The sequence below is a fragment of the Kriegella aquimaris genome, assembly GCF_900103215.1.
GTDB classification, from domain to species: domain Bacteria; phylum Bacteroidota; class Bacteroidia; order Flavobacteriales; family Flavobacteriaceae; genus Kriegella; species Kriegella aquimaris.
Genome location: NZ_FNGV01000003.1, coordinates 403,699 through 461,369 on the forward strand (window position 1 = coordinate 403,699; position 57,671 = coordinate 461,369).

Here is a 57,671-nt window from a genome sequence, read left to right on the forward strand (position 1 = left end):
TTAATTAAGCAAGAAGTACCTCGAATGCCCGAGCATCAATTTGTTGATGACGATACAGAGGAAGAAGATACACCTCAGCAACAACCTCGACGACCTCAAAATCACAACCGGTCACGTAATCAAAACAGGAATAGTTCCGGAAACCCAAATTACAAAGGCGGGAACAATCGTAACAGAAATAGCCGTAATAAATCAAGAGGTAGGGATTAATATTCTTTCTTTGAGAAAGCGGTTCTTCAACTACCCCGCACGACTTTTAATCATTATATAATCGAATTGAATTGCACTGGAAAGCCCGGTCGAAGCTCTTGGCTACCCCTGTTTCGTTTCTTCTGCTAAAGGTTCAGTTTACATCTAAGACGTTTCACTTGCCAATCTGTCCGTTTCACCCAGAAACCTCCTTTATCATCACGTATGTCCCTTTACATTTGCCCAAGTAATCAGGAATAAATCCCGATAACAAGCGTAACCTAAAAACATATAATCATGATAAAATTAAGTCTCGTATTAGCAACTGGTGTATTAACTATGCTGTTTTCAAATTTTTCCGGCCATGAGAATCAGAATAATACCAACGAAATCAAAACAGAAACGAGCACCTTCTTTACCAATGGAAACTGTCCAGAAATGGAAGCGGAAAGCTTAAGCCTTAAAAACATAATTTTTATTGAAGAGGAAGAAGAAATCGTCTTGGATTTTGATACGACTGCCTATTTACCTATTGCCTTCAACGCATATAAAGACATGGAATTCAGCCTTAAGGAGCTTGCATTCATTGAGGATGAGGAAGAAATAGTTCTAGATTTTGACACTTCGAACTATTTACCCTTGGGTTTTAACGCCTACCAACCTGCAAAATTAGACCTGAACGACATTTTATTCATTGAAGAAAAAGAGGAGGCTGTTTTAGACTTCGACACAGCTAATTACTTGCCAGAAGGTTTCGATGCATACAGTGATGCAAGGTTAAACTTGAACGATATTATCTATGTTGAAGAGGAAGAAGAGATTACTCTCGGATTTAAAGTTGCGGATTATCTTCCCAAAGATTTTGACGCCAACGCTAAATAAGAATTTTTAAAACTTTTGGAGGAATAAGCTTTCGACAAAAATCGGAAGCTTATTCTTTTCAACGACTTAATGGTGGGCAAAACAAAGCATTAAAACAGTATATTTAAAAAATAAAGATAGAAATGGTGGTCGCAAAGCAGGTTGCACAGTCACAATTAGTTAAGATTTCCCTTCTCATTTCGATATTAGTCTCGCTTCCTAAAACAATCTATATCTACAATATGATCAGTTCAGGAGACATGGACTTCTCCATCGAACGCATCATGGATTTTCTGGTACGCCTACTCTTCTTTTTTGCTTTTTCATGGCTCATCTTACAACTTAATGCCAATTGGGCCTATATCACCTCTAAATTCGCTCGACTACCACATACCGTTTTGCTGCTTCTTGCAAACATCGTTGTTCTGATAAGTGGTTTGGCTCTATTGGAATACCTACACCCTATTTTGGTCGGCACCCCACTTTCCAAACAAGAAAAGGGATTCTTATTTTTCATATGTGCCATTGTACTAATCATTTTGTTTTTTATAGCTAGAATTTTGAGAATGCAGATTATTCAGCACGACAATATGATTGAAAATGAGCGTCTAAAACAAGAAAATTTACAAAATGAACTTGCAGCCCTGAAAAATCAAATTGACCCGCATTTCTTGTTCAATTCCCTCAACACGTTGACCTCGCTTGTACGAGAGAACGAAAGAGCTTCACAGTTCGTTAAAAAATTATCATTTATGTACCGCTATATCTTACAGAGCAGTGATAAAGATTTGGTCACGGTAAAAGATGAACTAAAATTTCTCGATAGCTATACCCACCTGATAAGCACCAGATATAGGGACCGCTTTATAATTGATGTCGACATCGAAGCAAAATATTTAACTGCGGAAATTCCGCCGCTGGCATTGCAGTTGTTGGTGGAAAACGCGGTAAAACACAATGAAATTTCAGAAACCAATCCTTTAAAGGTCTCTATTTATGCCAAGGAAAATTCAATCTTTGTCGAGAATCAGATAAGACCGCGAACAACACTTGCGGAAGGAACTAAAAACGGACTTTTAAATTTGAAAAAACGGTATTTTCTTATAAGCAGACAAGAAATAACAGTGCGTAGAGAAAATAGTACCTTTAGTGTCGAACTTCCTTTAAATGCTACCTCATGAAAGTTGTAATCGTAGAAGACGAACTTGCAGCTTGCGAAAACCTCGTTTACCTGCTTCATTCAATAGACCGCACTATAGAAGTCATAACGTTTTTGGATTCCGTCACCTCAGCCATATCCTTCTTTTCTAAGCCCCATGATGCACAGCTTGTATTTATGGACATACATTTGGCCGATGGGCTTTCGTTCGAAATTTTTGACAAAGTAGCCATAAACGCTCCGGTTATATTTACAACTGCCTACGACCAATACACTTTAAAAGCATTTAAAGTCAACAGTATAGACTATTTACTTAAGCCTATTGATGAAGAAGAACTTTCAGAAGCCCTGAATCAATTCGAGACGCAAAAAACGGAAAAAAAAGAATCCAACTCACAAATGAAAGGGTTACTTGACCTGATAAAATCACAGAATAAAGCCTACAAAACTACTTACTTGGTCAACCAGCGTGACCAATTAATTCCACTTAAAACAGAAAAAATAGCCTTCTTCTATATCGACACGGGCGTTGTAAAAGCCGTCACCTCCGATAGCCAATCTTATCTTATGGAGACAAAACTAGAAGATATTGAGCATGACTTAGACCCCAATAATTTTTATAGGGTAAACCGACAATTTATTATACGACGGGACGCAGTGACCATTATTAAATACTATTTCAATGGTAAACTTATCGTCAATACCAAACCGGTACACGAAGAACGGATCATCGTCAGCAAAGCGAAAGCCACAGAGTTTAAAAAATGGATGAATTCCTGATTTAGGTAGAAGACCTATTTCTTTTGATACTCTTTATGTATAGCCTCTTCAAAAGCTGCCCAGTGGGCATCGGTCATACGGCCCGGGGTGAACAAACAAATACCTTTCGCCCCGTTTTCCATTGATTCCCTAATCGCATCACCTAATTCTTCTGGAAGCAAGCCATGACCTTCAGGATCATCCTCATTCGCTTTATTCCAAGGCCTCGGGGAAATAAAAAGTCCACTATATACAGGCGTATTCGGCACCGCGGCAACCTCTTCTTTGACCACACTACCTACCCATAACGTATTTCCCATATAAAAATCATTGTAGTTCATAGGAAAAAAGGCATCCAAGTTCCATTTATTCCATTCTTGACGTACTAATTCTTTAGAAATCGAGGGACCGGGAAATACCGCCGCATTGATTTTTTTTCCTTTTTCATGAACCATATCCGACAAACGGTTGACCAATTTTGTGATTACATCATAGCGGTATTGTTTCCATTCATAAACGTGGGAAGGATCTTCGACCTTTTTGATATCGATACCCGATTTCTTTTTAAAATCGGAAGTACAGGTGTCACAATAGCAAAAATCATATTCCGGAAATTCGCGATCTTGAATAAGTCCGTATTTTTCCCAGAGTCCGCGCGCTAGAATTACATCAGGATATCGAATATAATCTAAATGGATGCCATCGACCTCGGCCACATCGGCAACATTGCCATATATTTCGGCAAGGTAATCATAGACCTCCTCTTTGTTCGGGCATAGAAACTTATAATAGGAGACATAAGGTTGCTTTTCATGTGCCGACTCCCCAAGACCATTGACCCCGAACCATTCCGGTTTCAGTTTTGGGTCTCCTTGCACCATGGTCGGAATCCATGTATGAAATTCCATTCCTGCAGCTTTCACAAACTTACCGACCCTTTCATAAGTTTTAGGATCATGCCCCCCACTGTACAGCAACCCGTCAATACCTTTGTCCTTAAGGTCTTTGAATTGGGCAGCAAGCTCTAGGTCAGTAGCCTCACCAGGGCCACCCATCCATGCATATACTGGGATTTTTGGGCTTTGGGCCGAGCAAATAAAGGTAAACACTAGGGTAAGTAGGGTGCAGAAATTTTTCATCATTCTTTCTAATATTTTTATCGGATTCAAATTTCCAAAAGAAAATCCGTTTTCTTCCATAAAATGCACTCTTTTTTACACGGGGCAGCCTATGCTTAGCTGAAACCACCAACGCATTTTAATAAATGCCATTCTAGATGGTACGAATACGGTCAAGCAAAAGGTCTTTGTTCGATTTGCTTAGAGGAATAACTTTTCGACCGATTTCAAGATGATGTTCTGCAACCGCATCCAATTGTGAAAGATTGACCATAAAAGAGCGGTGAACCCTAAGAAAATGAGATTTGGAAAGCTTTTCTTCCATTACCTTCAATGTAGTGGCCAACACGTAACTGCCACTATCAGTCATAATTGTACAATAATTACGGTCAGCCTCGATATACTGAATGTCTTTTAAAAGTAACTTGACCATATTCCCGTGTTGACGAATAAAGATTCGATCTTCTAAAATTTCCATTTCTTGAGGGTTAGAATTCACCTCCTTACCATTCTTTAATTGCTCAACGACCAAGGCAATGGTTCTATGCAGGTTTAACCTGTTGAAAGGCTTGGCAATAAAAGCTTTGGGATGTGTGCTCTTAGCCTTCTCGAATGTAGCCTCATCTGAATTGGCAGTAAGATAAATAATCGGAATATCTTGATGCTTTTGAATTTCCTTGGCGGTTTCGATGCCGTCAATTTTTCCCTTAAGATTAATATCCAATAAGAGAATATCAGGTGTATTTTTTATGGCATGCGTTATAGCTTCTTCTCCCCGTGATTCGATACCGGTTACTTCATATCCCAAACTTGTCAATTGAAGCGATAGATTTGCTGCGATAATCATATCATCCTCAACGATCAATATACGCATGAGTTTATCCATATTAAGCCGCTTTGCTCGATTGAAATTGAATAGAAACTAAGGTACCCTGATCTGTTTTGAGTGTCATCTTACCATCTAATTGGCGGGTCAACAACGCTATCAACTGAGTTCCAAAACCTGTTCCGTGAACTTCATCCCTATGAGATTTACCCACACCATTATCGTTCACCTCCAATTGAAATATTTGACCTATTTTCTTCAAGCTGATTCTAATTTTTCCTTTTGCCCCTTCAGGAAATGCATATTTCATTGCGTTTGTCAATAGTTCATTAACCATAAGACCAATTGGTATCGCCATATCAACATCAAGCTCAAGAGGGCCCATATCGACAATTACGGAAACCCGTTGCTCAACCCCGAATACGTTTACACTATATTCCGCTAAGTGTATAAAATAATCGCGCATTTCGATAGCAGCCAAGTTCTTGCCCATATATAGTTTCTGATGAATCATACCCATGCTGTGCACACGATGCTTGCTTGCCTCAAAGGCATCTACTATGCCCGAATCTTGCGTCTGTGCCGATTGCAAGGACAGAAGACTGCTGACAATTTCAAGGTTGTTCTTTACACGATGGTGAATTTCCTTTAGCAAAAACTCCTTTTCCCTATTCTGCTTTCTTAATAATTCATTCTTCTTTCTATTGTTTTGAATGGATTTATATGACAACACTAACAACAAAAATAAGAGACAAGCTATAATGGTAATCAACGTCTGCCTTGTCTGTTGTTTTTTTAGTTCGCTCTCCTGCGTTAGAATAGTACCTTCTTTGTTCGCTACATCGAACTCCGTACGTAGCAAAGCCGTTCGCTGATCCGCCTCCGCCGTAAAAATTAGACTTTTTAGAGCGTCGTATTCAGCAAAAGCCTGATAAGCTTCTTGATAATCATGATTTCCCGCATATGCTTTGCCCAATGTTTCATAGGCCTGACTCAAATAGTAAGCATCGCCAAAGTCGTTCGTCGCAATAGTTATAGATTTTTTGAGGCTTTCAATTGCCGATGTATATTTACCCTGTACATTCTGCATTTTACCTATGGATAGCCACGATCGCATTTCCATAAAATCATTTTTGAGCAATTCTGCATATTTTACGGCATTTGCACCGACTTTACTAGCCTTCTCAAATTCATTGAGATAAGCATAAAGATCTACCAACGATATATATACATCACTTAAATTATTGTAAAAGCCGTACCGTTCGCCAATTATAATAGCGTGTTCATAGTATTTCTGGGCTTCGCCATATTGTTTTAGGGCCAGGTAGTTGTTACCCACCACATAGAGCGTAAAATCATAATCGAGGTCAGTAATACCGCGTTCCTCAAATAGCTTTAAAGACTTAAGCCCATACTCAAGTCCCGTTTCAAATTTTGATTGTTTCCAAAAAAGATTGCTCAGGTCACTATAGGCAATTGCCATAGTTTTCCTGTCATTTAGTTCAACACCTATCTTCAGCGCGTCAAGGGCGTAATCGGCAGCCTCTTGTAACCGCCCTTTTCTTTCATATACATAACCTAATTGGATATTCAGAAAAGCCCGATCTATAGGCAGGACTTTGTTCCTTGCTGCTTCAAGAACTGCTTGGGCACTATCGAGCCTTTCCATACGCAACAGTATGGCTCCTTCGGTAATCTGAAACCTTCCGTGCCAAAGGGTATCGTTTTTAAGGCTGGTAAGTTCGAGTCCTTGCTCGGCAAACTTCAATGCGGTAATGAGGTTGCGGGTATGTGAATAGTAAGCCAAGTCGTTTAAAATAGAAAATCGGAGAGAATCAGGTTTTGATTTAAGATAGGCTTCTTCTAAAATATCTAAATAAGATGCCCCAAAATTATCGGTATCGACAAAAACCTTTTTGTAAGTATTTTCGCGGTCGAAGTCCACAATTTGGGAAAAGACTGCCCTGCAATTCAAAAAAGAAAGGATAAGGATAAAAACAGCTTTATAGAAAAAGCTTCCCATTTTTCAGTTCGGTTATTAACTATAGGGAGAACACATGTTAATATACAATTAAATATTTAATTATTCTTCGATAAATAAAAAACAGCCTTCGGACATAAATAGTACCCATTCGTCCAACATTGCTTTCGAATATGCCTTAGAATCAATTCATTTAAATATGGATTTCAGGAAGACTGCTTTTCAGGAGCATCAATTAACGGCTATTAAAAAAGTAATATCCATACTAGCGCCTGCTGTACTTCTATTTCTATTGGTATTCTGTAAAGAGCAACGGTCAAAAACGGACTTACAGACTACTTTGGAAGAAACTATAAAAACCAACTTTGAGAGTCTTATTGAAGATGGATGGAACAATAGGGATATGGAAAAATTAAAAGTAATCTCTGCTGAAAACTATATTAGAACACTGAATGGAATAACCGTGGCCACCCATCAGAATGAAATGGAAGCCAACATAAATATATTTATTGAAGGCTTTCCCGATTGTGAAATGTCCGTTGAACAGATTATTCTGAAGGGCAACAAATTATTTGCGCATTGGACATTTAAGGGTACAAATAACGGAGTGTTCGGAGAATCGCCCCCCACAGGAAAAAAGGTAAATGTGACCGGATGCTCTACATTATTGTTCAATAAACAGGGTAAAATAGCCCAAGAAGATGTGTATTACAACGAACTAGCACTTTTGCAACAACTAGGGTTTACACTAAGCCCTCCCATCACCGATTAATATTTTACTAAATAACCTTACCAAAAACCAAAGTAATCATGAAGACACTAAAAATCAAAGTTTTATTCGCTGCACTATTGGTACTGCCGCTTTACCTCTTAAATGCTCAAGAGAGCAAGAACCAAGCCTTCTATGTACACGAAGACCAAGTAAAACCCTCGAAAATTAAAGCATATGAACAGGTTTCAAAAGAGTTTGCGGAAGCCTGTAAAACCCATAAACTGGCAGATATAAGCTGGAAAACAGCGGCAACCAACACGGGTAGGTATTTGACCATATCCCCTATAAAAAATATGGCAGAACTTGACAAGAGCGTATTTGCCCCATTAGCCGAAAAAATGGGAGAAGATGCATTTAAAGATATTTTTAAAAGATTCAACGAATGCTATGATAAACACGGGGACTATATAGTGTACCTGAACAATGAACTTACCTATATGCCCGATGGTGTTAGTACCGCAACCGAGGGAGAAAATTTTAGAAAATGGCATTTTTTGCGTGTGGCCCCTAATAATATCCAAAACCTCAAAGGAAAAATGAAAGAGCTAAAGGCCCTATATGAAAAAAAGGGTTCCAAAGAATACTACCGAATATACCATAACGGATTTGGAAATATGGGTGATTATTATGTAGCCGTACTTTCCGCTAAAGATGCGGCTGACTATGCCAAAAAGTCGGCTGAGAACGATTTGCTTTTGGGTGAAGAAGGTAAAAAACTCTTTGAAGAAATATTCGAATATGTTCTAAAATATGAAGTTGAGACTGGAGAAATGAAGCCAGATTTAGGCTATACTTCATCAAATTAAGATAATGAACTTGCAGGCTGGGAATTTTGGGACAACCACATGGCTAGCAGTATTAAGTAGATTTTGATTTGAATTAGCTTCTTCATAAAGAAAATCGACCAAACTATTGCCATAACCAGTCTGCTTGTTTTTTGGGCAAATACAAAAATTATTAATGAAAGTCGAAATGTTAAAAGCTACTATTATGAAAACAACAATTCACTACGTCAAGAAATTTATAAAAGCACTACTGCTTTTTGTTTTTCTTTTTAGTTTTAAAATGAATGCTCAGGACGACGAGAACAAAGGCATTAGTGTGTATCAATACAGACAGGTGCAACAGGACCAAATGGAAGAATTTATTGCCAGGGAAACCAAGTATTGGAGCAAGGTTGCCGAAAGTGCCATAGCTAAAGGAAATCTGACATTTTGGGGATTGTTCGAGAAAGTGGGCGGCTTTGACATGCCAAACTCTCCAAATATCCTATTCATAAACACTTACAAAGATATCGACAACGCCAACATGGGCGAAATCTGGAATCCTTCAGCGGTTTGGCCCAACGTACCTATGGATCAAATGGAAACCTCTTCGATGAGTAAAGTAAACCACATGTTATTCGTAAAACCCGAAGGCTGGGTAAAGGCCAGTAATGCGGAACCAGAAAACGATTATAAATTTATTAAAATGATTTATCACAATGCGTCTAATCCAGGAAATTTAGTTGCGCTGGAAGACAAACATTGGGGCCCTTTTATTCAATCAGCAATGGATAGTGGTAAAAACAAACAAAAGGCCTGGGGAAATTCTAGAATACTGTCTCCCTCAGGACCTGAAATGAAGGCCAATACGATTTCCGTTGACATTTATTCCACCCTGAAGGAAACACTGGATCCCACATGGGATGAGAATACGGTATTTCCAACGGAAGGACTCACCGAAATTATGGCCCTGGAAACGGATCAGCGCATCAGCTTTGTGTACAGAATAGTTAAAGTGGTAACCGCTCCGCAGCAGTAGCATCACTTTCACAGCTCTTTAGAAGTTGAGGCCATCAAAGTAAAAAACATCCTGCAATTTTTATAGTAGAAGCAAAATAAGTGTACAACGTCACAAACAAAAATTAATGGGTAAAAAATCTCTAAAATTATGAAGACTTTAAAAAAAATAATCGGAGAATCATCAATGTCCACAATAGCATTGGTTGGCTTGGTCATAACAATTCAAACGGAAGCATTGGGTCAAGACCCAACAGTGGTAGATGACAAACATTACACTGTAGAATTCGAGAATGATCAAGTTCGTGTGTTACGTATCAGTTACGGTCCGGGTGAAGAATCGGTGATGCACGAACATCCCGATGGCGTGGCCGTATTTTTAACTGATGGAGATACAGAAATGAAGATAGGCGATGGAACCACGATAGAGGACATAAGGAAATCCGGTGAAGCTATTTGGGCACCTGCCGGAAAGCATTCACCCAAAAGCTTAGGAGACAACAAATCAGAACTTATTCTGGTGGAGTTGAAGTCACAGCCGGAATAGAACAAAAAATCTGAGTTATAAGAATAATATCCAAATAATTAAAACCAAAATTTTATGAAAACAATTAAATCATTAGTAGGAGCTCTTTTTATTATGACCCTCTTTTTCACAACCGCTGCATTTGGGCAAGATGATGGACATTACTATACGGTAACCACTTGGAAGTTACAAGTACCCCAAGATGGTACTCGTGCCGAACTGAATGGCCTAATGAAAGAATTTTCGGAAAAAGTGGTCCTAAAAAATGAAAAGATAATCAGTGAAAAAGTAATGCACCATATCTCCGGAGCCGATCTGCGTGATCTTGTAATTATTACTGAGTACGCCAATTGGAACGATATCGATGCCGCAAGCACCAGACAAACTGAATTGGTGGAGACGGCTTGGTCGAACGAGGATGAACGTAACGCTTTTTTTAAGAATTGGAATAAATACGTTATCACCCATTCTGATGAAATATATCAGGAGATTCCCGAATTGGCAAAGAAATAGTTAAATGTAAAAACGATACCAAACCTGACGGGCCGATCCATCTTGAAATTTCGGGGGAAACTGGGTGGAAACCTGTTAGGTTTTTAAAGGTAAATAGTATGAAAACTATAATTGAAAATATTTACAATGCCTTTGCAGAAGGCAATATTTCTGTCGTGCTTGCGGCTATGGACGAAAATATTTTCTGGAACGAGGCCGAAGGAAATTCCTTGGCCGATGGCAACCCCTATTAGGCTATTTGATTGAAAACAATGTGATAGGCATGAACGATTCGCTGGGGAACAAGATGGTGTTTTATAATAAAGTGGTTACCATCTGAAAAAAAACAAGAAGACGGTTCTTGGAAAAATGTAGTTGATTTTGCCAGTGCCGATCCTTCGATGACTTCCTTAAAATAAAAAAACTAATTATGAAAACAGTACTAATCATAGGAACAAGCAAATGCACCGGTTTTCAACAATATGTCGATAATAAATATCAAGCCGGTGCCATGAACAATAAAATTCTTGTATAAACAATACACCCATGCTCTACTATTGGCTACATCTGTTCTATATTTTTATAGGGTCAAGGCTATTCTGGCGCAAAGTAGATTTGATTTCGAATCAAACTAGAAAAAGGAGGGTCGGCATCTTAGATTGCGACACATTTCGCTACATGTCCAATTCGAAATATGCCTACTATATGGATTTTATTCGTTTTGAAAAGATGTTTCGTTCGCAATTATATGACAATACCGTCAAAAAAGGAATGTTCGCGGTTTTGGGTTCCCAAAAAATCATTTACAAAAAACCATTAAAAATGTGGTCTACTTTCCATATTACATTGGTACTCGAAGGTTGGGATGACAAATGGGTATACCATAAACAGGTCTTTACACAAAATAATCAATTATGTGCCATAGGTTATACAAGGGCGGCCTTTTGGAAGAACAAAAAAGCCCAAGATATGCGAATGATACTCGAGAACTCTGGGGTAACTAGAGCTGAAATGAATCCACCTGAAGAAATACATGAAATTTTCAACAGGGATTACCAACTTTTAAAAGCTAACCGAATATAACTCTTATAAAATCTTTTACTATGGAAACATCAACACAAACACAAGTAGATCCTTCAAAAATTATGCAGGTCGGCACAGGATTTATGGCTACTAAGACCTTACTGACCGCAGTCAATATGGAACTTTTTACCATCCTTTCGAAAAGAGAACTTTCCGGCAAGGATATTCAAAGCAGACTCGGGCTCCATAATCGCAACCTCTATGACTTTTTAGATGCGCTTGTAGCTTTGGGGTTTCTAAAAAGAACAGGAATAAAAGAAACCAGTCTTTACAAAAATGCACCGGATTCTGATATGTTCTTGGATAAGAACAAACCCAGCTATGTCGGCGGGATATTAGAAATGTGCAATAACCGTCTCTATCCCTTTTGGAATGATCTGGAAGATGGCCTAAAAACCGGACTACCACAAAATGAAACAAAAAATGGAGGCGAACCAATTTTCGAAGCGGTATATGCGGATCCAAAAAAACTGAGGGAATTTGTCAGTGCCATGGGTGGCGTTCAGATGGGGAATTTTATTGCATTCGCCAAACAATTTGACTTTTCTCCCTACAAGACACTATGTGACATTGGTGGCGCGGGTGGCGCACTTTCTGCCCAAGTGGCCACAAACCACAAACATGTGCAATGTACTACGTTCGACCTGGCTCCTGTCTCCCCCATCGCCAAAGAAAATTTAAATGCTATGGGTCTGGGCGAAAAGGTCAAAGTAGTTTCAGGGGACTTTTTTACCGACAATTTTCCAAAAGCCGATATCATTACAATGGGACAGATCTTGCATGATTGGGGCACCAAAGACAAAAAGATGCTTATCCAAAAGGCCTATGATGCATTGCCAAAAGGCGGAGCCTTGGTTATCATTGAAAATATAATTGATGACAACCGTAGTGAAAATGCATTCGGACTATTGATGTCTTTGAATATGCTAATAGAAACGACTGAAGGTTATGATTTTACCGTGTCAGATTTTAACAAATTGGCAAAAGAGGCTGGATTTACCAAAATGAATATCATGCCATTAACCGGACCGTCAAGTGCGGCAATTGCCATTAAATAAGATTATAAACCCAGTCTGTCAACAGACAGGCAATTAAATACTATAACCAATGAAAAAAATACTGTACACACTATTGCTCTTACCATTCTTGGTAGTAGCGCAAACGAACGAAACTTTGGTCATCGAAAATGTTATGTTGACCGTGAAGTCTGAAAAAATTACCGAATTCGAGGCGGGCATAGCCGCTCACAACAAAAAGTTTCATGCCGAAGGACCCTATGGAGCAAGAGTATACAATGTACTTAATGGAAAAAATGCCGGAAAGTACATGTTAATCATGGGACCACTGCCTTGGAGTGCTATGGATGGAAGACCATCAACCCAGGCCCATACAGATGACAACAATAAGAACATAAGTCAGTATCTGGAACCTGAAGTTGAAGTCAATTATATGAAAATGCATCCTGAACTTTCCAACTTTTCAAAAGATTTTGAAATCAACAAAGTCTCGGTATTTATGGTTGATGTGAAAAGATTTAAGAGCAGCGAATTTATGGAAAAAGTGGTCAATAAAGTGGTAAAAGTTTATAAGGAAAAAATGCCCGATCAGATTTACGGTGTCTATACCAATGAGCTGCCCAATATGGATGGACTCGATTTCGGCTGGGTCGATTTCTTTGATAGTTCTTCATGGTTAGGAAAGGAGGACAAATTCGTTCAAAATTTCGAAGAAGTCCATGGAGCCGGAAGCTTCGCAAAGTTTTTGGCCGATGTAGAGGCCACTACAAATGGAGATTCAACTGAAATATGGACGCTGAGAAAAGACCTTAGCGGGCCGAATGCCAAAGTAATTGCCGCACCCCGCCAGTAGTCGAATTTGAATTAGCTTTTGCATAAACTGACCGATGCTTGCAAAACCCGGTTTACTTTGGTTTTGCAAGCATTGTGTGCGCTTTGCAGCTGGAAAAATAGAATTAGCTGTTCAGAATTTAAATAAGGTGATTTAGAAGAACGGTATAACCGTCTTTAAATAAGCAGTAACTACAAAAGGAAACATACACTGTGTTACCTGTATACCTACGTTAAACACTGTAATAAAGAGATTAACAACAAATTTTAAAGCCATGAAAAGATACTGCTTTCTATTTGTCTTTTGTTTTTATTAATCTCATTTGGCAGTCAAGTTTTCGCACAGGTAACAGGTCCGGAACGAAAGGAAAGATTTAGACAAATGTCCATCGAAAATGAAACTAAAGGCTTGGCAGAACCATTTAAGGGAATTACCATTGATGGAAATGTTCAGGAAGGAATTGAAATCCTGCAGAATGAGCAAGATTCAGGATTGAAAATGCTTAGATCCTTAAATGACAAGCAAGAAAATGACGCTGTAATCGAGTCATCAAAAGAAGGAAATAACAACCTAACAGAAGCTTATCAAAGATAATGTAATGTTGTACCACACGGATACAAAGGCATCGTTATTTACAAAGGAACAAAAGGATTAGTTGCTCCTATTGATAAAACTTTATGTAGACCATATGGATGATGGCCATGCCAAAGTCAAAATGAACGAGGTAGAAAAATATATTGATGATACACGGTTTGCCTGGATTGGAGGGAACGAAGACACTTCCGTATATTACTATCGAATTCAAAGTCCTGGAATATTAATTGAATTTGATCATCAGAGACCAGTTGCGACAAAAAAATTATATGGAAGTGATGTACATCGGCAACATATTCGTGCTGTTGTGCGCAAACCAAACGGCAATGATTATGGCAAAGACCTACTCAAGCAGCATTACAAAGAACACCCACACAATAAATAAAACATATTTTATGTGTGAAATCGGATGTTAAAGTGTCTAACAAAAAATAAACGCCATTAAAAAAGTAGTTTATTTAAACTTTGACATCAATGCAACATAACCGTAGAAACGAACATAATAATTAATAACAGAGAAGCTAAAAATCAATTAGAGTAAGCGTCCAAGTAGTGGAAAAATCAAAAATGAAAGAAACTATCTCAAAAAGAGCTGAAAAAATCAAGTTCGATAAAGCCGGATATTATGCGATAGGTTTAATAGCTCTTGCACTTTTAGGTTTTTGGCCTACGTACTTCTCAAAATTCTTTGATGGCACAGCCAACTTCAATTTTTATTTTCATTTTCATTTTGCAATGGCATCATTATGGATAATGCTATTGATTGTTCAACCCATACTTATTAAGAAAAAGAAACTCTCAATCCATAGGAAAATTGGGAAATTAAGTTTTATCATTTTACCCTTGTTTATAGTGTCTGTAATTTTACTGAAACATTATAGAATTGATGGTATAATTACCGAAGGATTAGGCGCTAGTTTGTGGTTGCAATTAAAAGATTTAGTTATTATAAGTATCATGTTTACTATAGCGATGTTGAACAGACATAATATGCAAATTCATGCGCGTGCCATGATTGCTACTGGTGTTGTATTTGTAGAACCAACATTAGGCCGTTTTATTACGCTTACTTTATTACCAAATCCTGATTTTATGCTTGGATTGGGAATTACTGTTGCTATATTGTATGCACTGATTATTTCGCTTATTATTATTGAAAGAAAACAAACCAACGGACGATGGGTTTTCCCTTTACTTTTAGGAATATTTATGATTTTTCACTATCTCATTTTCTTTCAAGTAAGCTTTCATTTATGGGATTCAATTGCAACTTGGTTTGTAAAATTACCGATTACATAATAAAAGTGAAGTGTAATAAAATATGAGTTTAGGATGGCTATAAGTAATTGTAAAAAATTAAAATAGTAGCGTTTGAAAATCCAATACTATTCTTATACTAAATCGTTGGCACCATTCAAACAATTTATAAATTAAATAATCAAACAGATAAAAGTTAACGGATACGCAGCCATTGAACCAAAAGCAAAATTAACGCCTTATTCATATGAATTAGGAGCGATAGGTGCTGAACAAGTCGATATTAAAGTTTTCTATTGTGGTATCTGTCATTCGGATTTAAGTATGACAAATAATGATTGGGGAATGACTTAATATCCAATTGTTCCTGGTCACGAAATAATTGGAGAGATAATAGCTGCAGGTAACGCGGTTAAAAATGTGAAAGATGGAGACAAAGTAGGATTGGGGTGGATGTCATCTTCTTGCATGAGTTGCGAGCAATGTATGGACGGGCAACACCATCTTTGCTCTAAAAGCGAGGCTATTATTGTAGGTCGAAACGGTGGATTTTCCGACAAGGTTCGTGGACATTGGTCTTGGGCCATTCCGCTCCCAGATGCAATTGATATTAGTAAAGCTGGCGCTCTGCTTTGTGGAGGGATTACAGTTTTCAATCCAATAATATTAGCTGGGGTTAAACCAACGGATAAGGTTGCTGTCATAGGAATTGGAGGATTAGGACATATGGCCCTCAAATTCTTAAAACATTGGAGGTGTGAAGTAATTGCGTTTAGCTCAAATGCGAATAAAAAGGAAGAAATTTTGATTATGGGAGCCAGCCAGGTGATTGATTCAACAGCTCCTGAAGAATTAGAAAGCATCACCGGAACCATGCTTGATTTTTGTGTAAGACACCATATTTATCCAGATGTTGAAGAATTTCCAATGGAGAAGGTAAATGAAGCAATTGAACACCTAGAAAACGGTAAAGCTCGATTTAGGATAGTACTGAAAAATAACTACTCACAACATTTGCCATAACAAATAGTGTAAAATCCCTATATTTAAGGGCTTTGACATATTAAACATGGCCGATAAATCCTTTGATTTACTCATGTGATTTCTACTTTTGGCGCAAAGCAGATTCGGCCTCTTATGCTTGCAAAACGACCTCTTCTTTGAGCGCTGTGATTTAAGAGAAATCGATGGGGAATTAAAACTAGTGAAGAGATTATAACAGAACTAATAAATAGTATAAATTGACGGATGCCTGCAACGTCAGTAAGACATGGGCAGGTTCTGCGTCGCATATGGTTAAAAGAACTTATATTTAAGTACATCGAACGATGCTTAGCGTTTAAAACTATAATCAACCACCGACCTAAAACCACAATTAAAAAATGAGAGAAACCAACGAATATTTAAAAAGGGAAGTTGGGGTTTTAGGGCTGAGTAGTAATCTGATCAATATTATGATCGGGGCCGGTATATTTGCGCTGCCGGCGATTGTTGCTGCCGGACTTGGTGCCGCCAGTATATTTGCGTACTTATTCTGTGGTCTTCTTATCGGGTTGGTAATGCTTTGTTTTGCCGAAGTCGGAAGTAAAATAACGACTTCTGGGGGGGCGTACACCTACATAGCATCATCTTTTGGGCCATATTTTGGCTTTTTGACGGCAATTCTGTTTATTTTTTCGTCTACCACTTCCGATGCCGCAATTGCCAATGCTTTGGTCGATGTTGTAGGTTCTATGTTTCCGTTATTTAAATCTCAATTCGTAAGAATCATTACCTTTCTTATCATGTTCGCTGGGTTAGGCTATGTCAATATCAGAGGTATCAAAGAAGGGATGGCTTTGGTAAAGCTAATAACCATCACCAAATTAATTCCCCTTTTATTGCTGGTTTTCTTTTCATGGGGGCATGTATCTTTTGACAATCTTGAAATAAATTCAACACCTACCCTACTAGAATTCGGAAAAGTATCACTCATTCTGTTTTTCGCCTTTCAAGGGGCAGAATCAGGTTTGTCAATAAGTGGTGAGGTCAAAAACCCACAGCGTACGATTCCAAAAGCCATATTTATAAGTATTGTCAGTGTATTGATGCTTTATATACTTATCCAAACGGTTTCACAAGGAGTTCTTGGAGAATTATTGCCGACTTTTATAGAAAACCCTTTGAGTGCTGTGGCAAATCAAGTTTTTGGTCCAATTGGTTTTTCAATATTGGTCGTTGGTGCAGCTATTTCTATTTTTGGCACTTTGACCAGTGCCGTGTTGAGTCTACCCAGAATACTATTTCGGGCCTCGAAAGACAATGTGTTGCCTTTCAAGTCGCTAGCAGAAATTCACCATAAATTTTCTACGCCTTATATTGCAATAATTGCCTATGCCACTATGGGATTTCTATTTGCCTCATTCGGCGGGTTTAAGCAACTGGCAGTCATTTCCACCGCTACGATTTTGCTGGTTTATCTAGGCGTCTCATTATCTGTAATCAAACTGAGACGGAATGCACGCGACCTCAAAACGCAAACCAATGAATTCAGGATACCAGGAGGTTATTTAATTCCGATTTTATCGGTCCTCACCATTCTTTGGCTATTATCAAACCTTACTCAAAATGAAGTTTTTGGTTTCGGACTTTTCATTTTGATTTTATCGTTGATTTATTTTCTAAAGGATAAATTTCGCACAAATGCCAAGTAAAAAATGATCGGTGAAAACAAGATTAAGAGGAACTATATTGATTCTGTCACAGGACGATTTACAAATCGTATTACTTTACATCCCTATAAAACGTCAATCCGTTCTTAAATGGGTCATAAAAAGCAAATTCCTTAGTGCCCCAAGCGGTTTCGCGCAACAGCGTATGTGCATGAAAAACATCATTTGCCGCATATTCTTCAAAAAGTGTTTCGATATTCTGGGTCACGATACGAAGCATTGGCCTGTCGGCATTTTCCTCCCATTCAGCTGCATCGTGCCATTGCAGGTGAATTTCTATACCATCTCTAAGAATTCCCGCGTATTTTGGATTTTTACTATCATCGGCAAACGCAATTTTAAAACCCAATCGGTTCACATAAAAATCTAGCGCCTCGACTACATCCTTAACGGGCAACACAGGGTGTATTTGATGTAAATATCCTCTTCTCTGCATACCCTAAAATTAAAGGTTTATTACTAAATTACCGCCAAATTAAAAAACCCTTAACATGTTGCTTAAAAGATGTTCCTCGCTTCTAATCTTATTTTTACTAGCTGTTTTTGCCTTCGGTCAAACGACCAAACTAATGTCTTACAACATCAAATATGACAATAAGGGCGACACCATAAATAACTGGAATGACCGCAAAGAGAGCATGGTGAAACTTTTAAAGTATTATGAAGCTTCACTCATTGGCATGCAAGAGGTGCTTTATAACCAATTGGAATATTTAGACGCATCTTTACCTAATTATAAATATATTGGTGTAGGTCGGGATGACGGAAAGAAAAAAGGAGAGTTCGCCCCTATCTTATACGACTCTAAAAATTACAAACTATTGAAATCGGAAACGTTTTGGCTTTCCAATACTCCGGAAAAAGTTTCTAAAGGATGGGATGCCTCTTTGGAGCGTATCTGTACCTATGGGCTATTCGAAGACCTGAAAACAAAAGAAAAAATCTACATCTTTAATACCCATTTTGATCATCGCGGGGTTAAGGCCAGAGAAGAATCGGTAAAATTAATTCTGAGAAAAATAAAGGAAATAAACTCCGAAAAATTAGCCTTGGTACTTATGGGCGACCTCAACCTTACACCTGACAAAGAACCAATTAAAATGCTTAAGAAGAATCTAGATGAAGGACAAGAAATCACTCAAAAACCGTTCTACGGGCCCGCAGGCTCCTTTAGTGGTTTTGACGACCGACCTTTGGTCAATAAGATTGACTACCTTTTTGTGAAAAATCTCAAAGTAGAAAACTATATACACATCGATGACCGCATGGACAATAATAAACATATCTCAGACCATTTACCCGTGCTCGCTACGGTTTCATGGTGAAATTTTTTAGGAAGTGCGTGTTTTAGAAGGGCAAACCAAACGTTATTACGATCAAAGCGAAGTAATCTTTGTGCGAACTGCCCAAATGTTACAGTTTGCTTCGTACCTAGCAAAGGCAGATAAAGGCCCCTTCTCAAACACTCCCTTTCTTCCGATTCCAATTTATTAACATAGTGATTATTCCTAAATTGCACATTCAAATTAAATTCCAACCTATATGACAATCATTCGCCTTTTTGTAATACTGATTTTCTTCTCTGTAACCATAGGCCACGGACAAGAGATAAAAATGATGACCTACAACATCAAATACGACAATGTAACCGACACGGTCAATAACTGGAATTTTCGAAAGGAAGCCATGGTCGATCTCGTAAAACACTACCAGGCCGAAGTTGTCGGAATGCAAGAAGTATTGCACAACCAACTCATTTATCTAGATAGTGGTCTAAATCATTACTCCTATGTCGGAGTGGGCCGTGACGATGGAAAAACCAATGGGGAATATGCGCCTATCTTTTATGATGCAAGAAAATTAAAAGTGCTCAAATCAAATACCTTTTGGCTATCGGAAACACCAGAAAAAGTTTCTAAAGGCTGGGACGCCTCGCTCGAAAGAATCTGTACCTATGCCCTTTTTGAAAACCTTCAAGACCATAAAAAATTCTGGGTTTTCAACACTCATTTTGACCATCGCGGCAAAGATGCCCGGGCGAACTCCACAAGGTTGGTCGTTCAAAAAATCGAGGAGTTAAACTCGGAAAATCTTCCTGTAGCATTTATGGGTGATCTTAATTTAGCACCTGAAGAGAAGCCCATACAATTCTTGCAAAAAAAATTGACCGATGGACGAATGTCAACCAGACAAGCTTTTTATGGCCCCACCGGCACCAGCAACGGTTTTGACCACAACAGGGTCTTAAAACGTAGAATCGACTATATTTTCGTAAAGAATTTTAAAGTTGAGAGTTACATCCATATTGATGATCGAATGGAAAATAACAACCATATTTCAGACCATTTACCAGTACTTGCTACGGTTTCATGGTGATTTTTTTGAAAAAGTGGGTGTTTGATAAGGGCAAACACCCACTTTCTTCTCGTTCTTTCCTAGTTTTTTAGAAAATCGATTAAAATTTCGTTCAGTTCGTCGGCATGCGTGATGTTTAAACCATGTGGACCTCCTTTGATCACCTTATATGTACTATCGGCAATACCTTTGGCTGCCTGATCGGCGGAAGTTGACATAGGCACCGTTTCATCACCGTCGCCGTGAACAATCAAAGTCGGTACTGTAACGTTTTTGAGTTCAGGTCTAAAATCGGTATGCATCCAGGCCAGGGCTGCTTGTATGGTTGCCCTAGGTGATGCATGGGAAGCGATACTGAAATCATAGTCGAGCTGTGCTTCACTTATTCGATCTTTATTTTTATCGTAGCTGTAGAATCCTTTATGAAAATTCTTTAAGAAGCCGACCCGATCATTCTGTAAAGCGTCTTTAATACCGTTCAAAGCCTCTTCGGGAACACCGTTGGGGTTATCCTCTTTCTTTTTTACCAATGGAATAATGGAACTGATCAAAGCCGCTTTGGCAATTTTAGCTGCACCAAAATCGGTCAAATAGCGAACAACTTCACCACCGCCCATAGAGAACCCCACGATGGTGCAGTCTTCCAAATTCAATTGCTTAATGATTTCGTTAAGGTCGCTTGCGAGTGCAGAGTAATCATACGACTCCCAAGGTGCCGAGGAAATACCGAAACCACGTCTATCATATGATATACATCGGAATCCCGATTCAACGATTTTCCATACCTGTTGTTCCCATGATTTGTGGCTCAAAGGCCATCCATGGATTAAAATGACCGGTTTACCAGTTCCGTAATCCTCGTAAAAGATATCGACCTGTTCTTTTGCTGTTTTGTTTGTTATAAATGGCATGTTCTAAGTTTTTATCGAAGTTAAAAAAATAGCGGTTTGGTTTTTTCCTTTATTGCTATAATTATTGGTCTAATTGTCGTTTTATGCTACTTTTAACATAAGCTTTTCCCTTAACCCAATTTGAGTTCACCTATGTATATTCCCCACCATTATAGAAACGAAAATCTAGCCGAAGTCAAAGACTTTTTGTCACATAACAGTTTTGGCATTTTAATCAATCAGGTAGATGGAAGGCCCTGGGGGACACATATACCCTTGGAATTGGATATTGCTGAAAATGGAAAGGAGGTATTTATGGGGCATATTGCAAAAGCCAACCCACAATGGAAGAATTTTGAAATGGAACCCGAAGTACTTTGCATTTTTAACGGACCTCACAGTTATGTTTCTTCCTCTTGGTATAAAGATGAAGAGGTACCCACTTGGAACTATATTGCCGTTCATGTTTATGGCTCCCTGAAAATAATTGAAGGCGATGAGTTGATGATGCATCTGAAAAAATTAGTGGACAAATACGAGGTTGACTCGAAAGAGCCCATTGCCGTAGAAAAGCTGTCACCAAAGACCTTAAGTCAGGTACGTGGGGTCGTTGGATTTCAAATTGAGATTAAGGAAATCATGGCAGCGTACAAATTGTCACAGACAAGAGAAGAAGACGACCACCGGAGAATAATCAAAGAATTAGAGAAAAAAGACCCGGCCAGTAAAGCCATAGCAAACGCTATGAAAAAAGATAATTAATCCGATTTTATCGACTTTTGTCCATTGTTTCTGTCATCAGTAGTATGGCGCAATAGAATTTATTACATTTAGCAAGCATTCCACCCTAAAGAGAACTTATTTAAATTTCATTATTTATATCATCATTTCAATTGTTAGTACTTCCATAAAAAATCATATGAAAAACGCTGAAGAAAAAAAGGCAATGGTCCTATGCGCACTGAAGACGATAAAACCAATGATATTCCTTTTGGGTTTGTTGCTCATCGTTTGCTGTTCCAGTAATTCTAAAACCAAGACTGATGACGGCACCGATGATGATATTCCTACTGCAAAGTTAGATTCGGTGGTGTTTACTGTCATCGGCGATGTGCCTTATGACGAAGAAGAGCGTACCGGTCTTATAGAGATGATCAATACCCACAATACCAAGGCAGATTCAGAATTTGTTGTACATGTGGGCGACATTAAGCCAGGTGCGGTACCCTGTGAAGAAAGTGTCTATGAAGATGTTAGCACGATTTTAAAAGAATTTGAAACACCTACGTTTATTGTACTTGGTGATAATGAGTACAATGATTGTGATGACCCAGCTCAAGGCCTCTCATTATGGAATCAGTATTTTTTGCATCTTAACGAAAATTGGTCTTTTCCGTATACGGTGGCCTATCAGGAAGAACGAGTCGAAAATTTCGCTTGGGTAACAAAAAAAGTACTTTTTATCGGGGTGAATATTGTTGGCAGCAGTGTTCATGATGCCGATGAATGGGAAGAACGCCTAACCGATGATGCCAATTGGGTCAAAAGTCAGGTTGAAGTGCATGATAACGATATAGAGGCCCTAGTTGTTTTTGGCCATGCCAATATGGTGGAAACCGGATCTGCAAAATTCAACACCTTTACCGAATCTTTCAGGGCAACAGCTGCAGCTTTTAATAAACCCATACTATATATTCAGGGAGACGGGCATATTTGGTTTCAAAACCGCCCTTATGACGAAAAGAACATTCTGCGCGTTCAAGTCGATTCTGGGCCTAGGGCGGTCAAAATAACCGTTAACCCAAACTTGGAGCAACCCTTTGTATTTGATCGGGATTTCTTGGATTAAAGTTTCCAATATCAAGCTTGAGCACTTTTTAGCGTTCCCTTTATCTAACAGTGAGCTTCAAAATATTCTGGACATTAACGTTTTGATTACTCTATTTTGGGCTACTAAGTATTTTGGTCGTTTTCAGTAATCTATAATCATGTAGCCTTAACCTTTGGCACATTATAAAAGAACTGCTTAAAATTAGCAGCTATTCTTTATGGGTATCAACGAGTAAGCCAATATACATTGGTGCCACTAGCTACGTAATTTGGAATATTAATATAGTCCGTATTGATACATTCGTTGATGCCATTTTTTTGAAAATCTTTAATTACATCTTGTAGTAGTTTCTTTGCCAAGGGCCTATCTTGTTTGGCTATTACCGGAACGACCCATGCCAAAGGTGTTGCCCAATAAGCACCGTTTTGATAAGCTCCTTCTGCAATAGGCACAAATAGATTATTCCAACTGGCATCGCTGCCAGGTAAATGTCTTATTTGCCCGTTCATAAAAATTTGATCGACATTATGAATCAGGTACTCTGAGATTTTTTTGCTTTGTTCTTCGCTTGTTATTCCGACATAAACCGCGTAGGCACTCCCCCAAATATCAATTTGCCTACAGTCTTTATCAGCGGCCCAGAACATGCCTGACTCTTCATCCATCAGCTTGTGAATGCTTTTTTGGATGTTTTTGGCGCGAACGCTGTAAATGTTCGGATTTCCATTCTCGTATTTGCGGCTAAGTGCTTCCATTTCTTTACAGGCCTTGTAATAGATTAAGGATGTAAACAAAAGGTTTCCGGTTTTTTTAACGGTATCGGTAAACCCATAAACACACTGCGGATTTTCTGGATCATTATAAACCAAACCGCTCGATGCTCGATTGATAAAATCGAGACCTTTCAGAAGCTTTTCTTCAACAGCACCAAAAAGAGCTGCGTCTTTAAATTGATTTACATAGGAACAAACGAGCAGTGCCATAAATGGTCCGTTGTCCAGCGCATGGTCTGCCATTGGGTTATTGTCTCCACCAGGACTGTAAACGGCCTTGGCGTCAACATTAACACGGTCGGGCATACAGCCATCTTCCCGTTGACCATTCATTAGGTAATGAATAGATGCTTTTATTTCCTCTGGGTCCATTAAATCTCCAGCATATTCGACCATGTAATAAAAATCCCGTGTCCAAAGTGCTTTATAATTACCAACTCCGTCAGGTGTATGAAGCCACAAGCCATTGGTTCCCTTTACGCAACATCCATTTAATTGTTGCAATGTGGCTTCACGCATCCAGTGCACTTCTTCCAGTGGGAGTTCGTAGGGATTAGCCGTCTTTTGAGAAATGGAAAGGCCACAGCATAGTAATAAAACAATTAAGGAGGCAGTTGCTTTTCTTATCATTTATAAATATTTGTCAGCTTTGAAGGTTCCAGTTTTTTTACCCGCTAATTATCCGACCAAACGGCCAGTTCATTTCCCGCAGGGTCGGAGAAATGGAATCTACGCACACCGGGAAAAGAAAAAATAGCTATTGTAATCTTTCCTCCAGCCGCTATAATCCGATTTTTTATGGATTCTAGGTTGTGGTGATATAAAACAACTAATGCGCCATTAATGGGGTCGGTGTCTGTTTTTTCAAATCCACCCTCAAGTCCGCTATTTGAAAAAGCGGTATATGTTGTTCCATAATCCGTAAAGATCCAATCGAAAGAAGCTTTATAAAATTTCTTTATGGCTTTAAGGTCTTTTGCCCTGAATTCAACATAGTTTATGTGACTGTCCTGTATGTCCATTTTTACCCGGTTTAGCTATTATACTCAGTTGGCTACAATTGATGAATAAAGTTACTTTCTTATTTATCCCAAAAGTCTTTTATAGGCGCTTAAAATATTTTCGATTCTTTTGGTTTCTTCGGGGTTGATTATTTTCCTATCGGGCTTTTCATCCAACCAACGCAATGTTCTTTTGATACCATGGGCAAAGGGAATCGTAGCTTTAAAATCAGGGACAAACGTTTTTATCTTGGTATTATCAAAAATCACACTTTCGCCTTTATCCGCCAAAAGTGTTCCGGTATACGAGGGTTCAATCTTACAAATAAAATCGGAAGCGATATGTACCATATTCGCCTCACGGCCCAAGCTTTCGGCCAATATTTTATAAATAGTATTCCAGCTTAGAATTTCATCTGAAGTAATATGAAATGCATGCCCGATTGCCTGTGTTAATCCTAAAAGGCCCACAAAACCTTTGGCCAAATCATCGGAATGGGTGACCGTCCATAACGAAGTGCCGTCGCCATGAACGATAATCTTCTGCCCTTTTAATATTCTATCGGCAGTGTTATAGTCTCTAAACCCTCCAATGGCAATGGGGATTACCGTATCATAGGTCAAAGACGGTCGAACGATGGTAATCGGGAAACCTTCTTCGCGATATGCCTTCATCAAACGATCTTCACATTTAATTTTATTATAGGAATAATCCCAAAGCGTATTGTGCAACGGGGTCGATTCCGTAATAATGGGATAAAGCAAGGGGGTTTGATAGCAGGAAGCAGAACTTATAAAAATATACTGTTTTGTTTTGTCCTTGAATAATAAAATATCACGTTCAATGTCTTCGGCAGTAAAAGCAATCCAGTTTACGACTACATCCCAATCATGTTTTTGGAGTTCGGCCAACGTTCCAGGTTTGGTTATATCACCAAGAATCGTTTTTACTCCGGACAAAGTTGTCGTTGTCTTTCCTCGGTTCAGATGATAAAGATCGATTCCTTTTTCAAATGCCAGGCGACTAGACGCCATACTGATATTTCCCGTACCTCCAATAAATAAAACTTTCATCCTTCCTATTTTATTAAAAACTGTTGTATTTCAAAGTTATGACAACTCGAAATAAAGGAGTTCTATTTTATTCAAAAGGTAGTTTCAAACGACTGCGATTTGAATAATAAATCCTTTTATAAATTATTTTACACCTTCTTTTCTCTGCACTTTTATTTTCATAGTATTCTAAAAATGAGTACCTTAAAGATGCACAATCAATACATTCTTCGTCATGGCAACAATTAAATCTTTAAACAAGTGGGCAAATGCCCACACGTATTACCCCCTCGATCTGTTACGCGTAGTACTAGGCGTTTTTCTTTTTATGAAAGGAGTAGATTTCATGTCGAACCAAGAACATATGGCAGAAGTCATAAAACCCTTTCAGAACATACCGGGAGGTATGGGTATTTTACACTATGTAGCACCGGCCCATTTTGTCGGTGGTTTTTTAATCGTTATCGGGCTATTGACCCGTTGGGCCGTCATTGCCCAATTACCGATTTTAATCGGTGCGGTACTAGTTAACTTTTTGGGAGAAATGAACGTAAACAATTTATTGTTGGCCTCGGTCACTCTATTGGTTTGCCTCTTTTTCGTTTTCTACGGCTCAGGAAAACATTCATCGGATTATTACCTGAAAATGGAAAAGTAATAAACTGGAAACTCCTTAAGTTCATTAAAAAAGGGAGTGTATAAAAAGTTAAAATAAGTAGTCATTACGAACGAAGTGAAGTAATCTGTTTAATGATTGCCAATAACTTAAAGATTGCTTCGTTCCTCGCAATGACGTGAATCAGAACTTTTTATACACCCCTTTTTTATTCAAATGCTATTCCTTAGTTAAGCTTCCAGCCCTTTTTTCACAAAGACTTTTGCCAAATGTGATCGATACTCTACATCAGCAAAATGGTCGCTCATTACTTCCACGCCGTCGACGGCATGTTCCGCCGCACTGCTATCGCCATTATAGGCTTCCTCGACCTTTGTAGCTCTATAAGGAGTGTCGGCAACACCTGTAATACCAACTTTAACCCCGCTACCATCAAAAACTACCGCTACACCCACCACCGCGAATCGCGATGCGGACTGGTAAAATTTGTGATAGTTGCCGTGGGCTATTTTCGGGAAGCGAACAGCAGTAATAATTTCGTCATCCTCCAATGCAGTAGTAAAAATGCCTTGGAAAAAATCGGTTGCGGCAATATTTCTACTTCCGTTTTTCCCCGCTACGATAATCGTTGCATCACAAGCCAGAACGGTAGCGGGATAATCGGCCGATGGATCGGCGTGCGCAAGACTTCCTCCAATGGTACCTTTGTTGCGCACCTGCACATCTCCAATAGTTGCGGCTGTCTGTTTTAAGATATTTACATTTTTATAGATTACCTGAGAATTCAGAATCTGTTGATGGGTACAATTGGCACCAATGACAACGGCATCACCCTCCTCGGTTATAACATCCAACCCCGGGATGCCACCAATATCGATAACGACTTCGGGCCGGTTCAATCTCAACTTCATAGCAGGAATCAAACTATGACCTCCCGATAAAATCTTTGCATCAAAACCATGCTCGTCCAATAAGTTTACGGCCTCACTGACCGAAGATGCTTTTATATAATTAAATTTAGATGGTATCATTTCTTCGGATTTTATTTTAATTCTGCATTGCTTTCCACACACGCTGTGGTGTTAACGGCATTTGTAAGTCAGTTACTCCCAAATGGGCCAAGGCATCGACTACGGCGTTGACTACGGCCGGGGTAGACCCTATTGCACCAGCCTCACCAGCACCTTTCACGCCCAGTGGATTATGCGGACAAGGGGTAACCGTGCGATCGGTTTCAATCATCGGTAGATCATCGGCTCTTGGCATGGCATAATCCATATATGAGCCTGTTATCATTTGTCCTCCTTCATCGTAAACTACCTCTTCAAGCAGTGCCTGCCCTACTCCTTGGGCAACACCTCCCTGAATTTGACCGTCTACGATCATTGGGTTCATTACATTACCCACGTCGTCACAGGCTACAAAACGCTTGAGGTCGACCTTGCCAGTATCGGGGTCAACTTCGACCACAGCGATATGGGTACCAAAAGGATAGGTGAAATTGGTCGGGTCGTAAAAACTGGAAAAATCAAGTCCGGGTTCTAAACCTTCAGGATAGTCATGCGGCACGTAGGCCGTAAGTGAAACATCGCCGAAAGAAACGGATTTATCGGTTCCTTTTACGGTCCATTTTCCTTCTGCATATTCGAGGTCACCTTCTGCGGCTTCCAACTTATGTGCTGCTATCTTAGCACCTTTTTCCAATATTTTTTCAATACTCTTTACGATAGCGCTTCCGCCAACGGCGAGACTTCGAGAACCATAAGTACCCATACCAAAGGCTACTTGTTCGGTATCACCATGTTCAATTTCAACATCATCCATAGGAATACCCAACTTGTCGGCTACGAATTGTGCAAAGACCGTTTCATGACCTTGTCCATGGGAATGTGCCCCGGTATAAACCGAAACCTTACCGGTAGGCTGAACGCGCACCTGGCCAACCTCATAGAGTCCGGCACGAGCGCCCAAAGCACCAACAACTGCCGATGGGGCTATTCCGCAACCTTCTATATAGGTAGAGAAACCTACCCCTAGTAATCTTCCGTTCTCACGAGCTTCTTTTTGCTCCTTTCTAAAATCTTCATAGCCGAGCATTTCTAAGCCTCTTTTTAAAACCCCATGGTAATTTCCGCTGTCATATTGTAATGCTACCTGGGTTTGATAACCAGGTTGCTCAACACCATCAAAAGGAGGTATAAAGTTTTTTAATCGAATTTCTGTAGGGTCCATATTCATTTCTTGCGCCCCTTTTGAGATGATGCGCTCCAATAAATAGGTAGCCTCGGGACGACCAGCACCGCGATAGGCATCAACTGCTACCGTATGCGTAAATGGGGCAGTCACATTAAGGTGTATCAGTGGCGTAGTGTATACCCCTTGAAACAAAGTACCATGCAAATAAGTAGGCACCGCAGGAGCAAATGTGGAGAGATAGGCTCCCAAACCACAAAACTCATCTGTAAGATGGGCTACAATCTTACCATCTTTATCAAAGCCCATTCGAGAGTGCACCACATGATCCCGTCCATGCGCGTCTGTCAAAAAGGCCTCACTTCGATCTGAAGTCCATTTAATGGGTCGACCTATTTCCTTTGATGCCCATGTTAACAACGCTTCTTCGGTATAGTGATAAATTTTACTTCCGAATCCGCCACCCACATCATAGGACACTACCCGGACCTTATGTTCCGGAATTCCTAAAGCAAAGGCACATAATAACAATCGAATCAAATGCGGGTTCTGTGTACTTGTATAGAGTGTCCATTTATCGGCGTTCACATCATAATCGGCAATATAGCTTCTTGGCTCCATGGCATTGGGTGCCAAACGCTGGTTGTGATACTCCACCTCGGTGACATGGTGGGCAGTGGCCAAGGCGGCCTCTACATCTGCCCTATCGTTACCGATACACCAATCGAAAGCGGCATTGTCCGGCCATTGGTCATGTACCAAGGGCGCACCTTCTTCCATGGCTTTTTTGGGATCTGTTACTGCCGGTAGTTCTTCATATTCGACTTCGACCAATTCGGCAGCATCCCGAGCAAGCTCCAAACTTTCGGCGATGACTATGGCAACGGCCTCCCCTAAATGTCTTATTTTTTCTTTAGCCAATAAGGGATGTTGCGGTTCACGCATCGTTTCCCCATTTTTGAAATCTACCTGCCATCCGCACGGAACACCATATTCTCCGCAACCGTCTTGCGCGGTAAACACCGCTACTACGCCCTCAGCCTTTTCAGCTTCGGAAATATCAACGGAAAGAATTTTTGCATGGGCATACGGACTTCTTACAAAAGCCGACTGTGTCATTTTAGGCAGCTTGATATCATCGGTATATTTTCCGGCCCCTTTTAGAAAACGGGCATCTTCACGCCTTTTTACTGATTTTCCTATAAACTTTTCCATGTTCTAGCTGTTTATTTGCTCAGCGGCATGCCGAATAGATTTAACAATATTATGATATCCTGTACACCTACAGAAGTTACCTTCCAATCCATGACGGACCTCTTCTTCAGTCGGGTTCGGATTATTTTTTAGAATATCCGCTGCGGTCATTACCATACCAGGCGTACAAAACCCACATTGAAGTCCGTGATGCTCTTTAAATGCCGCCTGAATCGGATGCATTTCGTTACCATTGGCCATACCTTCTATTGTGGTTATATCGCTACCGTCGGCCTGAACGGCCAAAATAGTGCATGATTTGACTGCCTTACCATCCATAGTTACGGTACAGGCGCCACAACCACTGGTATCGCAACCGATATGCGTGCCGGTGAGGTCTAAAATTTCGCGTAAATAATGGGTAAGGCTAATTCTTGGTTCTACTTCATGGGTGTACGCAACCCCATTGACCTTAACAGTTATTTTCATATATGTATAAATTTAAGTGCTACTTTTTTAGTGTGTGTCGCAATATATTGCAGGAGATAAAATCCCTTAAATTATAAATCGGCAAAATATTATTGCGAGTCTTGCAATTCCTTTTCCATAGCTTGGAAGAATTGCTTGGAGAGGGTACTGACCACTCCACTCATAATTCGTTGTCCCATACGCGCCAACATGCCCGACATTTTAGCTTCCCCTGTATATTGCACTTCCGTTTGATTTTCTTCCTTTTGAACCAACGTCATACCAATTTCGGCTACAACATTGCCCATTTTACTCTTTTGATCCAAAACCACTACACAGCTTTCTCCTTCAACTTTATCCTTGAGCGCAAGATCTCCTTTAAATTCTCCTTTAACCGGCCCTATCTTCACTTCGGAAATTGCCTTGTACGAATCTTCACCCTGAGCTTCTAACGTTTTGATTCCAGGAGTCACTTTTTCCAAGACCTTTGGATCGTTTAACATTTTCCATAATACATCGGTATTCGCGCTTAACATGTACTTACCAGTAATCTTCACTTCCTATCTATTTTATAATATGACACGCGTAAAAAGCGCTATAAATTCGAATCTTCCAATAATCGCCCTTGAAGATAAAAATTAGATATGATATCCGTAAATTTTTTAGTTTAATTTTTTGTTATTGATAAGAAATCTGAATAAGTACTACGAACCTGATTACAAATAGGACGTATGATTCACTAAACTTCTTTTTTTAGGCAAGAGTAGTATTGCTTGTTTAAGGCTTTCCAAATTGTGCGCCGATGCAAGTAAATCGATATAAGGTAATGCGGTTTTCATGCCCAAGGCATCCGGTGAAAAATTGGCGCTTCCCCCTAAGGGATTCAACCAGATTACTTTGCGCGAAGTCTTGTATATGGCCTTCATCGCATCTTTCATTACTATGGGCTCTCCCGTATCCCATCCGTCACTTAAAATGAATACAATTGTTTTTTTATCTAATAGGCTATGCTCATACCCCGATACGAAATCTTGCAAACAACTGCCTATTGTAGTGCCTCCCGACCAATGGGGCACCCTATCGGATATGATATCGAAAGCCTTGTCGAATTCGTAATTATCAAGTATGGCGGTTACGCGGTGTAGCGCAGTACTGAAAACGAATGTCTCTATCTTATCATAAGCATTTTGGAAAGCATAAATCAGGTGTACAAAAAACCGACTGTACAAATCCATAGACTTACTAACATCACAGAGCAGCACCAACTTCAGTTTTTTCTCCTTTCTCTCACTGTAGACCAGTTTTTGAATATCACCACCTTTGCGCATACTCAAACGAATGGTTCGTTTTAAATCTATTTTGTTCCTCTTTTTGGATACTTTTCGCAACCTACTTTTTTGATGCGCAACGCTACGTGCCAATTTTTCGAGCAATCGCATCATTAGCTGCATTTCTTCCTCATTTAAATCGGAAAAATTCTTTTTGGTCAAAGCCTCAAAGTCACTATAGGAAGAAACTGCCTTCTCTTCTTCGGAAGGTTTGAGGTTCAACCAGTTTTTCAGCGAATCAAAACGTATTTCTTGTTGCTTCGCTTCACTGCGCTTATTCTTTCGTTCTAAATTTTCCTTAGTTTTAGAATCTACGGCTTTGGAGAGTTGATCCCAAAATTCATGATAATACCCATCGAATTTTTTAAATTGATATTGATTTTTAGAAAGTACGATCTTTAGGGCCTCTTTAAATTCCTTTTCTCGCCTAACTGACAAAAGAGACAAGGCACTAAGCGCATCGGCTTCTTCAATTACACTTACAGGAAATCCTTTTTTTCTCAGGAACCGGCATAGCAAAACTATATTTCCTGAAAGTTCTGTTTGTCGTTCAATAAGATTTTGCATGAAAAAAAGTTAAAGATTGTGGACTACCCGATTCGAGACACCACCCCTGTTTTCTCTAATAGCTCGGAAAGCGCATCTCGAGTATGCCGCATATCTTGCCAATCTTTTAATACCACCCCCAAGGTGTCTTCGACCGTTTGCTTGTCTAAATGTGTCAAGTGCATACTGACCAGGGCCCTGGCCCAATCTATAGTCTCTGATATACCTGGCGTCTTTTCAAGTTTTAATTGTCGAAGCTCTTTCATAAAGACGCAAATCTGTTGTCCCAATTTAGCGTCTACCTCCGGAACCTTGGTTTTTACAATTGCCAATTCCTTTTCGAAATCTGGATAGTCGATCCATAGGTACAAACATCTTCGCCGAAGTGCTTCCGATAGTTCTCGGGTTCGATTTCCGGTCAATATAATTTGAGGTTTATGGGTTGCCGATATCGTTCCGATTTCGGGGATAGTGACTTGCCAATCGGAGAGTACTTCCAAGAGAAAACTCTCAAACTCCTCATCGGACCGGTCAATTTCATCAATTAACAAAACGGGCTTTTTTGAATGGGTTATGGCCTGTAAAATTGGTCTTTTTAACAGAAAGCGTTCTGAAAAGATGGTCTCTTCAAGGGCTTTGGCGTTCTGCCCTTTTTCTTCTTGCATCTTAAGATACAGTAATTGGTGTTGATAATTCCATTCATAGAGTGCGTGCGTACTGTCAAGCCCCTCATAACATTGTAAGCGAATCAAATCGGTGTGTAACGCTTTGGCCATTACTTTGGCTACTTCGGTCTTACCAACACCTGCGGGACCTTCGATAAGTAATGGTTTCTCTAGTTTCATAGCGAGGAAAATCGACATCGCGATGGAGCCGTCACCTATATAACCCTGTTGATGTAGCATTTTTTGAATTTGCCCCAGCTCAATATCTTTCATAAAGTATAATCAATCAATTTGTTGATTAAGATACCTAAAATCGATTATCAGCACAAGTTTAATGTCAATTGCTATATGGTGGTCTACTTTTTATCCCGAAAGTTTCTAAATAAAAAAGCGCATCAGGGTTCTTACCCTGATGCGCCTCTCACATTAAAAATGCAATCAATTAAATCTCCTCGGCCAACCAAGCTTTCATCATCCAAACCGTTTTTTCTTGTTCGGTGATAAAATCACTCATCATGGAATTGGTCCCTTCATCTCCCGATTCATCGGAAGCATCAAGAATTCGACGCTCAATGACCAACAGTTCCTTTAAAGAATCAACGATCAATCGAATGGCATCTTCATCTTTGGTAACATTTTTACCAACAGGAACCTTTGAATTTTCAATATAATCTTTGAAAGTATGCTGTGGAACACCTCCTAAAGTCAGAATTCTTTCAGCAATCTCATCTACATTGAGATTTGCACCATTATAGAGTTCCTCGAACTTCGGGTGTAGTTCAAAAAAACGTTTCCCTTTTATATTCCAATGAATGCCTCTTAGATTTTGATAATAAATTTGAAAATTTGCCAAAAGTTGGTTCAAATCTTCACTTAATTCTCCTGATTTTTCAGCACTTAAGCCAATACTATTTAGTTTCATCTTTGTTCCTTTAAATTCACTTTAAAATTAAGAAATATAAGACGGTTTTCTCCATAACCTTTATCGATAGTTTTTATATTTTTATAGCCTAAAATTATCATGTATGACCATAACCCAACTACAATACGTATTGGCCGTTGCAGAACATCAAAACTTTACGGTAGCTGCTAAAAAAAGCTTTGTTACCCAGCCTACGTTAAGTATGCAAGTTCAGAAGCTTGAAGATGAGCTCGACGTACTAATTTTCGACCGGAGCAAAAAACCCATATCGATTACCGAAGTAGGAAAAAAAATCGTGGCTCAAGCGAAACATATTGTCAATGAGGCGGCACGGATCAAAGACGTGGTAGATCAAGAAAAAGGGTTTATAGGGGGAGATTTTACCTTGGGTATCATACCCACCATCATGCCGACCTTGCTTCCAATGTTTTTGAAGAATTTTATAAAAGCCTATCCTAAAGTCAACCTGATAATCAAAGAACAGAGTACTGAAAATTTGATTCGCAATATACAAGACGGTCATTTAGATGCAGCAATTGCCGCCACTCCTCTTGGCATTGAGTTTATAAAGGAACGTCCGTTGTATTATGAGCCTTTTGTAGGCTATGTGCCGGTCAACCATCGTTTGGCGAAGGTTGAAAAGCTAAATCCGGAGGATCTCGACATCAGCGATATCTTGTTGTTAAGAGATGGCCACTGTTTTCGTGATGGCGTCATAAACTTGTGCAATGCGCCTAAAAACTATGCGGAAGAGCGGTTTCAATTACAAAGCGGAAGTTTTGAAACACTGATCAATTTGGCCAATGAAGGCCTTGGAATGACTTTGTTACCATACTTAAATACAATGGCCCTTGATGCCTCTAAAAAACAGAACCTGAGATATTTCAATAGTCCTAGTCCAGCTCGGGAAGTAAGCCTTATTTATCATAAAAAGGAACTTAAAATACATATTACCAATGCCTTGAAGGATACCATTTCAGGAATTGTGAGGGGCGCAATTGCCTTTCAAGATGTCAACATTATCAGTCCGGTCAGCAAATAAACGACTACATCTTGCTTTTGTGAATATGAAAGTCAATTATTGGATGCCTTCATCGTCGATTACGAATTCTCACATATGGAATAAAAAAGTTCCAGCACTGGTCAAATAATCCAAGTGATTGAAGAACCAACCAAACGCTAACAATAAAAAAAGAAGCCACTTGATTCAAGTGGCTTCTTTTTTTTATGCCTTTAATAATATAAGGCTTTGTTGTAATTCTGGTTTATCGTCTATAAATTGTTGTAACCAGAGTTTCAGTTCTTCTACTTCATCGGGCAACAACCGTGATATTGCCTTTTTAAGCTCTTTACAAAATAACTTTGTGTCAAAACTAACCTTTTTAAGCACGGTTTTGGTATACTCAAGCATAGCTCCAGCCATAATCCAAAATGTTTTTATTAGTTGTTTAATTACAGTAAAGTTAAACATCAAAAGGTATATGATATTGCCACCTGCACGTTAAAAATTAGATAAATTCGTGTTAAATTGTACGAAATTCAGGTAATAATTGAATCATGTAATACAGCACTATGAGAGTTTTTTTATGTAACCTACTGGTTTTGTTTATTTTATCAAGTTGTGCCAGTACAAAAAGGAAAATCAACAAAAAAATAACCGATACACTGAATTCTAAATTCTATAATAATCAATTTACGGGTTTCTTGGCCGTAGATGCGTTTACAAAGGACACTTTGTTCGATTACAATAGTGATCGATATTTCACCCCTGCCAGCAACACTAAAATTTTTACTCTTTATACCGCCATGCAATTGCTTCCTGAAAAGATGCCTTCTTTAAAATATGTAAATGAAAACGACACCCTATATATCGAAGGCACTGGTGACCCAACCCTTTTACACCCCTATTTTAATGATAGCACGGCAATCCAATTTTTAAACCAGTTCCCAAATATTTCCATTCATCTTACTAATTTTCAGGAAGAAAAATTCGGGCCTGGGTGGTCATGGGACGATTATGATTGGTACTATTCCGCGGAACGTAGCGCATTGCCATTATACGGAAACGTACTTACACTCTTTAATCAAGAAAATTTGGTAGCACGACCCGAATATTTTAAAACCCAAGTAGTACCTATAAATTATTCGGTCAATCGAGAGCAATCGGAAAATCTATTCTATTTTGATGGTTCTCGGAAAGATACCTTGGAAGTTCCTTTTATAGTAGATACAACATTAACCCTATCGCTGCTACAAAAAGTCGTCAAAAACAAATTGACTTTAGCGAAGAAAATGCCCGAAGGAGAGCGAAAAGTATTGTACAGTATAAGCACAGATTCGGTATATAAAAGAATGATGCAAGAAAGTGATAACTTTTTAGCAGAGCAGTTGTTATTGGTTGCATCCTCTACCCTCTCGGATACCTTGGACAGTCAAAAAAGTAGGAATTATGTTCTAACGAATTATTTAACTGACCTGCAGCAACCGCCAAGATGGGTCGATGGCTCTGGATTATCGCGATATAACCTATTCTCCCCAAAATCTTTGGTTCATGTACTTACAAAAATATACGAAGATGTTTCGAGAGCACGCCTCTTCGCTTTGTTTCCGGCCGGTGGGGTTTCGGGAACTTTGGAGAATTGGTATCCCGGCAATCCGGAGCCTTATATTTATGCAAAGACCGGAAGCCTTGGAAACAATCATTGTGTCAGTGGTTATTTATTGACAAAGTCTGGCAAGACACTAATATTCAGTTTTATGAACAATCACTTCTTACATCCATCCTCCGAAGAAAAGCAACGGATGCAGACTATTTTTGAAGAAATAAGGGATACGTATTAATAATTGGAAGACCGAATTTCGGGAAGCGATAGCCGCGAGCAAGCCATGTCACAAAGATTGTAGATTCAGTAATTAAAAAGTATACGTATGTGTTTAAATAAATCAATTTTCTGGAATTTTGTAATAAGCTTCCTTCTTCTAACGGCTTGTTCAACCCCAAATAAAGAATCCGCTACGCTACTCATTTATGGAGGGTCGATTTACACGGTCGATTCAACACAAGCCACTGTTGAGGCAGTCGCCACAAAAGACAACAAAATTTTGTTTGCCGGTAGCCTTTCCGAAGCCGAGGCGTATAAAGATGATGCAACCCGAGTAATCGATCTAAAGGGCAAAACCATGACTCCGGGTCTTATTGAGGGTCATGGGCATTTTATGGGACTCGGGTACAATAAATTGAATCTAGACCTTATGAACACCACGAGCTATCAAGAAATTGTCGATGCCGTAGCGGAGAGCGTCAAAAACGCGGAACCTGGCGAATGGATTATAGGTAGAGGTTGGCATCAAAGTAAGTGGACAGAAATGCCCAAAGACATGGTAAATGGCTTTCAGACGCATTATCGTCTCAGTGAGATTTCGCCTGACAATCCCGTATACTTAAGCCATGCCAGTGGCCATGCAGGTTTTGTCAATGCCAAGGCCATGGAAATCGCGGGCATTGAAATCTTGCCGAAAGATGGTATCGACAAGCTTGAAATCGAAGGTGGCGAAGTCATGCGTGATGGGTTGGGAAGGCCCACAGGAATTTTTACCGAGGAGGCTGTAAGTTTGATTGGAAAATATATTCCCCGGAGCACTCCCGAAAAAAATGCCAAAGCATTTGAATTGGCAATCGCCGCTTGCCATCAAAATGGTATTACCGGCTTTCATGATGCAGGTATTGGTCGAGAGACCCTTGCGCTCTACGACCAAATGAAGAGGGCAAACAAAATGAAAGTCCGATTGTATGCGATGTTGGGCGGTGGGGACAAAGAACTACTCGGCGAATGGTATGAAAAAGGACCGTTAATTGACCCGGACCATTTATTAACAATTCGCGCTATAAAATTAAGTTGCGATGGGGCATTAGGCTCCCGAGGGGCATGGCTTTTAGAACCCTATGCCGACAGACCCGGACACTTTGGTCACGAAACCCTGCCTATGCACATCGTAAAAGAAACTGCCCTTAATGGATTAAAACACGGTTTTCAAGTTTGCTCGCACGCCATTGGCGATCGGGCCAACCGAGAAGTACTCGACAATTACGAATCCGCTTTTTCCGAACTGCCCGGGTTGACTACTGATCATCGGTTTCGAATCGAACATGCCCAACATTTAAATCCCGCTGATATTCCCCGTTTTGTAGCTCTAGGGGTAATCCCTGCCATGCAAGCGGTGCACTTATCATCAGACCGCCCTTGGGCCATTGACCGGTTGGGCGAAAAGCGAATCAAAGAAGGGGCCTATATGTGGCAATCCCTATTGAAAAGTGGAATACCAATTGTAAATGGTACAGATGTACCCGTCGAACCGTTGAACCCGATTGCAAGCCTGTATGCCAGTATAAGTCGAAAAACTTTAAAAGGCACCCCTGAGGGAGGCTATGAACCTGAACAAAAAATGACCAGGGAACAGGCTTTAAAATCTTACACTTTAGATGCCGCCTATGGGGCTTTTGAAGAAGATATTAAAGGTTCCATTACCCCTGGAAAACTTGCTGATTTGACAATTTATAGCCAAGATTTGATGACCGTACCGGAAGCGGAGTTTCTAAACACCGAAATCGAGATGACTATTTTTGATGGGCAAGTAGTGTACACCAAGAGTGAATAGGCTACCATAACAAAACAGAAGGTATCACAAGTTGATGGGCAATACTGATTGGAACAAGAGGTTGCGAGAAACGATAGCGACCAAGCGATCCATTGAACATCGCACTAGGTTCAACAGATTGCATCGCCCTGCATCTCTGCCGGAATCATCACAATGACGTTAATCTAAAATTTTATTTATTGCGGCATATTGCAATAACATAATCGTCTTGGCATCCTTAATATCGCCAGCTTCAATTAACTTTAGGGCTTTTTCAAAGGAATACTCCAAAACCTCGATGTTTTCGGTCTCATCATCAGCTCCGCCTCCTTCGCCAACTTTCATTCTGTCTTCGTAGGCACCAATGAACAGATGTAAAATTTCGGTCACCGAACCTGGTGACATGTAGGATTCATAAACCTTTTGAACATCATTAATAAGATATCCTGTCTCTTCCTCAACCTCTTTTTTAATGCAATCTTCAGGGTTGTCACCGTCTAACAGTCCGGCACATACTTCAATCATCATACCGTCGTCATTACCATTGACATAGGTAGGCATACGAAATTGTCGGGTCAACAAAACCGCACCCTTCTTTTTGTTATATAAAAGAATAGCTGCTCCATTGCCTCTGTCATAAGCCTCTCGCTGTTGTGTTTCCCAACTGCCATCTTCCTTTTGGTAATCAAAAGTAAACTTGTTGAGGGTATACCAATTATCTGACAATAATTGCTTTTTAATATTTTTAATCTTGCCGTTTTTCAAATTTTCGATATTTTGAAATTCAAAAGTAACCATTTCCGACGGGGGAAAAATGGCAGGGGGATGTGATAATAATTAAGTTTATGGAATAAAACAGCTGAAAACTCAAGGTAGAGAGCATCTTTGATTTCATAGTATTGCCATATTACCATTTTTAACCACTCTTTTTTACACGAATTATATTCAGGCAGCAGTTTTTATCTCAAACTGCCTTTTCAGATTTTAAAATCGTGCATTAGTTCTTGAATTGCCTAATTTTAGGCCATAAGCGAACAAAACGTGTTTTTCTCAAACACCTAATATTTCCTATATGAAGAGATTGTTTTATAGTTTTTTGGTAGTACTTCTTTTTTTAAGTTGTAAGCAAAATAGCAAGAATGTTGAAACTCAAAAAACACTTCCGCGAATCGCCATAGCGGGCCTCGGTATAGAGTCGAGTACCTTTTCTCCCGCCCAAACCCATGAAGAGGCCTTTCATGCCCGAATCGGGGATTCGATTTTTGGACGCTATCCTTTTTTTGCCGAGGGTTCCAATATTCGAAAAAGAGCGGAATGGATACCTACCTTGCTTGGCAAATCGTTGCCAGGTGGTATCGTTACCCGAGAAGCCTATGAGTCAATGGTCGGAGAAACTTTGAAAATGCTCAAGGCGAACGGACCATACGACGGACTTTTTTTTGATATTCATGGTGCCATGAGCGTGGTCGGACTTGAAGATGCCGAAGGAGACTTGATCAAACGTATTCGAGAAATCGTTGGCACAGAGGTACTAATTTCTACCTCGATGGATCTGCACGGTAATGTATCCGAACGTTTGGCACAACATACCGACTTGATAACCTGTTACCGTATGGCGCCGCATGAAGATGCTTTGGAATCAAAAGAACGAGCCATCACCAACTTATTGGACCGTTTGGAAAACAACATGGGGAAACCGAAATACAAAGCCTGGATACCGGTTCCCATCTTATTGCCGGGTGAAAAAACAAGTACCCGAATAGAACCCGGAAAAAGTCTATACGCAAAAGTTCCCTCGGTAGCAGACCAAAAAGGTGTTATCGATGCGGCCATATGGATCGGTTACGCTTGGGCCGATGAACCCCGAAACCATGCGGTTGTTATGGTTACCGGTGACGATAAGGAGAAAGTTGTTTCGGGAGCCGAAAAATTGGCCGAGGCCTTCTGGGAGGTACGCCAAGAGTTCGAATTCGTTGCCCCGGTTGCGACCTTGAATGAGAGTATTCAAATGGCACTAAACAGTAAAGAACAACCTTTTATGATCAGCGACATGGGCGATAATCCTACCGCGGGTGGTTCAGGCGATGTAACTTGGACGCTGAAGGAAATACTTGCTCGACCAGAATTTAAATCGAAAGATGGTCCTTCATTAATCTACGCTTCAATCCCTGGTCCCCTGCTGGTGGCCGAAGCTCAAAAAGTCGGTGTAGGCGGAAAAATTTCTGCCATGGCAGGGGCCGAAGTCGACGACCGTTTTGCCCCTCCCTTGCAGCTGAACGGAACTGTTACCGCAATTAATGAAGGTGACCGCGATGCTGAAGTAGAAGTGGTCGTAAAGATTGGAAGTGTCAATGTTATTGTTACCAAAAAACGCAAACCTTACCACCATATTAAAGATTTTACCGATCTTAATCTAAACCCCAAGGCAGCGGACGTCGTGGTAGTTAAAATTGGTTATCTCGTTCCAGAACTTTATGACATAAGGGGTGATTGGGTCATGGCCTTGACCCCAGGTGGGGTTGATCAAGACCTCGAACGCTTAGGTCATAAACGAATAAAAAGACCAATGTACCCTTTGGATAAAGGCATGGATAAACCTGATTTGAGTGCTCAATTGATTCAGGCTTCCGATGATTTAGAATAACAATTCCCAGAAATACAGCACCCCATATAGTATGTAATTCTTTGTCATCCACGAAATAAATCGTACAACCCCATAGGCATTGCCCAGCGGTCTATTAACAGCACAATTGAAAAAATAGCTACAAGCCGGCGAGTATTTTAAAGATAAAATCTAAGGTTTTGCCAATAGCAAAATCTTGGATAACATCTTTGCTTTTAGAGCCCTATATTTCTTAAGGTGGTCTCTATAGAGTTCTCGATGTTTTTCGTGATTATGAAGATAGTATGAGTCACAGGCCATATTATCACATTCAACCGCATTCCGCATCGAAGTTTCGTAACGGTATACCGTTCCTGATATCAATGTATTCTCCCGACGTATTTCCTGCAACTGCAGGTATATATTCGAATCGTTCAAAATACGGTCTTCGATTTCTGAAAAATACGCTAACTCTTCACTTATATATTCCAGGTTATCGGCCCAATCGTTAAGTTCTGCACTATCTTTTTTTAGCATAATACGACTGTCGGACTCGTGGTGGTAAAAAAGTTTTGAATTACTCATAAAACCATATTTACATTTATATGTTTGTTCTGCTGCTCTACGCGCTGTATCGTAAGTTGTTGTTCTCCCAAAGGAAACTCCCATGTTACAGTATCACCTTCGGCATATCCCATTACAGCGGCTCCCATAGGAGTCAATATTGAAATTTTATTGTTTCGAACATCACTTTCTGTGGGCATTACCAGTTGAAAACTTTTCTCCCATCCCTTATCTGAAACAATTTCTATTATCGAATTAAAGCGGATAACATCGCCAGGCATTTCGTTTTCATCCAATATCTTGGCAGACTCAAGCTCCCCGACCAATTTTCTTACTGATTTTGCTAGCGTCGCATCTTTATAATATCCTGAAAGATTCATCAGTTTTTTTAGTACGACATATTCTCTTTTTTCTATGACTAAACTACCGTGCTTCATAATTTTTGTTTTCAATGTTCAACCATTAATTATTTGATATCTCATATCGAGCCTTGTCCACTTCAAGATATATTCCGATTGTGAATTACAATCGGAATATACCTTGAAGCGTCGGCCTTTTTAAATCGCCTCCACAATTGGAAGCATTTTTTATTGTTCCTATAAATTCTATGGAAAAATTCCCCTTTGCTTGTAGGCTTGCTCTAAGCGCTCAATTGCGATTATGAAAGCGGCCGTTCGCATATCTACTTTTCGCTCATTTGAAATTTCCCTGACCTTATCGAAAGATGTGCGCAACTTCTTTTCGAGCTTCTCCATCACTTCCTCTAACTGCCAAATTTCCCCGTTTCTGTTTTGCAACCATTCAAAATAACTACCAATGACCCCTCCGGAATTACAGAGAATGTCAGGAATAATTTCAACCCCGTTCTCCAATAGTACTTTTTCGGCTTCGACATCTGTAGGCCCATTGGCTCCTTCCGCAATTAAATACGCCTTTACCTTTGGTGCATTTTCGGCAGTAATCTGATTGCCCAATGCAGCAGGAATACAGATATCACAATCTAACGCAAAGAATTCGGAATTGTCAATAGGCATGGTATCCGCAAATCCGACAATGCCATTTTTATTACCTTGTACATATTCAAAAAGCGCCTCTACCCCTATTCCATTGTCATTCGCGATACTACCGTAAGCATCTTGTACCGCTACCAGTGATGCCCCAGCTTTTTCCAAAAAATGGGCGGCCCAATAACCTACGTTACCGAAACCTTGAACGATGAATTTCTTATCTTTTAAGTACACCTTTTTATGCTCGGCCCAAAACTTTATGCTCAGAAACACCCCATAACCCGTGGCCCTGTCTCTCCCATACGAACCGCCAGCCCCTATGGGTTTCCCCGTGACTACATGCATGTTTTTAGAACGTTCAGCAGGTGCTTTTGTAGACATGAACGTATCCAATATCCAAGCCATCGTCTGCGCATTGGTATTCACATCAGGAGCCGGAATATCGAGTTCAGGACCGATATTGTCACCTAAGGCATACGTAAACCTTCGTGTAATACGTTCTAATTCGGCTTGGGAATATTTAAAGGGATCTAATTGAATGCCACCTTTAGCACCGCCATAAGGCAAACCGGCCAATGATGTTTTCCAAGTCATCCACATGGCCAAGGCTTTGGCCGCGTCGATATCGACGGTAGGGTGATAGCGTAATCCTCCTTTGTAGGGACCCAAGGCATTATTATGTTGTACCCTATATCCTTTAAAAACTTCGACTTCACCATTATCCATACGAACGGGAAAATGCACTACAAGTTCATTGTTCGTGACTTCCAGAATCTTTCGAATATTAGGGTTTAAATCAATAATCTCTGCGGCGTTATCGAACTGGCGCATAACATTATCCAACATCCCTTGCTTGCGTTTAAGGCGCTTTTTCAATGTTTTTGTTATCATAGCTCTATATTAGGCGAATTGTTTCCCCGTTTTGTACGGATTACGTCTTCCTACTTTTTTTAGTTTATCAAAACGTCTCTTTGATTCAAATTTGAAGTCGACGTTGTTTTCATATTCGCTACAAGATGTTATATCACTTTTATCTGTAGTAAGCACACAGAATGATTGATTGTAGCATGTGGTACATATGCTTCTATTTTGTTTCTCCATGACTTTTGTTTTTTAAACCTTAACATAATTTCAAAAAAAATAGATTTTAATTGTTTATACTCAAGACCTAGACAGTACTTTACTACACAATAATCTCAAGTAAATCTTTATCGCTTTATCGTTTGTCTTGGAGTGGTCTGTTTTGTTTTAGCTTGGCATTTCTATTAAAATCCACTCGACGTTTCATAGCTTCGAAAAACCATTGGACTGAAAGGCCGAGCGGATAAAACAACCAAACTAACTAAACTTCTTTTTTGGATTACGGGTTACTTGAAAATATAGCCTGCTCGACACCTACTATCTTTAAAGAGTCTATACCCAAAGGAAAGCCATGGGGCACGGCATCGCCTTTTGCAAGACCAATGATTGAAGACCCCAATGCAGAAAAAACCGAAATTTGATCACCTTCCATTCCATATTCCGAAGGTGTAACCAATTCAACAGTTCTGTTCCATCCAGTATTCGAAAGTAAAGCTACCTTTGAATGGAGACGCACCACATCATCGGGCATATCGACTTCATCACAAACCAGCGCCATGTCAAGATTTTCCTTTAATCTGTCAAGGGAATGTTTGTGGGCATAATCTTCATAATATTTACCAAAGTAGAGCAACCTTTTTGTCTCTACATAGTCCTTTTTCTCAAATATCAAACTGCCGTATTTCATAAAATAATTCCTTAAATGCAAGGCTGAAAAAATACTAACTTTACATCACAATCATTCTAAGGCAAGTAGCATGCCCAAAAACTGCTATTAGAAACACAGAATCATAATTAATTCAATATCAGCTATCTATGAAGAATAAATTAAAATAAATAAATAAAGGAAGTGAGGAGTTTCTACCCGAACGGGTATTTTTACCCCAGTAACTTACTTTAATTTTTCGCGAAGTGTCTTACGGTCTATTTGCAATATTTCGGCAGCCTTCGTCTTGTTATTATTCGTCGCGGAGAGTACACGTTGTATATATTCCTTTTCCATTTCCTTTAAGGGTGCAAATGAATTCTCAGGAAATTCAATTTTAAATTTTAGGCTTTCAGGAAGGTCTTTTACATCAATCTTTCCGTCGGACATAATAACGGCGCGTTGAATCACATTTTCCAACTCTCGAATATTTCCCGGCCAATCGTAACGTTGCAACACCTCTATTGCTTCTGGTGTGACCTTTACAATACGATCCTTGTACTCGACTCCATATTTTTTTGTAAACCGGTCTACCAAAAGGGGAATATCTGACTTCCGTTCTCTAAGTGGTGGTACGTTTATCTGCACAACAGTCAAACGATAATACAGGTCTTCCCGAAACTTTTTATCGGAAATACTTTCTAAAAGATTGTTATTTGTTGCTGCGATAATTCTAAGATCTAATTTTTCTACTTTTTGCGACCCTACTTTAGTTATATTTTTCTCCTGTAGTGCACGCAGCAGTTTTGTCTGTACTGCCAGTGAAGCACTACCTATCTCGTCTAAAAAAAGAGTTCCATGGTTCGCGGCCTGAAAGAAACCGTTTCTATTTTCGTGGGCTCCAGTAAATGCTCCTTTAGTGTAACCGAAAAGTTCGGCCTCGAGCAACCCTTCGGGTATAGCTCCACAATTAACGGCGACAAAAGGCGCTCGCGCATACTTGCCCGAATAATGAATGGCCCGAGCGACCAACTCTTTTCCCGTACCACTCTCCCCTTCGATTAAGACCGTTGCCCTATTGTCTTTTACGCGCTCTATGATGTCTGTAACCTTGCCGAATGCTTTCGATTGGCCGATCATATCGGCATAAAGCGGGTTTTTCGGTGCTACATTACTATTCGATTCAGGCTTTCTATTCTGCCTACTTTCAAAAGATTTTGAAACCGCTTGCTTTAATTCTTCCTTGGTAAAAGGTTTGGTCAAATAATCAATGGCGCCCGACTTTATTACATTTAAAGCTCCGTCAATCGAAGGATAGCCCGTAATCACTAATTTAGGAATATGGGGGTAATGCTCGGCCGTGTACTTTAACAATTGCAGCCCATCAACTTCAGGCATTTGAATATCGGTAATCAATAAATCAATAGCGGTATCCTTCAAAATATATAAAGCCTGTTTTACAGAAATAGCCTTGTAGGTGTGATACTCTAGTGACCGCAAGTGGCGTTGTAACAATTCTAGAATATGAACATCATCGTCTACAATCAATATATTTTCTTTATGCAAAGCCATATGTTCTATAATTTAGGAAATGTAATGGTAAATATAGTGCCTTGTGGATTATTTGGCCGATGGATTATGCTTCCTTGATGGCTTTTCACTATGCCGTGTACCACACTCAACCCTAATCCTGAACCCTCGCCAAAGGGTTTAGTCGTGAAAAATGGTTCAAAAATTTTATCTTCAATAGCTTCAGGTATTCCAGTTCCTTCATCCGTAATTTGAACAAGTACTTGATTGGGCTTATCGATGATTTCGATAGTAATCGTACTACCTTCGGGAGAAAAATATATAGCGTTGATAATCAAATTGAACAGCACTTGGGTCAATTGAATTTTGTCAATTTTGAGCAGTACATTTTCTTCACCTGACTTAAACTTACATTTTACCTTATTTGTCTTAAGAAGGGCATTAAGCAAGGCAATAGCATCTTCGGTTACCGGAATTATATTGACCAAACTTTTTTGTTGTGGCATTTCGCAGGCAAAGAACATCAACTTTTTCACTACTTCCCGAGAGTAAATAGCGCTGTTGATGATTTTTTCAAGGTCTTTTGACGCCTGACTTCCCGAGGGAATACTATCTTTCAAAAGTTCTGTAAATCCTAATATATTGGCAAGTGGTGTATTAAGTTCATGGGCGATGCCGGCAGTAATTTCACCCAAAATCCGTAAGCGGTCTGACTGTTCTACTTGTCTTTTGATCAATACCTCGTTTTCCTTGATTTCCTTTCTTTCCAAAAGATTACCGATTTCAAGAGCTACATTGTCAAGAAGCTGTTGTTCTTCCTCCAAAAAGTCTTTGATATTATACTTCGACGAAGGATACCCAACCTTCAATTTTCCTTTCTCTTTATTAAAAACAGTTATTTTAGACTCAAGGAACACTTGGTTTACTTTCTCTTTCTCGGTAGTAATCGTATAGTTTTCGGTATCTATATAAATACAGGTGTCTTTACTATACTGCCAAGCTTTTTGCAGACTTGCGGCGATAGCCTCTAAAGCCACCCGAATTTCAGTGTAATCACAATTAACGATAATTGAGGTTACTTCGTAAAGACAGGTAAGTTCTTTAATTCGTTCCTTTAATTTTGCCTCCGCTGCTATCATTGGTTCTTCTTGTTGTAATCAAACATTCTCAAATACATTATTTTCCATAAAAGAATTATCGTGAAAAATTACCAATTATTTTGTTCAAGTACAAAGCACATTCCATCATCATTTTGGTTATGTGAAAATTTAATTTCAGCTTGATTATTCTCAATCACTCCCTTTAGTGTACAGCAACTAAATTTGGTGGCAGCACCCAGTTTGCTTCAAAACAGGATATCTAATAACCAAAAAATTATCGTCTACCTTGTCATATTTCTAAAATGCTCGTAACTAAATAAGTAGTAACAAGCCAGACCAATGAGCAAAGAACTCGAAAAAACCTTTTTAAACGCCTTAGAGCAAAATCAACAGAAACTATTGCGAATCTGTTCGGTTTATGCCAAAGATGCCGATGACACCAAGGATCTTTTTCAAGAAGTGTTGGTGCAAATATGGAGGTCAATGCAAACTTTTGAATCGAAATCTTCAATAGGTACCTGGATGTTCAGAATAACACTGAATGTTTGTCTTCGTTTTCGCTCAAAGGAAAACAAAAAACAAAAGCAGTTTATTCAAATGGACAGTATTACGATTGCCAAATTTATCCCTACGAAAGAGGATTATGGAGAACAAGAGAAATTAGCGCATCTCAAAAGCTGTATCAAAAAATTGAATGAAGCCGAAAAGGCAGTTATTACGCTCTATTTGGAAGAGGTTCGCTATAAAGAAATTTCCGAAATTTTGGGACTATCGGAAAATAATGTGGCAGTAAAAGTAAAACGCATCAAGAAAAAATTGTTGAACTGTATAATTCAAATAGCATGATGGAAGACGAACTGATTAAAATTTGGCAATCTTCCCCCATGGAGGAGCAGATAAAGTTTGATAAATCGCGGTTGATGTTAGAAATGCAATCGAGTTTAAGCCGTTTTAACAAGTTAGTGAAACACGGTATACTCATAGAGCAAGTGGCGATGATAATCGCCATTCCTGTGTTTCTTTTTTACATCTACTTCGTTCCTTTTGTACTCTCAAAAATTGCATCGATTCTAATTGTTATTTGGGGTATTTGGTACTTTATTAAACTTAAGGAGTGGAAGCGAAAGAAACCTACTAACTTGACGAAAAATTATTTGGATTACCTATATGAATCTAGAAACTATCTAGTAATGCTTAAAAAGTGGGGTGACAATGCAATTTACTGGTATATTCTACCCACTATTCTTAGTGTAATACTGTTTCTTTTTGGCCCCATACTGGCAGGAAAACTTAATAATAAGATGATCGCCATAATGTTTGTTGTTACAATTAGTACTGGAGTTTTTACGTATATATGGGGAAAATGGAGAGTAAAAACCCAATATATTCCCCGGTTGAAAAAGATCGAAGAACTTATAAAAGTTATGGAAGAATGAGCCCGAAATAAAATGATAAAAAGGATGCAGACTAGTTCGAAACTTCCTTGACTCCATACCGAACTTTCTTTTGCCAATTTCCTAATTTTTGCCTTAGCACGTTTACCAAATCAGGTCTTAATTCAGCCATATTATATGTTTCACCGATATCTTCGGATAAATCGTACAAAGCTACATTTTCTGTGTCGGACTCTTGAATGGATACCAGCTTCCAGTTTTCACTGCGAATTGCATTATCGTTCTTAAAACTCCAAAATAAATCGCGCTTCGGAAGTGCTTTCCCCTTCAAGAGCAGGTTTTTAATACTTATTCCGTCAATTACTTCGCTTTCTGGTTTTTCTCCTATAAAATCAAGAAATGTAGGTAAGAAGTCCATGGTCATAACAGGTTCGTCAGTTATTGTACCTTCTTTAAATTTGTTCGGATACCAAGCAATGGCCGGTACGCGATGACCACCTTCATAAACTTCGGCCTTAAATCCTTTTAACCGCCCATTGTTTCCGTTCTTAGAAGCTCCATTATCAGAACAGAAGATGACGATTGTATTGGTATCAAGCCCCGTTTCTTTGAGTGTTTGCATTATTTGTCCAATGCCCTCATCCATCACCTCGACCATTTCTTTATAAACATTGGCGATGCTGTCCTGGGGAATTGACGCCGTCCCTCGCACCCCAACTTTGCGAACGGCCTTATCGATCCGCTTTTGATACGGATAATGTGGCGTCTCATGTGGCAGGTATAAAAAGAAAGGTTTCCCTGTAATTTGAGGATTGTTTTCTTTTATAAAATTCACGCCATATTGCGTTATCAAGTCTGTTGTATAGCCTTCTTCAGCTTTTAAATCGGCACCCTCCCACCAGTCAACATACCCTTCTTGATCTATGTGGCCATGATAATCAACATTACCGCTCACAAAACCTTTAAAACTATCAAACCCCTGTAAGGTTGGGTTAAATTCCGGAGCATAACCTAAATGCCACTTACCGTACATTCCTGAGGAATACCCGTACTTCTTCAATTCATCGGCAATCGTAAGTTCTCCTATCGCCAAACCTACATTACGGTGATTGGCAGCCGTGATTACCCCCGAGACACCTGTGCGCTGCTGGTATTTCCCCGTCATCAAAGCAGCCCGTGTGGGGCTGCAAACCGTTCCATTGGAATGAAAATCGGTAAACCGTATTCCTTCGGAAGCCAACTTATCAATGTTCGGCGTGTTAATCATGGTGTTGCCGTAACAAGAGATGTCACCGTAACCTAGGTCATCGGCCATAATAAGAATGAAATTTGGCCTATCGCCGCCCTCGTTTTCTTCCTCTTTGATGTCTTGGGCAGAAAGGCAGTGCAACGCAAACATCGCAACAAGAAAAAAGAATATTGTTTTATATTGGCTGCTTTTCGTCATAAATTCTTTGCTATTTATAAATTATTAACCAGAAGTTTTCACGTCCAAGACATCAAAAATAAATTATTCTGTCAGCACAGTGGAACGATTAATGGAATAGCCTTGCTCCTGATACTTTTTCAACAACTGGTCCAGCTCTTCTACTTTATTAGGATGCTGCGTAAATAGATTCAAACGCTGTTCCGGGTCGTTCTCCATATCGAATAATAATCCTTCGGTTTCAAAATCTTCATAATTTCGAAGTTTTTTAAAAGAATCGGGCATTTTGCTATGTTCGCCTGACGGAGCATTGATATAGAGCCATTTCCCTTGACGTAAACCCCATATATCTTCAAAAGTATTATGTACCGTAGCTTCCCGCAATGGTGAAGTATAATTCTTTCCACTGAAAACAGGCAATAAGTTATAGCTGTCCGGTGCGGCTTCCTTTGGCAATTCACTTTGGGTTACCGCCGCCAATGTTGCCATGATGTCGACTTGCGATATTACCTCGTCAGAAACCGCGCCTGCTTCAATTTTTCCCGGCCATTTTACAATAAAAGGTACATGATGACCCCCTTCCCATACATCGCGTTTTAAACCCCGGAAATCACCCATACTAAAATGTTCGTATTTTTCGGCGCGCGCGAAAGCATACTTTTCAGGACCATTATCGGCACTAAAGATAACCACGGTGTTCTCATCTAAACCTTTTGCTTTTAAAGCTTTAAGCACTTGCCCTGCTACCCAATCAGTCTGTACCATAAAGTCACCATAGCCGCCTGCTTCCGATTTTCCTATAAACTCGTCATTAGGAATGATAGGTGCATGGGGCGAAGGCAACGCAAAATATAGAAAAAAGGGTTTATCTTTTGATTGATTATTTACATATTCAACAGCCTTTTTTGTAAGTGTAGGCAGTACGTCGTAGGGGTTCCAACCCTCGACCATGGGACCGGGGCGAAATTCCCAGTTTCCTTCTTTTGTAGCGTGGCTGCTGTTTTGAATATTTTGATTCACCGTCGGGGGCTCCATAACCCTATCGTTTTCCACCCATGCATAGGGAGGGAAATTTATGGTGCCATCGCCAAAATAATAATCGAACCCACGGTCCAAAGGCCCTCCAGCTATAGGTTTGCTCCAATCTATATCTTGGGATTGATAGAATTTTATTTTTTTTCCACGTTGCATCTTCTCTCCCGAAGGTTCGTTGTTGAACTCCCAGTTCCACCCCAAATGCCACTTTCCAATACATGCCGTAGCATACCCTGACTTTTGTAACACCTGCGGAAGGGTCACGTCTGTATCATTAAAAAATGGTTCTCCAAATGATTGTACGATACCGTGTTGCTTTCGCCAATGATATTTGCCCGTCAGCAGGGCATAACGGCTTGGGGAACAAATACCCGAAGAACTGTGGGCATCAGTGAAGCGCATACCCTCCGAAGCTAGCTGATCAAGATTAGGCGTCGGTATTTTTGAATTGGGGTTTTGTATATTAAGATCACCATAACCCATATCATCGGCATAAATTATAATGATATTGGGTGAATCTGCATTCTGCTTGGCTACCTCTTTCTTTGTTCCTTGCTTTTCTCCACAAGCGCCTAGAAAAATTGTTAGGATACAAAATATAGAAAGTTCAAGTAATTTTTTCATGGCTGATATCGAATTAAAAAATCATCTAAATTAAAGTGTTCGGCAAACCCTTATATCTCTATTTCATGTCATTTTCGAGCATCGTCTAGAAGGGCCATAAGCTCCTCGATAACCTCAGGATTTTCTTCATAGCGGTTTTCGGTTTCCTGCGGATCTTCCTCTAAATTGTATAAGGTTGCATTCGCTTGCCCTTGTTCAGATTCTATTAAATCAGGTTTGGTAAAACCTCCCGACCCCAAAGAAGTTGTAAGTTTCCATGGACCTTTTCGTATCGCAAAAAAACCATTTAAGGAATGATGTACGGTATAATCACGAATTGGTTTTTGGGCATTTCCAGTAAACGCGGGTAGCATATTATAACTATCCTCCCCGGCGCCTTCAGGCAAATCTTTCTCGACAATTCCCGATAGGGTTGCCAACAAATCAGTAGTACACAGAACTTGATCGGAAACACTGCCTGCTTTTATTTTTCCTGGCCAGCGAACAATAAAAGGAATGCGATGACCGCCCTCATAAATATCAGCTTTCTGTCCGCGATAGATATAATTAGCGCGATGTTCATACTGTTGCTTGTCTTCGGGTGTCCAATTTGACCCGTTGTCGGAAGTGACGATAATGAGCGTGTTTTCAGCCTGCCCAGACTGCTCCAAAGCCTGTAGGACCTTGCCCACGGTAATATCTACCAGAGTGACAAAATCGCCATAACGACCCGCTTTCGATTTTCCATTTACTTCATCAGTGGGCAACCAAGGGGTATGAGGTGCCGTTAATGGAAAATAAAGGAAAAACGGATCTTTTGCTGTTTTTTGCTTCCCAATAAAATCAGTGGCCTTTTCGGTCAAATGACCGAGCACATTATGGAAGTCAAAATTAGGGGCAACTTCTCCCGCACGCCAAAAGACGCCTCTCCCATCTTTAGCTTGACTTTTTCCAGTGGTATAAGCCGTAGGCAATTCGGTCGCCCTTTCATTCTCTAAATATAAGTAAGGTGTCATATCCAATGAGGAAGGAATGATATAGGAATAATCAAAACCCAATGTATTCGGACCGCTCACTTGTTTACTAAAATCTACATTACTGTTCGCATCTTTTTCAAAAACCCTGTCCCATTCATATTTCTCAATTGGTTTTTCCGGATTTTCCGGATGCCAGCCCAAGCCCAGATGCCATTTTCCGATACAAGCCGTTTGATAGCCGTTTGCACTTAGAAATGACGCAACGGTTGTGCGGTCTTCTTCAATAAGCGGTGGGTCATAGCCCCACAATACTCCTTCCTTTAAACGACTTCGCCACGCATACCGACCCGTTAAGATACCATAGCGGGTCGGCGTGCAAACTGCAGAATTGGAATGTGCATCGGTAAAATGCATGCCTTCTTCAACGATTTTGTCCATATTCGGAGTTTGAATACCCGATCCTGGATTGAGCGCTGACAAATCACCGTACCCCATGTCATCAGCCAAAATATAGACTATGTTGGGTTTTTTGACCTCATTGATAGGTTCATTTGCTGGTTTTGATGTTTTTGAGCCACAGGAAACCACGAAGAGTGACATCCATACGACCATTGGTATTCTTTTAAGTCTCACACGGACCAAGCTATTGCTCATACCTTCAAGTGTTTTGATTATTACAATTCAAGTTTATTCGAAATAGACTAATACCCCGGATTTTGTTCTTGAATATTGGCATTATTAGAAAATTCAACCAAAGGAATCGGATATAAAAAATACGATTTTCCCGTAACGGGATGAGAAATCAACCGATTGCCAGGGAATGTCAGTTCGCCCTTAATATCCATTTGAAATTGAATACGCGCTTCTAGTATGCCCCATCGGTTCAAATCAAAATAGCGTTTGGTCTCGAATGCCAACTCTACCCTTCTTTCTTTTCTTATTGCCATTCTAAACTCTTCTTGCGAAGTAAGTGTTGTGGCATCATGAACTGGAAGCCCGGCATTGATTCGAATTTCATTCAAAAGATCGAAGGCTTCGCCATTGGCTGTATATCCTATTTCGTTCAATGCCTCGGCACGCATTAATAGCACCTCTGCATATCGTATGATAGGATAGTTCCAAGTACTTTGGTTCGGTGGTTGATCGACATCGTTCAAATACTTGTTTACGAACAGAAGGCTTCCTTTGGGTTGATCAGGAAAAAGGAAGTTGTCTATACCATAATCTGCAAGTGTCACGTCAAACCTTTTGTCCCCTTCCTCATACTCCTGTACAATTCCATTCCCGGAAGACAAACTACCGCCCTCGCCATTCAACCGATCATCAGTAGGTAAGGTCGCTGCACCTCCCTGCATGGCTTCGGGGGCAAACGTATTTCGTAAAGTTGTTGTTGTCGCTCCCGTTTCGCCACCGTATTGCACCTCAAAAATAGAACCGGGACCGTTTTCATTAGAGCCGTTAAAATTATCGGCATAGTTTTCCAGTAAGCTACCATTTCCGAGAATACCTTCAGTGTTGCTGACCGCTGCACTCCATTCTTCCAACTCTAGGTTTACGGTCGCCAGCAAAGCCATCGCGGCATATTTTGTAGCCCGCCCAACTTCCTTTCCACTACCTCCGGAATAGGATGTCGGCAACAAAGTAATTGCTTCGTTTAAATCGAGTTTGATCTGGGCATACACCTCTTCGATCGAAGATCTCGGTAACTCTGCATCCGAGGGTGTTTTAATCTCTTCAATGATTAGGGGAACACCTCCATAAAACCTTACCAAATTGAAATAATAAAAAGCCCTCATAAATTTGGATTGCCCCTCAATTAACGCTTTCATCTCTCCACTTGAGAACTCCTCAATTGTAGACATACGTTCTAGAACGGTATTTGCCCGGGTAATACCCTGGTAGTGATTCTCCCAAGTGGTCTGTATCAACCCGAATGATTCATCAATGTTGAAAATATCAGATTCGGTTTCTTTACGCCATGTCCAACCATCGTCACTGGAACGACCGGCCAATTGTATCATGGTATTTTGAAAAATAGGTTGCAAGGGTTGGTAAACACCATTTACACCTGTAATAAGCCCCTCCTCGGTAGATAAAAGTTCTTCCAATGCTACCTGTCCTTCGGGTTCTGGGTCTAAAATATTGCTACAACTGAAACAAGTGGCGCCAATTAAAAATAGCCCTATATATTTTATATAATTTTTCATCTTATTCTTGATTTAATTTAAAAACTTACTTTGACCCCTAAATTATACTGCCTTGTATTTGGATAAGGCGTATAGTCTATACCTGCTGACAACAGACTTTCCCTGCTTGAAGCTTCGGGGTCTAAACCTGTGTATTTGGTAAAAGTCAATAGATTGGTGCCCGAAAAGGTAAATTGCGCACTTTCTATGAAAGAATTATCAAAAATTTTGTTGGGCAAATCATAAGTCAGTGCCACATTTTTAACTCTTAGGAAACTCGCGTCTTCCAAGAATCTGGTAGAAACCAAAGTCGCCAAGGTTGTTGTGGTACCCCCTTGTGACGGCCTAGGTACTTCTGAAGGGTTATCAGGGGTCCAGAAATCCGAGGCTTCCGCAAAATTCTGTACAAAGGGAACTCCTCTTGAAAGCAGGTTTCTCGCCGTATTGTACAATTTGTTTCCTGTTGCGAAGTTCATAAAAATGGACAATGACAGATTTTTATAGGAAAATGTATTGTCTAGACCACCAATAAGTTTCGGATGTGGATTACCGACAAAAGTTCGATCACCTGCATCTAACACCCCATTTTCATTAATATCCTTATATCTAGGATCACCAGGTACCGCGTTGAACCAAGTAGCAGCTTCGGCTTCTTCGCCCAATTGCCAAACCCCATCATAGATATACATATTAAAAGCCCCTACAGGACGTCCGGCAACCGTTAAGTTGGAAGGAATATTCGATAATGGAATATTTTGCCCCGGTATCTCCAAAGGTTCTCCCGCGGAATTGGTTCCAATGTCCAACACTTCATTTTTATTATAGGCGATATTGAAATCGGTAGTCCAAGCAAAGTTGCCGACCAAGTTCCTTGAATAAATCGCAAATTCAATACCCGAATTACGTACCGACCCAATATTAACAATGGGGGCATTGGGCACTCCTGCGGTTAAAGGAATCGGGTTTTGAATCAACAGGTCTTCCGACTTTTTATCATAATAATCAATGGTACCGCTAACCCTACTCTTGAACAGGGCAAAATCTACGCCGATGTCCAACTGTTTATTTGCTTCCCACTGTAACGAAGGGTTACCGATATTGGAAGCCGAGTTACCAACCACCACCGTATTACCATACACATAAGGTGTAGGCGCCGCCTTGGTAATAAATTCAAAATTTCCAATATTTTGATTTCCTGTAAGACCATAACTAACCCTGAATTTTAAATCGTTCAAGATAGTACTGTTCTTTAAAAAATTTTCTTGGGAAACTCTCCATGCCACCGATGCGGAAGGAAATGTTCCATATCGTTTATCAGGTCCAAAACGGGAAGAACCATCCCTTCGCACCGTGGCCGTCAATAAATACTTATTGTCATATCCATAATTCAAGCGTGCAAAGGAAGATGCCAAACCTCCTTTTACATTACTCCCCGTACTATTAAAACTAGTTTGGTTAGATAACTGGTTCAGGGCGTTATCGATTGTCCCCGTTCCCGATGCGGCCGTTCTGCGCAGTAAAAACTGTTGTGCAGAAACACCAACTAGCAACTTTAAACTTTGCTTGTTGAATTCTTTAGTATAATCTAAAGTGGCATCGGCTACCCAGTTGGCATCATTATTATTACTTACCGTTACCGAACCCTGATTGTTGATCATTCGGCCTATTTCATAAATAGGATTATAGCTATACCCTTCTATTCGTACTAAATCACCACCCAGATTCGTGTTTAGAAACAAGCCATCAATAAGTTTTATGTTAGCTTGAAAGTTACCGAGCAACCTAGTCGTATTTCGCTCTTGTGTAGGTAATAGTAGTGGGACCAACGGGTTGGAGTTAGCTCCAAAATAAGGGGCTGATGCGGTATTAATATTGGTCAGCTCACCATTTTCATCATACGCCGGTGTATAACTATGGTGGTATGCAAAACCACGGTAGCCCGCAGCACCCCATGCATCACCATCTGAGTAATTCTCAGGTTGATAGCTACCCGTAATGTTGGTGCTGATTTTCAGCCAATCGTTGACTTGGGTGCTCAAATTGGTACGTAACGAATAGGTTTTTAGGTCTGTGTTCAAAAGTGTACCGGTTCTATTCTGATAGGACGCCGAAGCTGAGTATTGCGTATTCTCTGTACCTCCAGAGTAGTTGATATTATGTATTTGCCGAATACCGGTGCGTGTGCCCAAATCTTGCCAATCTGTATCAACCTGCCAGATAGGATTGGTGGGGTCGTCATAAACGGCCGTACTTCTATTCGAATTTTTAAATGCTTCTACAAAAAGTAGTCTTTGTTGTTCGGTGCTCATTACATCGTACCGTTCCGATATGTGCTCAACACTCAAATCTGAGCTGTAGGTCAATTGTGGTTTGCCTACTTTGCCTTTTTTTGTCGTAATAATTACTACCCCATTGGCAGCCCTAGCACCATAAATAGCCGTGGCCGAAGCATCTTTTAAGATATCGATGGAAGCGATATCTTTGGGGTTTATCGTAGAAAAACTAGCACTTATCAACGGAACCCCATCAACAACGATCAAAGGATCATTGCTTCCTGTTACCGAACCGACCCCGCGGATGGCTATCTGAAACTTACCATCTAAATCACCACCGGATTGTCGTATTTGTACACCACTACTTCTCCCCTGTAATGCATCGGAAAAATTTGAGGTCGGCCTACTCTGTAGTTTTTCTTCTGAAATATTGGATACGGCCCCGGTGATATCAGACTTTTTCTGAACGCCATAACCCACTACGACCACTTCATCAAGCCCTGCCGCGCTTTCCAAAAGTTGAACATTTATTGTCGTTTGCCCGTTTAGCGGGACTTCTTTAGTAGAAAAACCGATATACGAGACTACCAGTGTGGGATCATCTTGTAGAAGTTCTATCGAAAAGTTTCCATCAAAATCTGCGGTAACCCCATTGGTGGTTCCTTTTTCTACAATATTCGCACCGGGTAGCGGTGTTCCCTTCTCATCAGTTACTTGACCCGTTACAATCGTTTGTAAATCGGGTAAGTCAGGTGTGCTTTTTTCGCTATTTGAAGGTGTTGGAACTATACGTTCTTTTAGAAATACTTGGTTATCCACCA

Annotated in this window: 57 protein-coding genes (2 of these 57 only partly in view); 29 read left to right on the top strand and 28 right to left on the bottom strand. The window is 39.9% G+C overall.

The features are described 5' to 3' along the window. The 4 genes from BLS33_RS09505 to BLS33_RS09520 all read left to right on the top strand — a co-directional run. On the top strand, nucleotides 1–210 hold the end of the coding sequence (locus BLS33_RS09505) for a DEAD/DEAH box helicase (protein WP_089887868.1). The gene continues 1,086 nt to the left of window position 1, outside the view; 210 of the gene's 1,296 nt are visible here — the last part of the coding sequence; its start codon lies beyond the left edge, outside the window; the stop codon is at nucleotides 208–210. Nucleotides 211–486: 276 nt separating this feature from the next. Further along, nucleotides 487–1,071: a hypothetical protein gene (locus tag BLS33_RS09510; protein WP_143017596.1), complete on the top strand. Its 585-nt coding sequence runs from the start codon at nucleotides 487–489 to the stop codon at nucleotides 1,069–1,071. 122 nt (nucleotides 1,072–1,193) lie between these two features. Next, nucleotides 1,194–2,231 (top strand): sensor histidine kinase, encoded by a 1,038-nt coding sequence (locus BLS33_RS09515; protein WP_089887873.1) that lies wholly within the window; start codon nucleotides 1,194–1,196, stop codon nucleotides 2,229–2,231. After that, nucleotides 2,228–2,989: a LytR/AlgR family response regulator transcription factor gene (locus tag BLS33_RS09520; protein ID WP_089887875.1), complete on the top strand. Its 762-nt coding sequence runs from the start codon at nucleotides 2,228–2,230 to the stop codon at nucleotides 2,987–2,989. The genes BLS33_RS09515 and BLS33_RS09520 overlap by 4 nt, the downstream gene beginning before the upstream one ends. Nucleotides 2,990–3,003: 14 nt before the next feature. On the opposite strand, the gene BLS33_RS09525 is transcribed toward BLS33_RS09520, so the two are convergent. The 3 genes from BLS33_RS09525 to BLS33_RS09535 form a co-directional block, all read right to left on the bottom strand. Next, nucleotides 3,004–4,167, bottom strand: coding sequence for a glycoside hydrolase family protein (locus BLS33_RS09525; protein ID WP_245731353.1), 1,164 nt, complete (start codon nucleotides 4,165–4,167; stop codon nucleotides 3,004–3,006). A gap of 73 nt (nucleotides 4,168–4,240) precedes the next feature. After that, nucleotides 4,241–4,972 (bottom strand): response regulator, encoded by a 732-nt coding sequence (locus BLS33_RS09530; protein WP_089887877.1) that lies wholly within the window; start codon nucleotides 4,970–4,972, stop codon nucleotides 4,241–4,243. 1 nt (nucleotide 4,973) lies between these two features. Next, nucleotides 4,974–6,935 (bottom strand): sensor histidine kinase, encoded by a 1,962-nt coding sequence (locus tag BLS33_RS09535; protein ID WP_089887879.1) that lies wholly within the window; start codon nucleotides 6,933–6,935, stop codon nucleotides 4,974–4,976. 157 nt (nucleotides 6,936–7,092) lie between these two features. Between BLS33_RS09535 and BLS33_RS09540 the strand changes: the two genes are divergently transcribed. The 14 genes from BLS33_RS09540 to BLS33_RS09600 all read left to right on the top strand — a co-directional run bounded on the left by BLS33_RS09540 (nucleotide 7,093) and on the right by BLS33_RS09600 (nucleotide 17,939). Then, entirely contained in the window at nucleotides 7,093–7,665 is a 573-nt protein-coding gene (locus tag BLS33_RS09540) for an ester cyclase (protein ID WP_089887881.1), read from the top strand. A gap of 38 nt (nucleotides 7,666–7,703) precedes the next feature. Next, nucleotides 7,704–8,471: a hypothetical protein gene (locus BLS33_RS09545; RefSeq protein WP_089887883.1), complete on the top strand. Its 768-nt coding sequence runs from the start codon at nucleotides 7,704–7,706 to the stop codon at nucleotides 8,469–8,471. Between the two features lie 184 nt (nucleotides 8,472–8,655). Continuing rightward, on the top strand, nucleotides 8,656–9,468 hold the full coding sequence (locus BLS33_RS09550; protein ID WP_143017597.1) for a hypothetical protein: 813 nt from the start codon (nucleotides 8,656–8,658) through the stop codon (nucleotides 9,466–9,468). Between the two features lie 129 nt (nucleotides 9,469–9,597). Beyond that, complete coding sequence (locus BLS33_RS09555; RefSeq protein ID WP_089887887.1) at nucleotides 9,598–9,993, top strand: cupin domain-containing protein; 396 nt, start codon at nucleotides 9,598–9,600, stop codon at nucleotides 9,991–9,993. Between the two features lie 54 nt (nucleotides 9,994–10,047). Beyond that, entirely contained in the window at nucleotides 10,048–10,485 is a 438-nt protein-coding gene (locus BLS33_RS09560; RefSeq protein WP_089887890.1) for a hypothetical protein, read from the top strand. 98 nt (nucleotides 10,486–10,583) lie between these two features. Further along, nucleotides 10,584–10,718 (top strand): hypothetical protein, encoded by a 135-nt coding sequence (locus BLS33_RS25300; RefSeq protein ID WP_262495067.1) that lies wholly within the window; start codon nucleotides 10,584–10,586, stop codon nucleotides 10,716–10,718. A 292-nt stretch (nucleotides 10,719–11,010) separates the two neighbouring features. Further along, on the top strand, nucleotides 11,011–11,547 hold the full coding sequence (locus BLS33_RS09565) for an acyl-CoA thioesterase (RefSeq protein WP_089887892.1): 537 nt from the start codon (nucleotides 11,011–11,013) through the stop codon (nucleotides 11,545–11,547). A gap of 20 nt (nucleotides 11,548–11,567) precedes the next feature. Continuing rightward, nucleotides 11,568–12,605, top strand: a complete 1,038-nt coding sequence (locus tag BLS33_RS09570; RefSeq protein ID WP_089887894.1) for a methyltransferase — start codon at nucleotides 11,568–11,570, stop codon at nucleotides 12,603–12,605. A gap of 49 nt (nucleotides 12,606–12,654) precedes the next feature. Further along, complete coding sequence (locus BLS33_RS09575; protein WP_089887897.1) at nucleotides 12,655–13,416, top strand: hypothetical protein; 762 nt, start codon at nucleotides 12,655–12,657, stop codon at nucleotides 13,414–13,416. 360 nt (nucleotides 13,417–13,776) lie between these two features. Beyond that, nucleotides 13,777–13,989, top strand: a complete 213-nt coding sequence (locus BLS33_RS09580) for a hypothetical protein (RefSeq protein WP_089887900.1) — start codon at nucleotides 13,777–13,779, stop codon at nucleotides 13,987–13,989. Nucleotides 13,990–14,050: 61 nt separating this feature from the next. Then, nucleotides 14,051–14,374 (top strand): DUF3500 domain-containing protein, encoded by a 324-nt coding sequence (locus tag BLS33_RS09585; RefSeq protein ID WP_176801364.1) that lies wholly within the window; start codon nucleotides 14,051–14,053, stop codon nucleotides 14,372–14,374. Between the two features lie 182 nt (nucleotides 14,375–14,556). After that, the gene (locus BLS33_RS09590) at nucleotides 14,557–15,288 is read left to right on the top strand and encodes a hypothetical protein (RefSeq protein WP_089887906.1); all 732 of its coding nucleotides are present in this window, start codon (nucleotides 14,557–14,559) and stop codon (nucleotides 15,286–15,288) included. Between the two features lie 318 nt (nucleotides 15,289–15,606). After that, a complete protein-coding gene (locus tag BLS33_RS09595) occupies nucleotides 15,607–16,269 on the top strand; it encodes an alcohol dehydrogenase catalytic domain-containing protein (protein WP_262495070.1) in 663 nt (220 codons plus the stop codon). Between the two features lie 359 nt (nucleotides 16,270–16,628). Next, a complete protein-coding gene (locus tag BLS33_RS09600) occupies nucleotides 16,629–17,939 on the top strand; it encodes an APC family permease (protein ID WP_089887909.1) in 1,311 nt (436 codons plus the stop codon). Nucleotides 17,940–18,009: 70 nt separating this feature from the next. Here BLS33_RS09600 and BLS33_RS09605 read toward each other — a convergent pair whose 3' ends face one another. Beyond that, the gene (locus BLS33_RS09605) at nucleotides 18,010–18,393 is read right to left on the bottom strand and encodes a glyoxalase superfamily protein (RefSeq protein WP_089887911.1); all 384 of its coding nucleotides are present in this window, start codon (nucleotides 18,391–18,393) and stop codon (nucleotides 18,010–18,012) included. A gap of 133 nt (nucleotides 18,394–18,526) precedes the next feature. On the opposite strand from BLS33_RS09605, the gene BLS33_RS09610 reads away from it, so the two are divergent. Together BLS33_RS09610 and BLS33_RS09615 are read left to right on the top strand one after the other, a co-directional pair. After that, nucleotides 18,527–19,282, top strand: a complete 756-nt coding sequence (locus BLS33_RS09610) for an endonuclease/exonuclease/phosphatase family protein (protein ID WP_089888186.1) — start codon at nucleotides 18,527–18,529, stop codon at nucleotides 19,280–19,282. Between the two features lie 217 nt (nucleotides 19,283–19,499). Further along, nucleotides 19,500–20,333: an endonuclease/exonuclease/phosphatase family protein gene (locus BLS33_RS09615; protein ID WP_245731354.1), complete on the top strand. Its 834-nt coding sequence runs from the start codon at nucleotides 19,500–19,502 to the stop codon at nucleotides 20,331–20,333. A gap of 59 nt (nucleotides 20,334–20,392) precedes the next feature. Here BLS33_RS09615 and BLS33_RS09620 read toward each other — a convergent pair whose 3' ends face one another. Continuing rightward, nucleotides 20,393–21,223: an alpha/beta fold hydrolase gene (locus tag BLS33_RS09620; RefSeq protein WP_089887913.1), complete on the bottom strand. Its 831-nt coding sequence runs from the start codon at nucleotides 21,221–21,223 to the stop codon at nucleotides 20,393–20,395. A 132-nt stretch (nucleotides 21,224–21,355) separates the two neighbouring features. Between BLS33_RS09620 and BLS33_RS09625 the strand changes: the two genes are divergently transcribed. After that, nucleotides 21,356–21,964 carry an FMN-binding negative transcriptional regulator gene (locus BLS33_RS09625; protein ID WP_089887916.1) on the top strand — a complete coding sequence of 203 codons (609 nt, stop codon included), beginning with the start codon at nucleotides 21,356–21,358 and terminating at the stop codon, nucleotides 21,962–21,964. Nucleotides 21,965–22,121: 157 nt separating this feature from the next. Beyond that, entirely contained in the window at nucleotides 22,122–23,051 is a 930-nt protein-coding gene (locus BLS33_RS09630; RefSeq protein ID WP_089887918.1) for a metallophosphoesterase, read from the top strand. 206 nt (nucleotides 23,052–23,257) lie between these two features. Here the strand turns inward: BLS33_RS09630 and BLS33_RS09635 are convergent, their stop codons facing one another. The 3 genes from BLS33_RS09635 to BLS33_RS09645 form a co-directional block, all read right to left on the bottom strand. Beyond that, nucleotides 23,258–24,436 carry a glucosidase family protein gene (locus BLS33_RS09635; protein ID WP_089887919.1) on the bottom strand — a complete coding sequence of 393 codons (1,179 nt, stop codon included), beginning with the start codon at nucleotides 24,434–24,436 and terminating at the stop codon, nucleotides 23,258–23,260. Between the two features lie 44 nt (nucleotides 24,437–24,480). Further along, nucleotides 24,481–24,828, bottom strand: a complete 348-nt coding sequence (locus tag BLS33_RS09640) for a VOC family protein (protein ID WP_089887922.1) — start codon at nucleotides 24,826–24,828, stop codon at nucleotides 24,481–24,483. Between the two features lie 63 nt (nucleotides 24,829–24,891). Beyond that, on the bottom strand, nucleotides 24,892–25,881 hold the full coding sequence (locus BLS33_RS09645) for an NAD-dependent epimerase/dehydratase family protein (RefSeq protein WP_089887925.1): 990 nt from the start codon (nucleotides 25,879–25,881) through the stop codon (nucleotides 24,892–24,894). A 214-nt stretch (nucleotides 25,882–26,095) separates the two neighbouring features. On the opposite strand from BLS33_RS09645, the gene BLS33_RS09650 reads away from it, so the two are divergent. Beyond that, nucleotides 26,096–26,518, top strand: coding sequence for a DoxX family protein (locus BLS33_RS09650; protein ID WP_089887928.1), 423 nt, complete (start codon nucleotides 26,096–26,098; stop codon nucleotides 26,516–26,518). A 188-nt stretch (nucleotides 26,519–26,706) separates the two neighbouring features. On the opposite strand, the gene BLS33_RS09655 is transcribed toward BLS33_RS09650, so the two are convergent. The 7 genes from BLS33_RS09655 to BLS33_RS09685 all read right to left on the bottom strand — a co-directional run bounded on the left by BLS33_RS09655 (nucleotide 26,707) and on the right by BLS33_RS09685 (nucleotide 33,792). Then, complete coding sequence (locus tag BLS33_RS09655) at nucleotides 26,707–27,507, bottom strand: FAD binding domain-containing protein (protein WP_089887930.1); 801 nt, start codon at nucleotides 27,505–27,507, stop codon at nucleotides 26,707–26,709. Between the two features lie 16 nt (nucleotides 27,508–27,523). Further along, a complete protein-coding gene (locus BLS33_RS09660; RefSeq protein WP_089887933.1) occupies nucleotides 27,524–29,884 on the bottom strand; it encodes a xanthine dehydrogenase family protein molybdopterin-binding subunit in 2,361 nt (786 codons plus the stop codon). A gap of 3 nt (nucleotides 29,885–29,887) precedes the next feature. Beyond that, nucleotides 29,888–30,352, bottom strand: a complete 465-nt coding sequence (locus BLS33_RS09665; protein ID WP_089887936.1) for a (2Fe-2S)-binding protein — start codon at nucleotides 30,350–30,352, stop codon at nucleotides 29,888–29,890. 89 nt (nucleotides 30,353–30,441) lie between these two features. Beyond that, nucleotides 30,442–30,888, bottom strand: a complete 447-nt coding sequence (locus tag BLS33_RS09670; RefSeq protein ID WP_089887939.1) for an SRPBCC family protein — start codon at nucleotides 30,886–30,888, stop codon at nucleotides 30,442–30,444. A 159-nt stretch (nucleotides 30,889–31,047) separates the two neighbouring features. After that, nucleotides 31,048–32,226, bottom strand: a complete 1,179-nt coding sequence (locus BLS33_RS09675) for a vWA domain-containing protein (protein WP_089887942.1) — start codon at nucleotides 32,224–32,226, stop codon at nucleotides 31,048–31,050. 23 nt (nucleotides 32,227–32,249) lie between these two features. Next, the gene (locus BLS33_RS09680) at nucleotides 32,250–33,143 is read right to left on the bottom strand and encodes an AAA family ATPase (RefSeq protein WP_089887943.1); all 894 of its coding nucleotides are present in this window, start codon (nucleotides 33,141–33,143) and stop codon (nucleotides 32,250–32,252) included. A gap of 169 nt (nucleotides 33,144–33,312) precedes the next feature. Next, nucleotides 33,313–33,792: a Dps family protein gene (locus BLS33_RS09685; RefSeq protein WP_089887946.1), complete on the bottom strand. Its 480-nt coding sequence runs from the start codon at nucleotides 33,790–33,792 to the stop codon at nucleotides 33,313–33,315. 103 nt (nucleotides 33,793–33,895) lie between these two features. Here BLS33_RS09685 and BLS33_RS09690 point away from each other — a divergent pair, with 103 nt between their 5' ends. Further along, complete coding sequence (locus tag BLS33_RS09690) at nucleotides 33,896–34,834, top strand: hydrogen peroxide-inducible genes activator (protein ID WP_089887949.1); 939 nt, start codon at nucleotides 33,896–33,898, stop codon at nucleotides 34,832–34,834. Nucleotides 34,835–35,017: 183 nt separating this feature from the next. Here the strand turns inward: BLS33_RS09690 and BLS33_RS09695 are convergent, their stop codons facing one another. Further along, the gene (locus BLS33_RS09695) at nucleotides 35,018–35,215 is read right to left on the bottom strand and encodes a hypothetical protein (protein WP_089888192.1); all 198 of its coding nucleotides are present in this window, start codon (nucleotides 35,213–35,215) and stop codon (nucleotides 35,018–35,020) included. A 149-nt stretch (nucleotides 35,216–35,364) separates the two neighbouring features. On the opposite strand from BLS33_RS09695, the gene BLS33_RS09700 reads away from it, so the two are divergent. Both BLS33_RS09700 and BLS33_RS09705 read left to right on the top strand, forming a co-directional pair. Next, nucleotides 35,365–36,633, top strand: a complete 1,269-nt coding sequence (locus BLS33_RS09700; protein WP_089887951.1) for a D-alanyl-D-alanine carboxypeptidase/D-alanyl-D-alanine-endopeptidase — start codon at nucleotides 35,365–35,367, stop codon at nucleotides 36,631–36,633. Nucleotides 36,634–36,720: 87 nt separating this feature from the next. Continuing rightward, nucleotides 36,721–38,448 (top strand): amidohydrolase, encoded by a 1,728-nt coding sequence (locus tag BLS33_RS09705; RefSeq protein WP_089887953.1) that lies wholly within the window; start codon nucleotides 36,721–36,723, stop codon nucleotides 38,446–38,448. 159 nt (nucleotides 38,449–38,607) lie between these two features. Here BLS33_RS09705 and nudK read toward each other — a convergent pair whose 3' ends face one another. Next, complete coding sequence (nudK, locus tag BLS33_RS09710; protein WP_218129547.1) at nucleotides 38,608–39,192, bottom strand: GDP-mannose pyrophosphatase NudK; 585 nt, start codon at nucleotides 39,190–39,192, stop codon at nucleotides 38,608–38,610. 307 nt (nucleotides 39,193–39,499) lie between these two features. On the opposite strand from nudK, the gene BLS33_RS09715 reads away from it, so the two are divergent. Further along, nucleotides 39,500–41,071 (top strand): M81 family metallopeptidase, encoded by a 1,572-nt coding sequence (locus BLS33_RS09715; protein WP_089887958.1) that lies wholly within the window; start codon nucleotides 39,500–39,502, stop codon nucleotides 41,069–41,071. A gap of 150 nt (nucleotides 41,072–41,221) precedes the next feature. Here BLS33_RS09715 and BLS33_RS09720 read toward each other — a convergent pair whose 3' ends face one another. From BLS33_RS09720 to BLS33_RS09745, 6 genes are all read right to left on the bottom strand, one after another. After that, nucleotides 41,222–41,614, bottom strand: coding sequence for a hypothetical protein (locus BLS33_RS09720; protein ID WP_143017599.1), 393 nt, complete (start codon nucleotides 41,612–41,614; stop codon nucleotides 41,222–41,224). Next, nucleotides 41,611–42,030: a GreA/GreB family elongation factor gene (locus BLS33_RS09725; RefSeq protein WP_089887963.1), complete on the bottom strand. Its 420-nt coding sequence runs from the start codon at nucleotides 42,028–42,030 to the stop codon at nucleotides 41,611–41,613. The genes BLS33_RS09720 and BLS33_RS09725 overlap by 4 nt, the downstream gene beginning before the upstream one ends. Before the next feature lie 168 nt (nucleotides 42,031–42,198). Beyond that, a complete protein-coding gene (locus BLS33_RS09730) occupies nucleotides 42,199–43,491 on the bottom strand; it encodes a Glu/Leu/Phe/Val family dehydrogenase (protein WP_089887965.1) in 1,293 nt (430 codons plus the stop codon). A gap of 469 nt (nucleotides 43,492–43,960) precedes the next feature. Beyond that, the gene (locus BLS33_RS09735) at nucleotides 43,961–44,368 is read right to left on the bottom strand and encodes a GreA/GreB family elongation factor (protein WP_089887968.1); all 408 of its coding nucleotides are present in this window, start codon (nucleotides 44,366–44,368) and stop codon (nucleotides 43,961–43,963) included. Nucleotides 44,369–44,572: 204 nt separating this feature from the next. Beyond that, nucleotides 44,573–45,898 (bottom strand): sigma-54-dependent transcriptional regulator, encoded by a 1,326-nt coding sequence (locus tag BLS33_RS09740; protein WP_089887971.1) that lies wholly within the window; start codon nucleotides 45,896–45,898, stop codon nucleotides 44,573–44,575. A 5-nt stretch (nucleotides 45,899–45,903) separates the two neighbouring features. Continuing rightward, a complete protein-coding gene (locus BLS33_RS09745) occupies nucleotides 45,904–46,995 on the bottom strand; it encodes a sensor histidine kinase (protein WP_089887973.1) in 1,092 nt (363 codons plus the stop codon). A gap of 300 nt (nucleotides 46,996–47,295) precedes the next feature. Here BLS33_RS09745 and BLS33_RS09750 point away from each other — a divergent pair, with 300 nt between their 5' ends. After that, nucleotides 47,296–47,802: an RNA polymerase sigma factor gene (locus BLS33_RS09750; protein ID WP_089887976.1), complete on the top strand. Its 507-nt coding sequence runs from the start codon at nucleotides 47,296–47,298 to the stop codon at nucleotides 47,800–47,802. Further along, a complete protein-coding gene (locus tag BLS33_RS09755) occupies nucleotides 47,799–48,392 on the top strand; it encodes a hypothetical protein (protein ID WP_089887979.1) in 594 nt (197 codons plus the stop codon). The genes BLS33_RS09750 and BLS33_RS09755 overlap by 4 nt, the downstream gene beginning before the upstream one ends. 31 nt (nucleotides 48,393–48,423) lie before the next feature. Here the strand turns inward: BLS33_RS09755 and BLS33_RS09760 are convergent, their stop codons facing one another. The 5 genes from BLS33_RS09760 to BLS33_RS09780 all read right to left on the bottom strand — a co-directional run. After that, nucleotides 48,424–49,797, bottom strand: a complete 1,374-nt coding sequence (locus tag BLS33_RS09760) for a sulfatase-like hydrolase/transferase (RefSeq protein WP_218129548.1) — start codon at nucleotides 49,795–49,797, stop codon at nucleotides 48,424–48,426. A 63-nt stretch (nucleotides 49,798–49,860) separates the two neighbouring features. Continuing rightward, entirely contained in the window at nucleotides 49,861–51,435 is a 1,575-nt protein-coding gene (locus tag BLS33_RS09765; protein WP_089887981.1) for a sulfatase family protein, read from the bottom strand. 68 nt (nucleotides 51,436–51,503) lie between these two features. Next, nucleotides 51,504–53,045 carry a sulfatase family protein gene (locus BLS33_RS09770; protein ID WP_176801365.1) on the bottom strand — a complete coding sequence of 514 codons (1,542 nt, stop codon included), beginning with the start codon at nucleotides 53,043–53,045 and terminating at the stop codon, nucleotides 51,504–51,506. Nucleotides 53,046–53,092: 47 nt separating this feature from the next. After that, entirely contained in the window at nucleotides 53,093–54,598 is a 1,506-nt protein-coding gene (locus BLS33_RS09775) for a RagB/SusD family nutrient uptake outer membrane protein (RefSeq protein ID WP_089887983.1), read from the bottom strand. Between the two features lie 17 nt (nucleotides 54,599–54,615). Beyond that, nucleotides 54,616–57,671, bottom strand: partial view of a SusC/RagA family TonB-linked outer membrane protein gene (locus BLS33_RS09780; RefSeq protein WP_089887987.1) — the 3' portion only. Its footprint extends 328 nt past the window's final position; the window shows 3,056 of its 3,384 coding nt (coding positions 329–3,384); its start codon lies off the right edge, out of view — the gene reads right to left on this strand; its stop codon occupies nucleotides 54,616–54,618.

Bases quoted from the DNA above. Each gene is read 5' to 3' on its own strand.
- BLS33_RS09605 (WP_089887911.1), bottom strand. From the start codon at position 18,393: ATGCAGAGAAGAGGATATTTACATCAAATACACCCTGTGTTGCCCGTT.
- BLS33_RS09760 (WP_218129548.1), bottom strand. From the start codon at position 49,797: ATGACGAAAAGCAGCCAATATAAAACAATATTCTTTTTTCTTGTTGCG.
- BLS33_RS09590 (WP_089887906.1), top strand. From the start codon at position 14,557: ATGAAAGAAACTATCTCAAAAAGAGCTGAAAAAATCAAGTTCGATAAA.
- BLS33_RS09535 (WP_089887879.1), bottom strand. From the start codon at position 6,935: ATGGGAAGCTTTTTCTATAAAGCTGTTTTTATCCTTATCCTTTCTTTT.
- BLS33_RS09635 (WP_089887919.1), bottom strand. From the start codon at position 24,436: ATGATAAGAAAAGCAACTGCCTCCTTAATTGTTTTATTACTATGCTGT.
- BLS33_RS09770 (WP_176801365.1), bottom strand. From the start codon at position 53,045: ATGAGCAATAGCTTGGTCCGTGTGAGACTTAAAAGAATACCAATGGTC.
- BLS33_RS09700 (WP_089887951.1), top strand. From the start codon at position 35,365: ATGAGAGTTTTTTTATGTAACCTACTGGTTTTGTTTATTTTATCAAGT.
- BLS33_RS09570 (WP_089887894.1), top strand. From the start codon at position 11,568: ATGGAAACATCAACACAAACACAAGTAGATCCTTCAAAAATTATGCAG.
- BLS33_RS09755 (WP_089887979.1), top strand. From the start codon at position 47,799: ATGATGGAAGACGAACTGATTAAAATTTGGCAATCTTCCCCCATGGAG.
- BLS33_RS09510 (WP_143017596.1), top strand. From the start codon at position 487: ATGATAAAATTAAGTCTCGTATTAGCAACTGGTGTATTAACTATGCTG.
- BLS33_RS09640 (WP_089887922.1), bottom strand. From the start codon at position 24,828: ATGGACATACAGGACAGTCACATAAACTATGTTGAATTCAGGGCAAAA.
- BLS33_RS09520 (WP_089887875.1), top strand. From the start codon at position 2,228: ATGAAAGTTGTAATCGTAGAAGACGAACTTGCAGCTTGCGAAAACCTC.
- BLS33_RS09545 (WP_089887883.1), top strand. From the start codon at position 7,704: ATGAAGACACTAAAAATCAAAGTTTTATTCGCTGCACTATTGGTACTG.
- BLS33_RS09575 (WP_089887897.1), top strand. From the start codon at position 12,655: ATGAAAAAAATACTGTACACACTATTGCTCTTACCATTCTTGGTAGTA.
- BLS33_RS09765 (WP_089887981.1), bottom strand. From the start codon at position 51,435: ATGAAAAAATTACTTGAACTTTCTATATTTTGTATCCTAACAATTTTT.
- BLS33_RS09665 (WP_089887936.1), bottom strand. From the start codon at position 30,352: ATGAAAATAACTGTTAAGGTCAATGGGGTTGCGTACACCCATGAAGTA.
- BLS33_RS09610 (WP_089888186.1), top strand. From the start codon at position 18,527: ATGTCTTACAACATCAAATATGACAATAAGGGCGACACCATAAATAAC.
- BLS33_RS09580 (WP_089887900.1), top strand. From the start codon at position 13,777: ATGTCCATCGAAAATGAAACTAAAGGCTTGGCAGAACCATTTAAGGGA.
- BLS33_RS09705 (WP_089887953.1), top strand. From the start codon at position 36,721: ATGTGTTTAAATAAATCAATTTTCTGGAATTTTGTAATAAGCTTCCTT.
- BLS33_RS09690 (WP_089887949.1), top strand. From the start codon at position 33,896: ATGACCATAACCCAACTACAATACGTATTGGCCGTTGCAGAACATCAA.
- BLS33_RS09615 (WP_245731354.1), top strand. From the start codon at position 19,500: ATGACAATCATTCGCCTTTTTGTAATACTGATTTTCTTCTCTGTAACC.
- BLS33_RS09625 (WP_089887916.1), top strand. From the start codon at position 21,356: ATGTATATTCCCCACCATTATAGAAACGAAAATCTAGCCGAAGTCAAA.
- BLS33_RS09745 (WP_089887973.1), bottom strand. From the start codon at position 46,995: ATGATAGCAGCGGAGGCAAAATTAAAGGAACGAATTAAAGAACTTACC.
- BLS33_RS09680 (WP_089887943.1), bottom strand. From the start codon at position 33,143: ATGAAAGATATTGAGCTGGGGCAAATTCAAAAAATGCTACATCAACAG.
- BLS33_RS09720 (WP_143017599.1), bottom strand. From the start codon at position 41,614: ATGAGTAATTCAAAACTTTTTTACCACCACGAGTCCGACAGTCGTATT.
- BLS33_RS09655 (WP_089887930.1), bottom strand. From the start codon at position 27,507: ATGATACCATCTAAATTTAATTATATAAAAGCATCTTCGGTCAGTGAG.
- BLS33_RS09775 (WP_089887983.1), bottom strand. From the start codon at position 54,598: ATGAAAAATTATATAAAATATATAGGGCTATTTTTAATTGGCGCCACT.
- BLS33_RS09630 (WP_089887918.1), top strand. From the start codon at position 22,122: ATGAAAAACGCTGAAGAAAAAAAGGCAATGGTCCTATGCGCACTGAAG.
- BLS33_RS09735 (WP_089887968.1), bottom strand. From the start codon at position 44,368: ATGAAATACGGCAGTTTGATATTTGAGAAAAAGGACTATGTAGAGACA.
- BLS33_RS09660 (WP_089887933.1), bottom strand. From the start codon at position 29,884: ATGGAAAAGTTTATAGGAAAATCAGTAAAAAGGCGTGAAGATGCCCGT.
- BLS33_RS09515 (WP_089887873.1), top strand. From the start codon at position 1,194: ATGGTGGTCGCAAAGCAGGTTGCACAGTCACAATTAGTTAAGATTTCC.
- BLS33_RS09620 (WP_089887913.1), bottom strand. From the start codon at position 21,223: ATGCCATTTATAACAAACAAAACAGCAAAAGAACAGGTCGATATCTTT.
- BLS33_RS09565 (WP_089887892.1), top strand. From the start codon at position 11,011: ATGCTCTACTATTGGCTACATCTGTTCTATATTTTTATAGGGTCAAGG.
- BLS33_RS09730 (WP_089887965.1), bottom strand. From the start codon at position 43,491: ATGATAACAAAAACATTGAAAAAGCGCCTTAAACGCAAGCAAGGGATG.
- BLS33_RS09685 (WP_089887946.1), bottom strand. From the start codon at position 33,792: ATGAAACTAAATAGTATTGGCTTAAGTGCTGAAAAATCAGGAGAATTA.
- BLS33_RS09555 (WP_089887887.1), top strand. From the start codon at position 9,598: ATGAAGACTTTAAAAAAAATAATCGGAGAATCATCAATGTCCACAATA.
- BLS33_RS09715 (WP_089887958.1), top strand. From the start codon at position 39,500: ATGAAGAGATTGTTTTATAGTTTTTTGGTAGTACTTCTTTTTTTAAGT.
- BLS33_RS09560 (WP_089887890.1), top strand. From the start codon at position 10,048: ATGAAAACAATTAAATCATTAGTAGGAGCTCTTTTTATTATGACCCTC.
- BLS33_RS09530 (WP_089887877.1), bottom strand. From the start codon at position 4,972: ATGGATAAACTCATGCGTATATTGATCGTTGAGGATGATATGATTATC.
- BLS33_RS09675 (WP_089887942.1), bottom strand. From the start codon at position 32,226: ATGCAAAATCTTATTGAACGACAAACAGAACTTTCAGGAAATATAGTT.
- BLS33_RS09695 (WP_089888192.1), bottom strand. From the start codon at position 35,215: ATGGCTGGAGCTATGCTTGAGTATACCAAAACCGTGCTTAAAAAGGTT.
- BLS33_RS09550 (WP_143017597.1), top strand. From the start codon at position 8,656: ATGAAAACAACAATTCACTACGTCAAGAAATTTATAAAAGCACTACTG.
- BLS33_RS09750 (WP_089887976.1), top strand. From the start codon at position 47,296: ATGAGCAAAGAACTCGAAAAAACCTTTTTAAACGCCTTAGAGCAAAAT.
- BLS33_RS09645 (WP_089887925.1), bottom strand. From the start codon at position 25,881: ATGAAAGTTTTATTTATTGGAGGTACGGGAAATATCAGTATGGCGTCT.
- BLS33_RS09650 (WP_089887928.1), top strand. From the start codon at position 26,096: ATGGCAACAATTAAATCTTTAAACAAGTGGGCAAATGCCCACACGTAT.
- BLS33_RS09600 (WP_089887909.1), top strand. From the start codon at position 16,629: ATGAGAGAAACCAACGAATATTTAAAAAGGGAAGTTGGGGTTTTAGGG.
- BLS33_RS09540 (WP_089887881.1), top strand. From the start codon at position 7,093: ATGGATTTCAGGAAGACTGCTTTTCAGGAGCATCAATTAACGGCTATT.
- BLS33_RS25300 (WP_262495067.1), top strand. From the start codon at position 10,584: ATGAAAACTATAATTGAAAATATTTACAATGCCTTTGCAGAAGGCAAT.
- BLS33_RS09525 (WP_245731353.1), bottom strand. From the start codon at position 4,167: ATGGAAGAAAACGGATTTTCTTTTGGAAATTTGAATCCGATAAAAATA.
- BLS33_RS09725 (WP_089887963.1), bottom strand. From the start codon at position 42,030: ATGAAGCACGGTAGTTTAGTCATAGAAAAAAGAGAATATGTCGTACTA.
- BLS33_RS09740 (WP_089887971.1), bottom strand. From the start codon at position 45,898: ATGGCTTTGCATAAAGAAAATATATTGATTGTAGACGATGATGTTCAT.